Here is a 47,542-nt window from a genome sequence, read left to right on the forward strand (position 1 = left end):
GTAAACTATCCCCTGCAACTTATGCACTCAGGGGAATGCGAGCATCAATACTCGAAGGTAGAGACATGCCAGAAATGAAGTGAGACCGATGTTCCACTGGACACCAAGAAGGATAAAGGGTCATTTCGTTGTATGTTTCCTTGCATTCTTGGTGCAAAGAGAGCTTGAGTTCAGAATGAGAAAGAAAGGAATACACACTTCAACCCAGGAGATACAACGAGCGATAAACTCACTCAAAGTGATGAAGTTCAGCCATGGTGAGCAAAGTTACTACATGAAAGCCAAATCACTACCCCTTGCTTCGAAGATTCTTTCATTAATGAAGATAACACAACCCGACAAGGTAACGCCTCAAGAAGAACTCACTCTCTGAATACAGAGTTTGTAGTGGCAAAATTCTTCGTTTCTGAAAACACTTTGGCTTGTTCAGCTGTTTTCAGAAGATTAAGTGATAAACTCAAGAGTTAAAAAAAGAAAGTCGGTAAACCATTCTTTCTATTTTTTGGTTTCTATAAATGGTTGTTCTAATTGTTCCTTTCTCCAAACAATCTTCAAACTATGAGATTTTATTTCTGCCCTTTGTTCGCTTAACGTTATCGGTCCAGTACCATCTGTTTCTCTCTTTTAGTATGCTGATGTAGTCTTTGCCTTTAATCATGTAATTGCCATCAGCGCCTATTAACCATTTGACCGAATCGCTTTGAATTTCGCGCACAATACTCTCTCGCTGCTTGAAACCACCAAGTAGTCTGGCTTCTGTTATGCTCAAAAAGTTGTCAAGCATGGAGCTTAATCTTACTTCTGCCATTATCATGGCGTAATCAGCAACATTATCAAACAGATACTTGCGCGTTAGAGGCTGAAAAACATAGCTTCTAGGTAGGATGGTGCCGTTAACCTTGGCATTTTCATTTTTTTGTATCATCTGTCCGAGGCTATCTTTCCATTGACGCAGATTGTGTTTAGTAGCCTTATCATCCATATACGCATCTTCACCTCGCGCGATTTTCCAGGCTAGGTCAAGGCCGGTAAAATATTCGGAGTCCCAATCTAGACTGAACTCCATTTTCAGCCCTACAAATGCGCCAATTGTATCCTGTATATCTTCAATGTGCGACTCAAAGTCATTCTTACCCGCGTTTAAATTAGCGCCTGGGAGAGTCGCTGTACCAGAAATTGATATATCAAAAAGTGGTACAGCGTTTCTCTGAATTTCAGATTTGAATACTAAATTGTTTTGTAATCAATGTAACATTTGATAGAATTTAAATGTATTATCTGAATTATGTTATTGGTTTGATTTTGAATCTGAAAATTGCTGGCTATCAGTGAGAGGAAGCCTTTTAGCGTAAACAATTATCATTTTGATAATTCGCAATAAATAGAGCAGTTCGTTAAGGAGGCCAAGAGTGAAACGAGTTAGTTCTCTTTTTGTGATTTTCGTACTTCTCTTCATGCTTGCTGGGTGTCCATCTATTCAGACTATGAAAGATTCTACTCTGAAGGCTTTATTGTTTAATTCTCTTTCAGTCCCAAATTTTGATCCAGAAATAACAGAATATACGATTGAGCTTCCAAGAGGAACAACTGAAGTACCTACGATAAGCACTGTTCCAAATATCGAAGGCGTAACAATCGAAGTGATTAACGCGGAAACAATTCCCGGAACAACTAAGATAATTGTAACTGCCTTGGATGGTGAAACTGTGACCACGTATCACATCTACTTCGCCGTACAGAAGAACAATGATTCTTCTTTGAAGGCCCTTGAATATAATGCGATACCCGTTCCGGGATTTAAGAATGATAAATTGAACTACGAAGTTATTCTTCCAGCGGGATCTACTTATTTGCCAACGATTTCAGCTACTGCAAATGACCCAAATGCAACTATCACTATAACGCAGGTTCTTGAGCTTCCCGGTACTGCTTTTGTTACAGTAACTGCGGAGGATGCAGTTACAGCTTCTAACTATTCAATTTACTTCATTCCTCAGTATTTCATTGAAGCGTCTTCGAATCCATCGGATGGGGGAAACATAACAGGTAGTGGTAACTATGTTCATGGAACTCAGGTAAATCTGACAGCCACAGCTAATGAAGGCTACGAATTTATTGACTGGACAGATAATGGAGTGCGGGTTAGCACAAATGCAAGTTATTCCTTTACAGCTAACGCGGATAGAGCTCTTGTGGCGAATTTCAAGTTGAAGACCTATACACTAACAGCAACTGCAGGAGTCGGTGGTACCGTAATACCCTATGGAATTGTTGAAGTAAAACATGGCGAAGATAAGCAATTCACTATTGCTTCAGATCAAGGCTGTGAAATAAAGGAAGTAATCGTTGACGGAGTATCCGTTGGCGCTGTGAATACTTACGATTTTGACAACGTTACCAGAAATCACACTATCCACGGCGAGTTCAAGTTAAAGCTTTACACTATTGACGTCTCTGCTATCCCTGAGACTGGCGGAACAGTGAGCGGAGGAGGCAACTTTAATCATGGAGATTCCGTTGAAATAATAGCAACAGCCAACACCGGTTATGAATTTATCGGCTGGACTGAGAATGAATTGCAGGTGAGCACAGATACCAGTTATTCATTTACTGCAACCGCGGACAGAACACTTGTTGCTAACTTTAGACGGCTAACTTACTCTATCACTCTAGACGTAAATCCCATAGATGGTGGATCAGTTAGCGGGGGCGGGGCCTTCTTACATGGAGAAGAAGTAACTGTTATTGCTACTCCTAATCTAGGGAAGTACTTCATAAACTGGACAGAAGATGCAGTTGAAGTAAGCAAAGAGCCGGTCTACACATTTGTTGCCACTAAGGACTGTAATCTTGTGGCCAATTTTGAAATGAATCACGCGCCGGAATTCGACAAACTTCTACCGGTTAATGGAGCGGTGAATCAGCCAGTAGATGTGAAGCTCGAATGGAACGCTGTTGATACTAATGGTGCAACCGTAACCTACGATGTTTACTTCGGATACTCTAGCGCTAACCTTATTAAGGTCATGTATGGAACAACTCTTGAGGAGTATTATCCAGATGTGATTAAGGGATTTACCTTCTACTGGAGAGTCGTCGCTTCAAATGGATCAGTCACAACGGATTCTGGAGTAATTGCTTTCTCTACGGTAGAAGAAGTCCTTACAGATAAATCCGTACACATAATCGATAATCTACTAGATAAGCAACCTTCAGATCCAGCAACGATTGCAGTACAGGTACGAGGCATCGGGATTGTAGCGGGCTCTGAATTAGCAATAGAAATAGATACAAACTACATGGAATTTCTGAATAGAGATGGTCATACCCTTAGCGAATTTCTTGCATCTAATCCCGAGGCAACATTTGCAGACTTCGAACCCTGGTGCGAATACAAAGCTATTAGTACGGATTTCCTGTCAATAATGAAACTTAAGGATACTACCGGTTCCACCGTTTATCTGAGTGGAGCCTACAAAAATTCTGCTGGAAAGAACATTGCCGATGGGAATCTCTGGTTTATCTACGTGAAGGTAAAGGCTATAACAGGAAGGACTGCCGCGGTTTTCAGCAGTGTCTCATTTGTTGATACTGCTTTGGTTGAAATTCCAGTTGATTCAAGTGATCAGGGACTTTTCATTGTGAAGTAATGCCGGAATAGGGGAAAGCGAGTAGATAAGTGGCCGGGGGAGGTAGTTGGATGAAAAGGGCAATCGGATTTGTCGCCATTGGTTTACTGGTTCTGGTAATTGCGGGATGTTTCTCACTAGATCAGAAAGCAGTTAATTCTGAAGAGGTTTCCTTCATTCTGAATGATGACGGCTCAATATCCATTAAGGCGCTGAAGGAGCTTACGGGGATAGATGTGATAGTAGCAGCCTCTATTGAAGAAGAAGCTATAACAGTTGACGATTCCCTCCTGAAGATAGTAACCCATAGCGATGAAGGCACAACGAGAATAGCAATAGTCTCGACTTCAGCAAACATAAGGGAAGGGGAAGAGATAGCCAGAATAGACGGTAATTTCACTACCTTGAAGAACCTGGTGATATCTTCTTCTGCTAAATATCTTGAAATGCCTTCGCCAAAGACTCAGGCAAAGCCTCCGTTCCCGGATGGTATAAGCATAGTAGACGGAAGCATAGACAAAGCCTCTAATGGCTACTTTCTCGTTCACGCTGAAAATGTCAATGGATTTGCCGGAGTTGAGATCACCATAACTTACGATCCACAATACATAATCATTGACAAATCTAAGGGAGAACAAGGAGTAACTCCTCTAAACTCATTCGGAACGGGACTACTAATAGTTCAACACACCGAAAACACGATTACGATAACCTCGGCCTTCAACTCGGCAAAGAGTGTCAATTGCGAATATATCTACCAGATACATTTCGTGGCCAGTCTCATAGAGGGAAAAACATTGATTGGACTATCGGGAGAGGTACGCGATGCAAACACCGGACTAATCCAAACAGTGTTTCATGATGGTGAGATTACTATAGGTGGTCCCAAACTGATTGGTGACTTTGATAATAGCAACAAGGTGGATCTTCCAGACTTCATATTGTTTGCCAGAAGCTATGGAAGCGTACTTGGAGGAGAAGGCGAATATATTGAAACATACGATATTGCGCCTGCGGAGGACAAATACCAGGGAGTATGGGCGGGAATATACGACAGCTGTGCTCCGGATGGAGAGATAGACCTTGTTGACTTCATAATCTTTGCAAGAAACTATGGGAAGAATAAGCCAAACGAACCGCCCTTCATATCTGTGCCCGATCAGCAGGTTGCCCAAGGTGACACATTGGAACTGGATCTTCTAAACTATTCATCCGATCCCGAAGGGGACAGCCTGTTGTTCATACTTGAGGTTGATTCCCCGGGAACGATAACCGATTCAATCTACTCATACACGCCGGATTTCGAAACACTTGGAAACCAGACAGTTGATATAGCGGTTGAAGATACAGCGGGAAATATGATGACAGACACATTCATAATCGAAGTAACGAAAACTAACAGACCTCCCGTTACAGATGGAATACCTGATCAGACAATAGCGGAAGGAGAAACGCTTAACTTAGAACTGCTTGATTACTTCGAAGATCCTGACGGAGACAACCTTGTTTTCGCGGTAATTTCAGGCGTGGGTACGGTTATTGGCAGCGAATATACCTACAGTCCCAATTACGATGCTGCCGGAACATACCAGGTAACGATAAAGGCAGCCGACGGAAATGGAGGAGAGGTTGAAACGACATTCACGCTGACTGTTGAGAACACTAACAGACCTCCGGAAGAGCCGCAACTGGTATCTCCGGAAAACGCTGCCCTGTTAATCAATACAACTTCGGTAGAGCTCAGCTGGAATTGCAGCGATCCGGACGGCCAGCTTCTGACATATGATGTTTATTTCGGAGAAGACATAGAAGCGCTGGAAGTTATAGCTACACAATCAGCTACAAGTCTTCATGTTCAAGAAATAACTGCTGGAAAGACATACTTCTGGATGATAGTGGCCAGAGATCCTCACGGAGCTGAAACGGCAAGTGAAGTCTACTCTTTCAGCACAGACTATTATTTAATTCCTGGCGGAGAATTCGAAGGAATGATCTCCGGATATGCGCTCATGACTAAGGCCAACTCTCCATACATAATCACGGGAGACATCGTAGTTGAATCTGGAGCGCAGCTGATAATAGAACCGGGAGTTGAGGTTAGGTTCACCTACATATCCGATCCTGATAACAACGGACAGGAAGATACGAATGCAGCCGATCTTATAGTTTATGGAAAGCTATTTGCAGAAGGAAGTGAAACTGAGCCTTTACTATTCACTTCAAACGAGACTCCGGCGCTTAAAGGCGACTGGGGAGGAATAAGGTTTGCCTCGAGTGAAGGAACATCTAAGATAAGCCACGCAACTATTGAAATGGCGAAAGATGGTGTCTGGACATCCAGCAACTGCAATATTGAAATCAGCAACTGTGAGATAAGAACGAACATTGATTACGGGGTGCGTCTAGGAAGCAACTCAAACGCAACTATAGTTAATAGCACGATACATCATAATGCCAATGGTGTCTGGACATCCAGCAACTGCAATATTGAAATCAGCAACTGTGAGATAAGAACAAACATTGATTATGGAGTGCTTCTAGGAAGCAACTCAAACGCAACTATAGTTGATAGTACAATACATCTTAATGCCACAGGAATATCTAACTATGGAACAATGATAATCCGAGGCTGCACTATATCTTCAAGTGGAGGAACGGGAATCTATAGTAATGGAGTCTACATTGAGATCTATGAGACTTTGATAGGAGAAAACTCTTCAACGGGAATCACTCTTCATAACTCAAGTTCAAACTCAAGAGTTCAAAATTGCCACTTCCTGGATAATGGTAGTTATGGCATAGAAGGATACAGATTTGAAGTAATAGATTCCTCTTTTGCTCGTAACGGCAACCATGCAATCAGTGGGTCGAATTGCGTAGTAGAAGGATGTTTATTTACTGAAAGTATAAAGGGGATTCGTGGTTCATCCATAACTGCTGTTAATAATAACTTCGAAGGTGAATTCTGTTCTTCGTTCTATGATGACTACTCGGGAGTATACATAGACGGACAGGCTTTGATTTCACACAACGTGTTCTCAGGTTTCGCAACAGGGGTATGGTTAGCAACTTCGAGTGAAGTGACAATACAGGATAATCTTGTAACGGGAAACTACAGAGGTATCTGCTTTGCAAGTGTTGATGGCCAGAATTTGACTTGTTCAAACAACAATATTTATGGTAATCGAGACTGGAATGTCTACAACGACACTAACCAGAGAGTGGCTATCACTAATTCTTTCTGGGGCACAGATAATGAAAGTACTATAAAGAGCAAGATATTCGATTATTATGAAGATTCTAGCAAGGGTCCAGTGAGCTATACAGGGTTCAAGTCCTCTCTTATTGATGGAGCAACCTCTTCCAAAAGAATAGCTTTGATACCTTATGATAGGCAATCACTGGGGTTTGCCGATGAAGCCACAATAAGCTGGACCGCATACGATCCAGATGGGCTTTTGGAATCGTTCGATCTGTATTTTGGCGAAACTGAGACTCCTGAGCTCTATACTGCAGATGTTATAAGTCCCGTGACAGTTCCCGTTGATCATGCAAAGACTTACTATCTTGGTGTTATGGGATTTGATTCTCAAGAGTCTCTTAAAGCAGAATCAACCGTTTCAGAAATATGCATCGGACTACCGATAGTCTTCGGAGGTAGTAGTAGTGACAGTGGGCTTAGCGTTGTAGAGACATATGACGGCGGATTGGTCGTGACCGGTTATACAAATTCTTTCGGGAATGGAGATCAGGTGTATCTGTTGAAAACCGATTCAAACGGAGACCTTCTCTGGGAGAAGAACTTTGGCGGTACAAGTGATGACTATGGACACAGCGTCGTCGAGACATCTGACGGCGGACTGGTTGTGACTGGTAATACGGATTATTTTGGGAATAGTTATCAGGTGTATCTGTTGAAAACCGATTCAAACGGAGACCTTCTTTGGGAGAAGAACTTTGGCGGTACAAGTATTGACTATGGACACAGCGTCGTCGAGACATCTGACGGCGGACTGGTTGTGACTGGTTATACAGAGTCTTTTGGAAATTGCTGGCAGGTATACCTGCTGAAAACCGATTCAACCGGCAACCTTCTCTGGGAGAAGAACTTTGGCGGTACAGGTGGTGATGTAGGATACAGCGTTGTCGAGACATCTGATGGTGGTCTGGTTGTGACTGGTTTTACGGATTGTTTTGGAAATGGCAATCAGGTGTATCTGTTGAAAACCGATTCAAACGGAGACCTTCTCTGGGAGAAGAACTTTGGCGGTACAAGGAATGATTCTGGACACAGCGTCGTCGAGACATCTGACGGCGGACTTGTCGTGACCGGTGATACGTATTCTTTTGGAAATAGAAGTCAGGTGTATCTACTGAAAACCGATTCAAAAGGAAATATGCTATGGGAGAAAGGGCACGGTACTTCTAGAGGTAATTCTGGGAGCAGCGTTGTCGAGACATCTGACGGCGGACTGGTTGTGACCGGGCATACGATTTCTTTCGAGAATAACAACCAGGTGTATTTGTTGAAGACAGATTCAACCGGCAACCTTCTCTGGGAGAAGAACTTTGGCGGTACAAGGGATGATTCTGGAGAAAGCGTCGTCGAGACATCTGACGGCGGACTGGTTGTGACTGGGTATATGACTTCTTTCGGGATTAGCACGCAGGTGTATATGATCTGGACTGATTCAGAAGGTAACGGTATAAGCGAACCCGGCTGGTGAAATATCTATAGAGATCTATAAGGAAAAGACTTATTACAAAAATCTTAGAGGTGCATCTTTTAATCAGAAAATCAGTGAAGAACAAGTCTGATAAGACTTGAGCATTATCAAGAGAGAACGCAATGCTCGATTACTAAGCGCGTATTTCATACAAGGTGATAACCATGAATAGCAGATTTTCAAAGAGAATATTCCTAACACTAATGTTTGGAATACTAATAGTTTCAGCTTCAACGGTTTTTGCTAACGAAGGGAGTTGCCTGCTTAAGATAGTTGCCGCCAATGATTTGGCAAAGACCGGGACTGTGTTTGTGGACGGAAAACTTAAAGGGCTGCTTGAGTTAGGAGAGTTAGTTATTTTTGATCTTGATATTGGCACCCACAAGATTACGGTTGATGGAAAACTAATCGAGAAGCAGGAAATAGATGTGGCTTTCGAGAATGCTTATGAATCAAAACAAATAGATGTGAAGGCTATTCCTGGTCGGCGAGCAGTGCGCATTATTTCCGAACCTTCAAATGCCCTTATTAGAGTTAATGAAGATTGGATTGGTCAAAAGACACCCTGGCAGATTGTGCTTGAAGTAGGTAGAACGTATGAGATCGAATTGTTAAAAGACAATCACGGAAGTACTGTCGAGACTCTTGACATATCGGAAAAAGGTGAAGTAATTGTACTGGATATTGCTGTCCCGGTAGCAACCCCACCAGATGAACCGAGGCTTGTTTACCCTTCTAATGGTGCAACTGATTTGACTATTGGTGAGGTGTTTTTAGAGTGGGAACACTTTGATACAGCACTGCAATTTGAAGTTGACTTCAACGGGGAAAGCTACACAACGCGAAGTTCTGTTATTCCTGTTCAGCTAATTGAGAAAGGCAGAGTGTACACGTGGAAGGTAACAGCCATAAATGAATTTGATAAGAGAAGTTCCAGTGAAGAGTTCTCTTTCACAACACTGCAGAACATGCTACCAAACGAACCATCATGTCTATTCCCTGGAAACGGTACTGATAATTACCCGGACGCTGTAATTCTTCAATGGGTTTGCGAAGATCCCGAAGGTGATAGGTTAAGCTATGATGTTATTTTTGGAGAAGGAGATGCTCTTTGTACAAGGGAAATCGGAATTCCAAGTTCTAAGTTATTGGTGAGTGAATTAAAATCTGGAACACAATATTTCTGGAAAGTAATAGCGAAAGATGATTATGGAGGAGTTACAGTAGGACCATTATGGACGTTTTCAACTAAGGCCAGCACGTCTACAGAAGATTCAAAAGCGGGTTCTCTTTTTGGTAATGAAAATAGCAGCGATGATTCTTGTCAAGTTGATGTACTAAAGGAGAAAATAGTTTCTCTTGAATGGGCTTTAGAGGAATTGAAGATTCTGGTAAGAGAAAACACAAGGCTTGTAGAAAACACGTTGATCTCACTAATAACAACAGGTTCTTCTGCTTGTTCTGCTGTCCAGGGATCGAATTACTTCACCAAAGAATTTGGCAAGGGTTTACAGATAAAGATTGAATCTGATTTCAAAGGAAGCAGTATTCTCCATGACAGCGATATCCTTATGATTTTGAACGAAATATACGCTTTGAGAGCCACGAAGATTTCGTTAAACGGGAAGAGAGTACTGCCATATACATACGTACGCTGCGTTGGGGCAACCGTGATAATCGATGATGAACCAACTCAAATTATGCCAATAGTAATTGAAGTGTTGGGCGATTACGATTATCTTGTTTCGGGTCTGGGTCTATTGAAGGAGTATTTTGCAGGCAGGGAGATTGATATGTCTTTTCTGCCTGTTGAATTTATAACGATTCCGGCTTTCAACGAATAATCTGTTGAATTTTAATGTCATCTAACCAAAAACAGAAGTTGTAATTTCCTTTTTAGTCTATTTGTAATTGCTGTTATAAAGACACAATAGGGTTTTCTTAGAGGTGGAGATATGAAAAGTACAATGCTAAAGAAGCTATCTTTTCTGATACTGTTCAGTGTAATCACAGTGACAACTTCATTGGCCGCTACAAATGAAAGTAGTTGCTTTCTTAAAATAGTTGCTGCAAATGACCTGGCGAAAACGGCGAGCGTTTATATAGATGGCAAGCTTGAAGGAACCCTCGAATCAGGGGAGTTGACCATCTTCGATCTGGATGTTGGCAATCACTTAATAACACTCGATGGAGAGCTAATTGAAAAGTATGAACTAGAGGTAGTTTTCCAAAGCACGTATGAATCAAAGCGAATAGATCTAGAAGCTAATCCGGGGAAAAGGGCAGTAAGGATAACATCCGAACCTTCCAATGCAGCTATTCGAATTGACAAGGAATGGCTAGAACAGACAACACCCTGGCAGATTATTCTTGATGTGGGAAAGACCTATGAGATCGAGTTGTTCAAAGAACTATATGGTGGTAAAACACAATCTCTTTATATCCCTGATAAGGGAGAGATTATAATTCTAGATGTTGAAATACCAAAAGCAGATCCGCCCCTTAAGCCACGTCCAACATATCCCATAGACAAATCTGTCTGCCCTGATGAAATCGTAGTTGAGCTAGTATGGGAGTCACTTGATAATCCTCTGCAATATGAACTTCAGTTCGATGGTAAAGTGTATACGACTTCGTTTAGCAATGCAAGATTCTACAAGCTAGAACGTGGTAAGACTTATTCCTGGAGAGTGACGGCAGTTAATAAATATGGCATGAGAACAACAAGTGAACGATATTCCTTCACGGTTCAAGAGAACCGTGGTCCGGAGATTGCATTTGTATATCCTCAAAACGACAGTGATGATGTTTTTGCGGAAGAGTTGATCCTGAAGTGGGAAGTTACGGATGCGGATGGAGATTCTATAACTTGTGATGTTTATTTTGGTGACAAGCCTGATTCATTAGAGCCAGTGAAATCACATACCACTTCGAACGAATACATTGTAAAAGAATTGCAAAGAGGAAAACCATACTACTGGAAAATAGTTGCGACGGATAGTTATGGCGAAGTCAGCGAAAGTCTTGTGTATTCTTTTACTACTATGGCAAACAGGCCTCCGATTGAACCATTTAATATTATTCCTGAAGACGGAATGGAAAACTTACCGGATTGTTTAACACTTGAATGGGACTGCACAGATCCTGACAATGACAATTTGACTTATGCAATATATCTGGGAGTAGATGCAGATTCCATGAATCAGATAGGCGAGACCACCAACAAGAATTTTGTCTTGAATGATTTGACCAGGGGAACAACACACTACTGGAAAATCGTGGTCTTTGATTCCTTTGGGGCAAAAACCGAAGGACCACTAAATACTTTTATCACAAAGGCTAACAAACCACCAGTTATTGATCCCAGTTCTGAAGTGTTTCTTAAAGAAACCGATCGAGATGTATTTGCGGAACTTAAATGGTTCTGTGAAGATCCAGATGACAAGCTGCTGTTATATGATGTATATCTTGGAGTTGATACAGAACCCTCATTGATTCTTTCGGATCATTATCTAACCACTTTGACCAAAGAAAAACTGAAATTCGGTACAACATATTACTGGCAAATTGTTGCCAAAGATGTACATGGCGGAATTTCTAAAGGACCATTGTGGGAATTTACAACGAAGAACCCTCCGAGCTATATTCCATCTGATATTGTTCCAAAGAGGGTGTTTGTGGAGAAAGGCAGCTTCACGATGGGTGACACGTGGGGTGGTGGATACGGTGATGAAAAACCAACCCATACGGTCACGTTTACCTACGACTTCTACATTGGCAAGTATGAAACTACATTCGACGAGTACGACGCTTTCTGTGATGACACTGGCAGAAATAAACCTGATGACGAAGGCTGGGGCAGGGGACAGAGACCTGTTATGAGGGTCAGCTGGTGGGATGCGATAGCCTACTGTAATTGGTTGAGTGAGAAAGAGAAACTCCCGAAAGCTTATGACACTAATGGCAATTTGCTGGACAAAGATGGAATAGTAACTACTGACCCGTCGAAAGTAGTAGGCTACAGACTACCGACAGAGGCAGAGTGGGAATATGCAGCAAGAGGTGGAAACAAGAGTAAAGGATACAAGTATTCCGGGAGCTATAAAGTAGATGAGGTTGCCTGGTATGTTGCAAACTCGGGGGGCAAGACGCAGGAAGTTGGTAATAAAGCACCTAACGAGCTGGGGCTGTACGATATGTCTGGAAACGTGTGGGAGTGGTGCAGTGATTGGTATAATAACACCTATTACTATAACACTCCAAAGACGAATCCGTACAACAATAGTGGTTCCGATCGGGTGATTCGTGGCGGTAGCTGGGGCTGGGGCTACAGTTCGCCGGACGCACGTGTGGCGCGTCGCAGAGGCAACTCGCCCACTAGCACGGACGTCAACATCGGGTTCCGTATTTGCAGGACGGTGTTCTGATTTACACTTTAGCCTTTTTACATTTTTGCCCTTTGCTGAGTCTCCGAGCACCGGGCACGGAGTAGCCCGCAAGCACTAGAAGACCAATAAGTTGAAATGATTTGTTTCACATAACTTCACTCGAAAGGTGAACATGATGAAAGATCTATTAAGGGAACAACTAATCAGAATAGTCCAAGAGTATGGAGCAGACATACTAAAAAACCCAAAAAAGGTGAATAGTCTCCTTAAAGACTTCTGTCCTGAAGAATCAAGGGGAAAGATATTTGCAATCACCCAGTGCCTGAGAGAAGGAATACATAGAGAGCTTATAGATTCAAGCAAGAGAAAGACGATAAGAATAGAGATGAGCAGACTCATAAGAAAGATACATGATAACTTTGGACTGAAAGAAGATATATCCAGATGGGCAGTGGAAAGCATCGCTTTGGCTCTGCGGATAATAAGCGAAAAGGAAACTGTAATAACAACCGAGAAATCTCAAGTAATCGAACAAAAGTTTGTAGAAACGCATAAGGCAATATCCCATGAACGGATTGTTGAGGAAAGAGAAAAAAGAACAACAAACGGAGACGAGCTAATCCATGTCGAGAGAGGAAGCTTCATAATGGGAGACACATGGGGAGACGGTTTCCCATACGAGAGGCCAACGCATGAGGTTACGCTCACATATGACTTCTACATAGGCAAGTATCCAGTGACTTTTGAAGAATATGATATCTTCTGGAGTGCGACAAGAAAAAGCAAACCGGATAGCGAAAAATGGGAAAAATGGGGAAGAGGAAGGAGACCGTTAATAAACGTGAGCTGGAACTATGCAACAGCCTACTGCAACTGGTTGAGTGAAAAGGAAGGAATTCCTAAGTCGTATGATGATAAAGGTAACCTCCTGGACAAATATGGAAAGACGACTACAGACATAACTGACGTGGTTGGTTACAGGTTACCTACTGAAGCCGAATGGGAATACGCTGCAAGGGGAGGAAACAAGAGCAAGGGATACAAATATTCTGGTAGCGATAATGCAGACGATGTTGCCTGGTATGCTTCTAACTCAAAAAGCATGACACAGGAAGTAGGGACTAAGGTACCTAACGAACTGGGTCTGTACGATATGAGCGGCAATGTATGGGAGTGGTGTTCGGATGTGTTTAGAGACTACTCTAGTTCCCCACAAACAAATCCATACAACAGCATTGGTTCCTGTCGGGTGTTTCGCGGTGGCAGTTGGTACTGCAGAATGTCTTTCGTATGTGTAGCTTACCGCGACAGCGTCTCGCCCACTGCCACGAGCAGCGGTCTGGGCCTCCGTATTGCAAGGGCTTTACCCTGATTATGTTTTAGCCTTTACTGCGGCTGTGAGCGCCGGGCACGGAGTAGCCGGCTGTTATAAATTCAGTTCCACATAGATATCGTTCAGCTGCTCCTGGGTAATTCCTATATAGCGCAGAGTTATTGCCGGAGAAGAATGGTTCAACATCTTTTGAATGTATTCCAGAGCCACGCCCTTTTTGTACAGGTGGTAGCCGAACGTTTTTCGAAGTGTATGTGTTCCGATCCCATCATCCAAACCAACCATATTGGCGTATCTATTTAACATTTGCCAGGCGGCTATTCTTGTTATTGGTTGTAGCGTGCCGTCAGCTGTCTTACGGGATGAGAATACAGGATCATCAGGATTGGGACTTCCCAGGGAATCGTAGTAGAGTTTCAACGCTTCGGCGACCGACCTGTTTATCATAAAGCTCTTTATCTTTTTGGTCTTAATCTCCACAACATTCAACTGGTCTCCTGACTTCAGCAGTCTTCCACCACCGTTAATGAAACTGCTCCACTTAAGGGCGAGAATATCTGAGATTCTCAGTCCGGTGTTAATACCCAGAGTGAACAGAAGGAGATCCCTGTAGTTTGATTCACCCTTCATAATAGCCTTCATCGCATCGATTTTCTTCGAATCGCGTATCGGCTGGACTTCCTTCATAACTACACCTCGTAAAACGCTCTCTAACGCATTTTCTCTTGCTGCACCTTCATATATGTATTAGCACCATCAAAAGCTCAGAATGGGGCGTTTAGAAAGGAAATAGCCCGAGCTGGACCGGCTTGGAGTCTTGCCTATCCCTCAAATACCTCGGTTTAACCACTGAGTAATGGTGCCTATGTCTTATCCTGAGCTGCTTACGTACATATCTGGTAGCCATAGCCTCGCTCGGGAATATTTTGGTCACGAATGAGGCGCGCTCGGAGATCCTGCCGAAAATGATGGTAACCGGATACCCGGTAAAGGTACTCTGGCGTTCGTCACTTATGAAATAGAACCTTCTCATATTGTTTTCGGGCATAACCTTCTCCAGGTAAACTGATGCCATTTGAGGCCTCCGTGTCTGAATTCAATTATTTAACATAAGTAGATAATATCACATATTATGTAAAATACAAAATCGAAGAGAGCAAACAGAAGAGTTATGGTTTCGAATGAAGCCTTTACCAGGAGTGGGATAGAAGAGAACAGATGAATTTAACATAATACTCTTAAGTTAAATTGAAGTTGGTTATTAGAATGCTTGAGTTGGATTTCTGTTTAGTAAGAAAGTAGTTTCCATACCACTATGGTTCATATAAGAGCCGTCCTCCGTTGACCGTCCAAGAGCATGGACCCGTCCTCCGATAAGATCAAAGACCAGATCCTGACCAAGAGCACGTCAGGATGACCAGTTGAGTTGGTTCATACAACCTAACGTCCTGCCCCTAGAAAGCTTCTCCCTCCTGGCGAAGCCAGCCATGCGTCCCCGGATGTTTCTCCGGGCATTGCGTCCGCCAATGGTTCTCGGCGCATCACTTCCCGGGATGATCTTCCCGGCACAGCGTCCTGCCGAAGGCAGCGATTCATACCACTATGGTTCTCACGCAACGAGAAATGCAGTTTACAGGTTTAAAGATGGGTTTTGGGTTTCCATACCACTATGGTTCTCACGCAACCATCTCAATGCAATTGACCTAGAAACACCTAAAGTAGGTTTCCATACCACTATGGTTCATATAAGAGCCGTCCTCCGTTGACCGTCCAAGAGCAAGGACCCGTCCTCCGATAAGATCAAAAACCAGATCCTGACCAAGAGCACGTCAGGATGACCAGTGGAGTTGGTTCATACAACCTAACGTCCTGCCCCTAGAAAGGTTCTCCCTCCTGGCGAAGCCAGCCATGCGTCCCCGGATGTTTCTCCGGGCATTGCGTCCGCCGATGATCCTCGGCGCATCACTTCCCGGGATGATCTTCCCGGCACAGCGTCCTGCCGAAGGCAGCAATTCATACCACTATGGTTCTCACGCAACTTAGTAAGACAGAGCGTAAAAGATACCGAAGAATTCATGTTTCCATACCACTATGGTTCATATAAGAGCCGTCCTCCGTTGACCGTCCAAGAGCAAGGACCCGTCCTCCGATAAGATCAAAGACCAGATCCTGACCAAGAGCACGTCAGGATGACCAGTTGAGTTGGTTCATACAACCTAATGTCCTGCCCCTAGAAAGCTTCTCCCTCCTGGCGAAGCCAGCCATGCGTCCCCGGATGTTTCTCCGGGCATTGCGTCCGCCGATGGTTCTCGGCGCATCACTTCCCGGGATGATCTTCCCGGCACAGCGTCCTGCCAAAGGCAGCGATTCATACCACTATGGTTCTCACTTAACCAGGATATTTACTACGGATATATATGATGCTATTGTTTCCATACCACTATGGTTCTCACGCAACAAGTGGCTCGCAGAGCGTACATGCGCCAATACTACAGGTTTCCATACCACTATGGTTCTCACGCAACATGCATACAAGAGTTCTTGTGTGTATATACGTGCATAGTTTCCATACCACTATGGTTCATATAAGAGCCGTCCTCCGTTGACCGTCCAAGAACAAGGACCCGTCCTCCGATAAGATCAAAGACCAGATCCTGACCAAGAGCACGTCAGGATGACCAGTTGAGTTGGTTCATACAACCTAACGTCCTGCTCCTAGAAAGGTTCTCCCTCCTGGCGAAGCCAGCCATGCATCCCCGGATGTTTCTCCGGGCATTGCGTCCGCCAATGGTTCTCGGCGCATCACTTCCCGGGATGATCTTCCCGGCACAGCGTCCTGCCGAAGGCAGCGATTCATACCACTATGGTTCTCACGCAACCGCTCCGTACCGAAACCTTTAGCATCCTTAACGCGTGTTTCCATACCACTATGGTTCTCACGCAACTTGGCGCTGCGGTAGTATGAATTCCTGTAAGTACCAGGTTTCCATACCACTATGGTTCTCACGCAACTCGTGAAGGTCAGACCTTTCTTTGTCTGCAGTGTGTGTTTCCATACCACTATGGTTCTCACGCAACCAAACTCCGTCTAATTCCTTTTCTAACCACCCCGAGTTTCCATACCACTATGGTTCTCACGCAACTCCTATCGCTCAGCTCACGCAGTCTTTCCCATGTAGTGTTTCCATACCACTATGGTTCTCACGCAACTCAAGTGCTTGGGAATACTGCTACTACTCTGGATTATGGTTTCCATACCACTATGGTTCTCACGCAACTCAATCATCTCTCATCCCATATAAACTTACTTGCATACGTTTCCATACCACTATGGTTCTCACGCAACGAGCGATGACGACGATGACATAGTAAGTGTCTTCTGGAGTTTCCATACCACTATGGTTCTCACGCAACCAGAGTAACCCCAATGAATATGCCCGCAGTATAATGGGTTTCCATACCACTATGGTTCTCACGCAACCACCGCGTGCGCTATCAACGTCACCAACAGACATATAGGTTTCCATACCACTATGGTTCTCACGCAACGTAGAAAATCCTCTGACGGCACTACCGTGGACGATAAGTTTCCATACCACTATGGTTCTCACGCAACGTGGAGAGATTGCCGTAATGCTTGCAAACTTGAGTGTTTCCATACCACTATGGTTCTCACGCAACCACGGCCTTAACCTTGGCTAACGGAACCAAAATTCGTTTCCATACCACTATGGTTCTCACGCAACTCTACAAGGTGATGTGGTTTAAGTCCTATTCCATCAAGTTTCCATACCACTATGGTTCTCACGCAACACAGAACCTGATGAAGTCACAGAAGACGAAGAATAAAGGTTTCCATACCACTATGGTTCTCACGCAACGGGTTGATGGTAGGGGACGTGTAAACGTCCCTCTCTAGTTTCCATACCACTATGGTTCTCACGCAACCCTTTGTGGTGAGCATTTGTGCTCTTTTGCCAAATCTCGTTTCCATACCACTATGGTTCTCACGCAACTCGACATCGGCGATAATTGAAAACGGTGTAGAACGTTTCCATACCACTATGGTTCTCACGCAACAAGATGCAGCTTTGATGAACTGCCAGAGAGAGAATTGTTTCCATACCACTATGGTTCTCACGCAACTCAGACAAGAAAGATGCAGAAGTGGATCGAAAATCACGTTTCCATACCACTATGGTTCTCACGCAACATGACTGTGTTCAGAGCTTGGCAGATGAAAAGGCGTTTCCATACCACTATGGTTCTCACGCAACGAATCAGAGGTTCTTTATGAAAGTTTGGTTCTCAACGTGTTTCCATACCACTATGGTTCTCACGCAACCATGGTTAGGGGGCTTTCAGTCTTTCATACACCAAGGGTTTCCATACCACTATGGTTCTCACGCAACACTCATTTGCTGTTGTAATTTTTAACAATCATTTCGGTTTCCATACCACTATGGTTCTCACGCAACGGGCCTAGGGAAGACAGTCCAGGCAATAGCAAGTATCCGTTTCCATACCACTATGGTTCTCACGCAACCCCCATCGGCCCAACGGTTGTAACTCATCAAGTTTCGTTTCCATACCACTATGGTTCTCACGCAACGCTCCGTTTTCCTGTCTCTTCCACGATTCGATGTTACGTTTCCATACCACTATGGTTCTCACGCAACCCAGCCTCTTCTCGAGCTCATGCCTTTCGATAATTGAGTTTCCATACCACTATGGTTCTCACGCAACGAACGTCCGCATTGGTGAGACACGTTCGGGACGGCCAAGTTTCCATACCACTATGGTTCTCACGCAACCAACATACTTGCCAGCCCATACATGACAGGCGACAACGGTTTCCATACCACTATGGTTCTCACGCAACAATGAACGGCAAGAAAGGCTACGTAATCAAGGATTTCAGTTTCCATACCACTATGGTTCTCACGCAACGATTCCGGGACGTACTTTATTCCGGCCCAGCAATCTGTTTCCATACCACTATGGTTCTCACGCAACGCAACAGGCACGGCGCAAGGATAATGTGGAGACTAGTTTCCATACCACTATGGTTCTCACGCAACGTGATATGTGGAAGCACCTAATAACAGAAGCATATAAGTTTCCATACCACTATGGTTCTCACGCAACAGTTGTGTTCCCAAAGTTTGCAGAGCGCAAAAGCCCGTTTCCATACCACTATGGTTCTCACGCAACAAAGAAATTTGACAAGGCGACCTTCAAAGCAGATAACGTTTCCATACCACTATGGTTCTCACGCAACGTGCTGAAACACTTGCCAGAGATCGCTGCGGTCGAAGGTTTCCATACCACTATGGTTCTCACGCAACCAGTCGTTCCTTGCAGCCCTAATCACAGCAGCTCAACTTGTTTCCATACCACTATGGTTCTCACGCAACTTAACGAGCCGCTTGAAGTTGTGTTCCCAAAGTTTGCGTTTCCATACCACTATGGTTCTCACGCAACGCTTGCATACTTGCGAAATGCAATCAAGGCCATAGAGGTTTCCATACCACTATGGTTCTCACGCAACGCAGAGAAACGGAACACCTGAAGGCTGGACGCTTTCGTTTCCATACCACTATGGTTCTCACGCAACTGAAAATATGATCCATTATCTCGTATTCGCAGACACGTTTCCATACCACTATGGTTCTCACGCAACAGCCGGGAGGGCCGGTGGCGGTGAGCAATTCATTGTTGGTTTCCATACCACTATGGTTCTCACGCAACATCCGGATATAGAGGGAAGGTTTCGCAGCGACCTCATCGTTTCCATACCACTATGGTTCTCACGCAACAAGGATAATGTGGAGACTACGACTAGATCCGGATATGTTTCCATACCACTATGGTTCTCACGCAACGTATCAAAGTTTCAGATGTTTCATGAGCTGAAGGTGTGTTTCCATACCACTATGGTTCTCACGCAACTCAATACGTGTAATCTATCCAATCAAACAATAAAAGTTTCCATACCACTATGGTTCTCACGCAACAAGAGGAATCGGGCAAGAAGAGTTTGATGCTTGGTGTTTCCATACCACTATGGTTCTCACGCAACTTGGAGGTGTCCAGCCTTTTTTCATGTAAAAAACCGTTTCCATACCACTATGGTTCTCACGCAACGGTGCTATATGAGTTTTCCACAACCGCAAAGGATAACGTTTCCATACCACTATGGTTCTCACGCAACTTGGTTATCAAAAAGTAGCGAGTCAGACCAAGCATGTTTCCATACCACTATGGTTCTCACGCAACGAAATCCGGAGATGCCCTCAAAACTTGACAAAGCAAGGTTTCCATACCACTATGGTTCTCACGCAACCAGAAGAAGATAAATCTTCTTCTCGTCAGAAATCTGAGTTTCCATACCACTATGGTTCTCACGCAACACACTGGTGACGACATTGATGCGCCAGAAGAACTCCCGTTTCCATACCACTATGGTTCTCACGCAACCCTATGCCAGTTTTATTCCAACCCTTTGGTCGGCTGTTTCCATACCACTATGGTTCTCACGCAACCCAAAGCGATTCAGAGTCAGGTTGAAGAGAAGTTGAAGAGTTTCCATACCACTATGGTTCTCACGCAACAGACGAGTGGAAAGCGGTTTTAGGAAATAAGTGGCAGTTTCCATACCACTATGGTTCTCACGCAACAAGCGATTCAGAGTCAGGTTGAAGAGAAGTTGAAGAGTTTCCATACCACTATGGTTCTCACGCAACGGTGAAAAAGCGAGCTTAAAGGGGGTATGAAAGTGTGTTTCCATACCACTATGGTTCTCACGCAACCGCTTCTATTACAAAGATATTATACAGGTTTTTAGGAGGTGGAATCAACTAAATGGTCAGCTCTTACAATAGCCGTAAACATTGCGTTTCGGAGATTTGTTCAGAGTTTATTCGAGAAAGCCTCGTAGTTTTTCGAAGAAAGAACATGCCGGTATCTTCTAAGAAAGATCTATCATGGAAAATACCGGCGAGATACCCTTCGGCAAAAGCTCACAGAAGAAAACTGCTGTCAATTTCGCTTTCAATCACATGACCAATTGCTAGTCGAATCTATGTAAACTGTACAAGAATGATTCTAAATAGGTCTAGAAGTGTTATTAGAAAGTGAATTCAGCGGATAATGGTATACGATCGATCCGACGAGAATCAATTACCAAATTATTAACTCGGGAAAAGCTTTGTGGAAGCATAACACAACTCGTTAAATAAAATAAGATAAGTATACTCCGCAATTTGGAGTTCAACAAAATCGGCGTCATGTAATGTGATCCGACAATAAGTATAACGAACTAAACTACAAAGCCCTCATTGGATAATACTTGTGGATGAGGGCTAATAATGTTAGTCGTTAGATGAAAAAGAGATTATTGAACCTGCAAGATTACAAAAAGCTTAAGGGGCGAACCAGGTTATTTTGCAGGGCTGCCAATGATTGATATTGAACAGAATTCTCTTGTGATGAATTACCTGGTGAAGCCAGAGATTCGGATTGACACGGTAGCACATTCTAAAAAGTACTCTTAGTCTTTCCTGCTTGGAAAGGAAAGAATATCTGCTTTAATTAGAACAAACGGCAATGTGTTTATAAATTGCCAATTGTTCTAAAAGTGAGTTGATCGATTTGAAAGACGAGACCTGGTCCTCAAAGCGTAGTGGTAAGAGAATAAGTTCAGAGCTTAAAGATAGGGACTCCTTCACTACTGAGGAGCTCAAGCCATTTCTTACTCTTCCCGGAGAAGAGATAAGCCCGGTTACTATCCGTACCAGACTGAATGCTCTGAAAAGGTGCGGAATCATAACCCACATTGGGCGTAGTCTGTACACTCTCAAAAAGCTGTACGATTATACTCCAGAGATAGACCAAACTCTTAGAAAAGTATATCTCGAGCTAAGGAAACGGCTGCCGCTAACGAGAATATGTGTATGGAGGCCTTTCTGGTTGAACGAGTTCGCACTTCATATAGCCTTTATGCAGACCATAGTTGTTGAATCGGAAAGAGAAACTGAAAGGGCCGTCTTTGAAGTGCTTCAGGAATCGTTGGAGAAGAACTCCTCTCTTACCGGAACTCTGCTACTTCTAAATCCCTCTGCTGAAGACGTCGATCTGTATGTTTCAGGTCAGTCTCCCGCAATAGTTGTCGGAAGACTCATCACTGAAGCACCGGTAAGGGAGAGTGATGGAGTCATCGTACCGAGGCTCGAAAAAATGCTTGTGGATTTATTCTCAGGGGGGCCCGTTCTTGAGCCTTTTGGTGGTGCCGAAATGGACAGAGTTTTCAGAAATGCCTTCAATACATACGCTCTGAACGTAAATACCATCATAAGATATGCCACGAGGAGAGGTAAAAGACAGGAAATGGCTGACTACCTTACCTCAAAGAAGCTGACAGGTTACAGGGAAGTATTGGATGATCTCCGATAGTTGTTTGACCAGGGAGTATCTTGAGGCTAAACGAGTTAAGCTGGGTTGTGACCAGATACTGCTAGAAAAGACGATTAAGGGTCTTCAGCTTCTGGAGTTGCTGATAATCAACGGTGTGGATCTAACGTTCAAAGGAGGAACTTCCCTAATCCTGCTCTTGGATAGAATTCAGCGTTTATCCATTGATATAGATATCATTGTTGAGCCTGAAGCAGACTTCAGCACTGCTTTGGACAAAGTCATTTCGACCGGTAAGTTCTTTCGCTATGAAGAGGATATACGAAAGACTGTCTTTCCCGTGAGGCATTATAAGTTCTATTATGACTCGATCAATCCCAGTCAGTAGAACGCATATATTCTACTAGATGTCTTGTATGAGAGACCTATGCACACCGAGTTAATTTCGACACCAATCAGAAGCTCGATATTTCAGACTGAGGACCCGGTGACCAATGTAAGAACACCATCTATAGATGCGATAATTGTGTTAAATAGGGTCAGACTCCATTTTCACACTAAACGAGAAATCGAAGATAATTCTGTGAGGATATTCCTAAGGATAGAAAAGAAAGGTTAAGCGGAGCCCTTTGCCTGCTCCGCCCACGGGGACACCCCCATGCAATGAAATTATATCACTTTGCCATCCTTTGGAGAGAGTGATCTCTCTTGAGTAGATTTAATTATGATGCATTACGGGAATGCCTGAAACGATAAAGATTTCAGCATGTCCCCCTCAATACAATATCCCAAAAATGGGAGAAAACATTGTTGATCGATGGAGCAAGACTTGTAGTACGTTTCACTATTGTTTTCTAATACTCACTTTCCCATCTTGAATCTGAATCTCATGGTTGCGAATAAGCAAGCTGACTTCATTGTCTATGACATTCGAGATGTTCGTTCCCGTCCTCTTGTAACCGAATAGTCTTGCCACATCTGTCTTCAAGTCCTCTCTATCCATTGTGAACGCGTTTTTAAGACAGAGTTTTATGGCCTCTTGAATCTCCACAGGCGGGATGTGTTCGGGTTTTCTCATATCATCTCTGCTGGCCGATCGTCTTGGAAGTATCCTTTCGTTGCGCTTGAGCAAAAAATCTCCCTGCAGAACATATGAATCCCTTGGGAATTGTGCCATAACATACTCCCGTAAACTCTTACGGGAGACATTCCCGGATTTTGTATACATATCCCAGTTTACCTGGAGTAAATCAGGGCGAGTATCGAAAAGCATGATAATCCTCGACACTACCTCATCCAAATGAACCGGGGCCTCTTTTTCAATTATCGCCCCAATAAGGCTATACAATTGAATAACTTTCTGCAATGAGACTAATTTGGTTAGGTCATGAGGTGAGAATCTTTCATACAATGGAAGGGTCGTCTCTTCTCTTTTTATTGATGGTAAAGGATTTTCGACTATCAGCTCATCATTGATGTTAAGTGCTTCGGTATTTTCTGAAACGGAGCCAGCAGCTCCTATCTCTGCAATGACTCTCTTGATTTCCGAACTTCTGTCGAAGATCCAATCTCTTGACCAGATTCTGATGATCTTCCAACCCAGATTCTCAAGGACTTGTTGGCGTAGCCTGTCTCTATCTCTTGCAGTTCTCGCGGAGTGATACATGGCTCCGTCGCATTCAATTCCTGCGACATACCTTCCAGGATGTTCATTGTCAACAATTGCCAGGTCTATCCTGTAGCCGGAGCATCCCACCTGTTTGTGCACATTGAACCCGCGTGCTGTGAGTTCTTCATATACCTCCTCTTCAAAGGGCGATTCAAATTCGCCGCCAGTGTTTTCGGTCTCTCTCAAAAGGAATTCCCTGCTTCCTCCCTCTTCAGCATAGTTCAAATATTCTCTTAGGGCTCTTACTCCTGGGGTCTGTATTTCAGCAGAGATGTCTGCTCCTCTTATCGAACTTACAACAGTGACTTTCCTCTTGGCTCTCGTTATCGCAACGTTGAGTCGTCTTTCTCCTCCATTTTTGTTTAGAGGACCAAAGTTCATGGTCAGCTTTCCCGAAGCATCTCTACCATATCCAATGCTGAAGATCATCTCATCTCTCTCATCACCCTGAACATTCTCAAGATTCTTCACGAAGAAAGGTTCAACTTTATCCTCGCCGAAGAAATCCTCGACAGACTGATCCTGGGAACGAAGCTCTTCAATTCGATCAAGAATCGCTGTCTGCTGAGCTTCACTGAAGGCGACTACTCCTAATGAAACACCTGCCTTTGTCCTTGCATGGCTCATAACCATCTCGGCAACTCTGCGAGCTTCTTCAATGTTCTTTCTGCTCTTTGCTCTGTCATAAACTCCATTCGAAACATATTCAAAGCATATTCCGGAATCAAGCCCATTAAAACTGCTGCTGGGGAAAGTGCTGAGTCTATTCATGTAAAAGTGATAGTTTGAGAAGGCTATCAATGATTCGTGACGGCTTCGGTAATGCCAGAGAAGTTTCTTTTCTGGAAGACCAGCCGCGCTACATTCGTCGAGAATGCTTTCGAGACTCTCCAGATCGTTCTCTTCATCTGTCATTTCGGCTTCATCGGGTTCAGAGATTCTGAAGAAGCTTGTGGGAGGAAGCTGTTTGTTATCTCCAACAACTACTACCTGCTTTGCCCTCATGATTGCTCCCACTGAGTCTTCCGGAAATACCTGGGAGGCCTCGTCAAAAATGGCGACATCGAATTTGAACTTTTCCGGATCGGTGAATACGCTAACTGAAAGAGGGCTCATCATCATGCATGGTTTCAGAACTTGAAGGAGGTTTGGCGTTTCCGAAAATAGTCTTCTGATTGATTTATTTCGTCTCTTCTTGGCTATCTCTCTTCTCAGAATAGATGTCTCGGCACTTCCAGAATTCACAAGATTGGAAACCGGAATCCTCTGGGCGAGGAAAGAAGCCAGTCTCTTTCTGGCATACAGCTGTTGTTTTGAATCAAGTAACCGGAACTCCTTAACAAGAAGGTTGTGGTCACTTGTGGAGAATGAGTTTAGAACCTCATCCTTTGCGTAGAGCTCCGACAAGAGGTTGCTATAAAAACCCTTTAGGAAGACTTTGTCAAGCACATCGGATTCAACTTCACTTTCCCTCGCTCTTTCGAGAAAGTCTTCCAGTCCAGCCTTCTCAAGAAAAATGATACTCTTCTTCATTGAAAGCCAGTCATCAAGTTTTGGAAGCGACTCTTGTAGTCTTTGGACAAAATCTTCAAAGCCTTCAAAGTCCGAAAGAGACTTGCCGTCAGAAAATGGTTCCGTGATAACCATATCGGATACTTCCTCTAGATCCTTGAAAAATGAATTTGTTGCCGTGATTGCACGCTTCACCCAGTCACTCCTGCCTGATATTGCCTGCTGGTTTTGGTTTCCTTTCGGCAATATAGAAAAGAATGAGAAGTATTCAATCAGCTCTATTAGGTCTGATTCACTACTTCTCAAAGCTTTCTCCAAGTTATCATAACTCTCGTTGAAGCTCTCGATTATCCCTTTTGAGCTTTCAAGAAGACTTATCAACTCTTTCTCGTTGCAGGCTTTTGTCATTAGTCCACATTGGGAGAGAACTCTTTCCGACTTCTCCAAATCTTCTACGATTCTCTCGTAATTTAAAACTCCATCATATTTAAGCGAAGAAAGGATGCGGACATTCTTCTTATAACCTCCAAACAACCTACCAAAAAAGCTGTTGTATGAGCTCGAAAACTTTCTTTGAAGCTCATTGTGATTCAACTGAAGAATGGCCGGTCGATATCTCGTCAGAAGCGAGACGGTCTCCTCAAATAACTTGACAGATTTGAGAGCATTAGAGATTCCCAAAAGTGAGCGAAGAGCATCAAACTGACGGGTGACTTCACTGTGAGAAACCTTGACCTCATCTATCGCGCTCTTTAAGTTAATGAAAGAATCTCCATAACTAGATGGAAGTTCTCTCTTAATTGTTGAAACATGAGAAAGAACCTCCTCTGCCAACTTCAAGGCCTTTTCTTCGGCCGAACTTCCGGACTCAAACAAGTCAAGAATCGTTGAAATCCTAGAATTTGCATATTCGAGTTCCTTACTGATAGACGATCTCCACTCAAGGGATGTTTCCTCGCCTATCTTCCTTAGTTTTCCTATAGTGTCTCTTATCTTCGTCAGCGATTGACGAATGCGCATTACGAAAACGGCATCAGGAGCAACTGCCTTGACTTTGTTAAGGACATCCTTCTTATGGTTGCGATAAATTTCGGCGTGGCGCTTCAAGTTGTCAAGATTGTTGATAATCTTGTCCAGTTGATCATGCGTGAGATCTTGTAGTTGTGCTACATCAAAACTCACAAGATCTACGTCATGCAAAGCTGCCAGATTGCCGTGAAGCTCAAATGCTGAAATCTCAAGAGAAGTTCTCTTTTCGTGCAGTCTTCTAACATAGCTGTTGAGTCTTTCTCTTATCTCCTTGAGTCTAGAGAGTTCACGCTCCAGGCTTTTCGTATCTACAGCATGGTTGTTAGCTTCATTTAGCACTCGTTCCAGCTCGTCCAGGACCACTCTCTTCCCTGTTTTCTTACTGTGAAGCTCCAGGCAAAAATCTCCCAATTCACAATCATCCAGACGGCGCTTTACAACTTCGAGTGCTGCCATTTTCTCGCTTACGAAGAGGACTCTTTTACCCTGGCTCAGGGACTCCGCAATAATATTCGCTATCGTCTGACTCTTTCCAGTCCCGGGAGGTCCCTGTATCACGAGGTCTTGACCGCTTTTCACGGCAAGGATAGCCTCTTGCTGACTCGAGTCGGCATCTAGTATCTGATAGCAGTTGAGAGGATCGTTTTCTACATCCAAATCTGGAAGCTCGTCGTGTTCATTATCTGGTGCAATCAACGGCTTCCCTTCTGCAATTGTTCTCAACACAGAGTTTTCGAATATCATGTCTTCATAGTTCTCAAGGTCTTTGTACATGGCAAGCTTGGCAAAAGAGAAGACCCCTAAAGCAACGTCTTCAATAACCGACCAGCCCTCGATCGGTTCAATTAGCTTTCTGACTTTTACAAATAGATTTCTTAGGGTCGACTCCTCAAGCGACATTTCCTGATCATAAGTAGACTCCAGGTCAAGGCCAAATTCTTGCAGCTTTTCAGAAAGTGTTGGATTAAGTACAATGTCATCATCGATGATCCTTACGGAATAGGGTGAGGCAATTGTCTCGCGGCTAATGGAAACTGGAACAAGGAGTAAAGGTGAAATCACAAAGCTCTTGTTATAATCTACTTCTTTCCACTTGAGGAAACCAAAAGCCATAAAAAGGGTATTGATTCCCATTTCCTCGTAAGAAGTCCTCGACTTGAGTTTTAGTCTATTGAGAACAAGGTTCATTTCCTTTTCTTCACGGTCAGCCTGTATCTGGTTTGCTTTAAGGGAAATAGTGATTTTATTCTCTTGCTCTTCATCATCTTCTGGAGGAATGGGAATGAAGCTCATCTGTTTTTCTTGGAGAACGATCTTATTGAAGATCTCGCTGCTTGAAGGGTTTATGAGCATCAAATTGCTCGTCTTGCTGGTCCTGAAGTTGATTAATCTGTTTCTCATTGTGAGATCTAGCAAAGCTTTCTTCCACTTGTCGATCTTAACGGAAACAGCGTCATTGTTTTCCATGGGATCCCTCCAGAAGCCTATCTCATACTACCGGTCTAAACAGAATAAACTAAATGATACACGCAAAACGCTGACTCAACTCATCGAAGAGTCTTTCTTTCAAATCGATCCAAGATCCGTCCATTCTGGTTGGCAGAACTGATTGGCATCTTGAAATTCAACACTTGAGATGCACTTCTCAGGAAATCTCGAATTGCTAATGTTAACTCTGTATCTCCATATGTTCATACATTGCAGAAAACAGATTAAGCTCATTTGCCTAGAGAGATTGTATCATTTTGTAAGCAAATGAAACAATGTGAAGAACCTAGAAATAATAACTTTAGATATTTGGGAAGCAAACCCCGAAGGTGCACACTCTGGTAAATTCAAGATCAATGCATGAGCTGGCTTGATTATTGAATCATCGGCAAAATACGGCGTGGCATGACTTGGGGCAGACTCTTCTTTCAAGACTTCTTTTGCTTTTAACAACCGTTCGTCTACCTTTCGTTTCAACCATTTTCACCTCTCTTTCTTCTATGGAACTTAGTGTACTCCCGTCCAGTGAGTTGTAACCATTAAGTAAAAGAACTTCCATGCACCATAAATCATATGTGTAAACAGAAATCATCTTCGCTTCAAAAAAGGCAAAACTTGATGCTCGCAACTCCAACCCATCGCTTGTCCAATGCACGCGGCTTCTTGACTCTCAGGGCTAGTCACTTACAACAGCCTTGCTCCAGTCAAATTGAAGAACATCCGAGAAATCTACGTCGACGCCACCGGCTCTGGATAAGGTGATTTCAACCTTGTCTATTCCATTTGAACTTGATCGATGTTCAGATGGACAATGAAGCAACATAATGGTATCGGCTTCTGCCAAGTATGAACCGTTTCCTTCAAAATCCTCTATTCTTGGCATCTTTCCAGCATTTCTGTACGCTGAGTGTTTCAGCTTGGTCGCAACGATGAATACAATGCCCAGGGTCATTCCAACTTGCTTTAGAAGGCCACAAGCTTTCCTCTTTCCTGACAGGAGGTAAAGGTCGTCGATGAAGAAGATTTCGATCCCTCTAGAGTGATGGAGTTCGGCAGCAACTTCTATCGTTCTTTCTATGCTACGTTCCTTCAAATCTGCAATATCTAATGTGAGCTGCTTCAGTTCATACAAACTGCGATTCAATTCATCTAATTCATCTGTGGGCAGATCTTTCGTATCTTCCAGCTTTAGCTGTGATTCGAAAACTCTTCGCAAAAGTCTTGTCTGAAGGTTTTTGGAAGGCTCGCTACATGATAAAAAGGCAACCCGCCCACCTTCAAGTGCGAATTTATATGCCAGGTTTAGCAGAAACGTTGTCTTTCCGCTCATATGGAGTCCTCCAACCACTACTAGATGCCCGCTTGTTATTGGTTGGAGACAATTAGATAGACCTCCGTAAGGCCAGTTCAGATTCTTCATAAACCACCTCGAAGTATCTGCCGTTGATCTGCTGTTAAGCTTACCATTCCACAACTTAAGTCTATACTACAGCAGCTACACTGCCTTCATTGAATAGGGTCAGACTCCTGTTAATGCTTTGGCGAAGAGGATTGTTGAATTCCGTTTGCGCTTGGATTCAGAATGATTACATCAAGCAGTTCATGAACCTTGCGCTCCCTAAGCTCGTTTTGTGTCGTGGTTCCTTTTCTTCGAGATCTTGCTGAACCAATCAGCGTTTTTTGTCATTTCCAGCCTCTGCATATTCGGATGTCGAGAGAGATTATCTTTTCTCAAGTTCTTCTTCTACAATCCTGTAGAACTCTTCTCTGACATGTTTTTCCATCCAGGGCATGTGGCCGCATCTTTCCAGAAGCCTGAACTTGAAATTCTCAAGTACCCTTGAAAGCGGGATCTCGACACCCTCTGCCGGATGGGGATCGTAATCGCCATGGACTGCGAGAACGGGACAACGAATCTTCTTGCCATTCTCGAGAAGCTCTCCGCTGCTTCTCATCTCTGAGGCCTCTGTCCATACGCTCTTGTATATCTCTGCATCAACATTGACTTCGACTCTTTCGGCATCTTCGAGAAGATCGAAGTGGTCTGTCTTGGCCAGAAGTTCTCTGAACTCAGATAGCAGTTCTCTATCTTTCAGTTCTGCATTGTTCAGGAGGCTCATGAGTTTTTCCGCTCGAGCCTTTTCTTTTGCGTCAAGACGGTTCAGGCGAGTATTCAAAATACCGGAAGCGTAATGCTGCTCGAAAGGACCGCTGCTTATGAGTATTATCCTATCCACAAGATCGCCATGCTCTGCCGCAAACAGGAAGACGAGCCACGCTCCCCAAGAATGTCCCAGAAGAATAACCGGGGAAATGCAATAATTCTCGACAATCTCCCTTAACTCCTCTATTTGTCCGGATACCGTCTTCTTTGTCTGATAGGGCTCCAGAACTCCCCATCTCTTTCCCAGCTCTCGCGCAAGGGGCGCGACTCCTCCGGCCGCTCCAGGTCCTCCATGAGCGACTACAACTCTGTATGGAGGATCGCCGTGCATTCTGAGATTGTCCATCTTCTGAACCTCCGCTTAGATGTGGTCTTATTCGTGTCTAGCGATTGCCAGGCATTTACAACTCCGGCAAGTCAAGCTTAGCCGAAATTGGCGAAAAATGGGACAGAAGAGAGGAACTAGTCAGTCCCTATTTTCGCCTCGTATGAACTGGATGCCGAAGCCGTATTCCATCGTTTTCTCTAAGCCCTGCCGAGGAATATCTTGATACTACTAGCTTCTATCGAGAGCATAAAGAGCAGCATATAGTCCGCTCATCAGCTGTATTTGGACGAGTTTCTTTATGGGGATAATCGTGTACTCGAGTTCCTTTTCCAGTTTGTCACTCATGTCCTTCATGTGCCGATATGCTTTCTCTGCGGCAGCTTTGAACTCACCGTCGTTCGTCTTCTCGTAGTTGAGAAGCATGATCCTTCTGAGCATTCCCCACAAAAGCATCTTGTAGGTCTTGGAGACCTGCTGGTTGTCGAAGGCTTCGGCCACAGTCGCCTTCTTTTCCAATTCCTTGGCGGTCTTTGCCCAGTTCTCCTGTACAGGGAGGTGTCTTTCGGAGGATTCGAGGAAGTCGTCGAGAGCGGTCCGCAGAGGAGTATCGACCACGAGCCTGTCCTTCAACGGGAAGTAGATTTCCCTTATCTTCTGGTCCTCCAGCTTTGTGTCTTCGATATTGGCAAGCACAAGATCCCTCCTGATGAACTCCGTCTCGGAAAGATCTTCAATTTTGGGATTGTAATAATACGGAACTTCACATACCAGCTCAAATACCTTCTCGTTGAACTGCTTTCCGTACTCGTAGCTGCAGGTTCCCGCCTTCCCGATTATTTCTGCCGGATCCCTGTCTGTATTGGCTGCGTAGTAATCGTAGGTGTCTCTCATCGTCGGCATCTTGAAAACTGCTTCGGCGAACTTGACTGCATACGGCATCTCCGGCTCGCCAAGCGCTGCCGGGATATTCTGGTCTTCGTAGGCCTTCTCGAATATCGGATAAAGGATCGGAGCATCGTCGGATATGTAGTTGTAGACTCCCCCAAAACCGGCATTGTGGAGGCTATATATGAAGATCGGCTTGACCTCTTCGATTATGTTCATCAGAGCTCTCGTCTCGGGAATCGGATCGTTGTTGTCGAGAGTCTTGTACTTTATGGGGAAGGTCCATTCTACCTGCTGAAAACTCGCCGGTCTGTAGAAGTTCAGCGCATAGTTCAAGGGCGTGTATGGTCCTTTGAACCAGCCCTCGTTCAACTTCGCCCCGTCGTTGTCGGCTACCTTCACTATGTACCAGCTCACGTCCTTAAAGGTATTTCTGAAGGCTTCATTTTCGACCAGCTGCTGAGAAAGGTAGTCGAGCATCATGCTTCCTATCGGTTCATTTGGATGCGGAAAACCATACATCAGTATCGCCCTGGAACCATTGCCGATCTTCAAACAATAGATCGGATCTCCGGCCATCGATTCACCTATCTTGTAGAAGCTGGCAAGATCGGGGTATTGCTCCGCGAGTTTCCTGCTCGACTCGTTCAGCTCGTCGACCGTCTTGAAGTATTCGTATTCCGTTACATTCTTGATTACCGCCTTAATTGAATCCATAACTACCCCCTTTATATATAGTGACAGGCGACCTGCCTGTTGTTGTCGCCTGTTTGGAGCTTCGATTTCTTGACAGTGAATCTTTGGTTCTAATGGCTTCCTGGAAGAACGCATGAACCAGGAGTCTTCTTGAGAAGGACATTTAAAGTATAACCCGTTCTAATATAAAAAAACCCCCGAACGAATCGAGGGTTCTTGGTCGGGGCGACTGGACTTGAACCAGCGACCTTCTGCGCCCCATGCAGACACGCTTCCAACTGCGCTACGCCCCGTACTCGAAGATTCTATCACAGTTGGGATTACCTTTCAAGAGCAGAACGACGCCCCGAGCAGCTTTCAAACAATGAAAAGTTGCTCTGCGGGCTACTCCCTGACCTCGAACGTGAGGAAGTCGATCTCTACACCACCGCTGTCCGAGTCATTCAATCTGAAGTCGTAGAATCCGGCATCCCATGGAGCGGTAAATACTATCAAACCGTCTGTCATGCCGCCGACGTAAGCATACTGAATGTCGTGCAGGTCGTTTTCGGACTCGCTTCCATGTGGAATATCAGAGGGAACGATTCCGATCCAGGCGTACGTTTCGAGGCCTTCTGTTCCGTAGAAGTACAGAGTGATCTCTTCACCGGGAACGAAAACAACTTTGTCAAGGCTCATGTACTTGGATTCCAAGGGAAACTCATCGTCCGCAACATATACCAGACTCTCGATCTCATCGAGATAGAATTCGTAGATTGAACCATCCTTCAAAGTAATAACCAGCAGACCATTCGCAAGCGCCGCAACACACAGTGCCGCAATTATCAGTAAAGCAAAAGTCTTTTTCATGGCGCACCTCCTATATGATGATTCTCTCACAATTGCTCATTCAGACGGCCGTCGTTTCATGCCTCCCTCAAGAACTATTGCTTCACCAGAAACGGATGGACAGTCTCAAAACAGGAGGCATTTTAGTCATTTCTTTCCGGCAAAGCCGTGAAACTGATCTCCCCTTGAGGAAGAGCAACTCAGATCGCAGATGCTATCATAACTCAGTCTTGTTCAAATGCTATAATATATGTTAGATGAATATAGGTAAGGAGGTAGTTTTTGTGAAGATCGCAATTCCCACTATTGATAATAACGGTCTCAAATCCAAGATTTCAGAGCATTTCGGTCACTCTCCGTTCTTCGCATTCGTAACTGTGGAGAACAACGAGATTGTCTCTCACGAAATCGAAGCGAACCCTTTTGAACAGCACGAGCCAGGCGAGATTCCAGGCTACGTGAAGAGTAAAGGCGCCGATGTGATAATAACAAGAGGCATGGGCGGCCGGGCAAGACAGTTCTTCGAGACGCTGGGCGTACATGCCATTACCGGGGCCAGCGGGACCGTCGAAGCGCTAGTAAGAACCTACATTGAAGGCGAACTTTCCAGCGTTGAATACGAGCCCGAAGACCATGGAAAGTTTCACAATCACTAGAAAAAAGACGACGGAGCATATATGAGAAGTATGAGAGGAAGACGAATGGGGATGGGCAGATCATGGATCGAGTTGTATCTGCTTCTCCTCATCGCTGAGAAACCGGGCCACGGGTATGAACTGTCTTCTAGAATCAACGACTTCGAGATCCCTATCTTTGGTGTCGGTCAGATGGGCAGTCTGTACCGGGTGCTCGGGAGTCTCGAGGAAACGGGTCTTATAACCTCTGAATGGGATACTGAAGACACAGGTCCAGCCCGGAAGAATTATAAAATAACCGAAGCGGGCCTTGAATATCTTAAATCTGCCGAAGTCAGGATCAGAAGGTTCAAAGACAATATAGATAAGTTTCTTGAAAGGCTTGAAGATCTAAAGAAAGCATGAAGCCCTGCGACGCAAGGCTTTACTTCACATAAGCTGCCGGATTGTCGAACAGCTTGAACAATCCGCCTGTATGGATAAAGAGAACTCTCTTTCCGGCAAATCTCCCTCTAGAGATTTCGAGCATGCCTCTGAAGGCTTTTGCCGTATAGACGGGATCAAGGAAGAATGCTCTCTCCTTCGCAAGTTTCTTTATGAGATCCATATCCTCTTCCGAAGGCACGGCGTACGCCGGTCCAGAGAAGTCATCGACTATTTCGATTTCACTGCCTTCAAGTGAGACGGCTATCCCGTACTCTTTCAGGCCTTCTATTAGTTGTTTCGTCTTTTCCACAAATAAGGACGAGGGATCTTTCGTGACGTTTATGCCGATCACTCTGGTGTTATATCCGAGCGATTTTAGACCGGCCACGAGGCCCGCATAGGTGCCCGCGCTACCAACCGCTGTGAAGATGGCTTCGACACCGTCGAGATTGATCTGTCCTGAAAGCTCTTTAACAGCATCCACATATCCCCTGGCGCCAAGCGCGTTTGAGCCGCCCTCGGGGATCAGGTAGACTTTGCTGCCCTTCTTCTCGTATTCTTCCTTCTTCGTGGCGAAGATCTCGTCTATCTTCGAATACTCTTCTTTTGTCACATAATGGATATCGCTGCCCACCATTGTGTCAAGAAGAACATTCCCCTGGGGGATCTCCATCGGCCTTCCCCTGAGGAAGAGAACAGGCTGCATTCCGAGCGATCTAGCGGCAAGGGCCGTTGCCCTGCAGTGATTAGACTGAATGCCCCCGCAGGTGAATACCGTATCTGCCTTCTTTTCCAGAGCATCTTTCAGAAGATACTCGAGCTTTCTGATCTTGTTTCCGCTCGTAATGAAACCCGTTAATTCATCATGCTTGCAGAACAGTTCGAACGGAAGTTCGAGGTACTCTTCAATCCATTCAAGCCTGTTCACAGGTGTAATGCTGTTAATGAACTTGAGTTTCAAGCTCTCACCCCCTACTCTCTCTCATTTATATTAGAGACTATGCTGTTCAGTTTTTCAATTCGCTCCCATGGCGGCGGGTGGGAATAATTGAGGGCCGCATATAGCGGATGTGGACTCAGGTTTGACAGGTTGGACGCGGACAGGTTCTTCAGCGCGCTTATCATGGGCAGCGATGTGCCCAGCATCTCGGCTGCATACCTGTCGGCTTCGAACTCCCATCTTCTGCTTATTAACGAGTCTATCCAGTCGAGCATCGTGAAGACCGATGAGAGGAAAACACCTGCGTACAGAAGAGTGGTGAACTTCTTCTCAATTCCGAAAATACCAGAAGCCAGAGGGCTCTCGACGATCAGCCAGAGCAAGACCACCGCAAAGGCTGCAGCAGCATTTGAAACTAGCATCCCCTTCAGGATGTGTTTGCGTTTAAAATGGCCTGCTTCGTGTGCGAAGATCGCCTGTATCTCTTCTGAAGTGTGCTTCTCTAGCAAGCTGTCAAATAGAACGATCCTTTTCGCGCGGCCTATCCCTGTGAAGAAGGCGTTCGTGTGGCCGGTCTTTCTCGAAGCATCCATGACCAGGATCGACTTCACTTCAAAGCCTGCCTTTTCGGCGATAGCCCTTAGCCTGCCCATAAGGTCTTCATCATCGAGAGGTTTGAGCTTGTAGAAGATGGGCAGGATTACTGTTGGAAATATCAGCTGGGCCAGAAGCTCGAAGACTATGACTCCGATAAGCAAATACAGCCACCAGTAAGCAAACGAGTCGATGGCTAGTAGAACCAGAGTTACTACGGGGATACCGATTACAGCCACCAGGCTTATTCCCTTCAGCTTGTCCGCAACGAACGTTCCCGGTGTCGTCCGATTGAATCCGAATCTCTTCTCGAGAACGAACGTCGAGTAGATAGAGAAGGGCAAAGTGATGATAAAGGCGGTCGCTCCAATGACGATGAAGAACAAAAGCCCCTGAATCACGAACCCTTCCGCCGCTCTAACCGCTAAGGATTCAACGGCTCTGAAAAACCAGAAGATGCCTATGCTCAACGCTGCAAGACTCACAATCGACGAGGTGATGGCAAAAGAGCCCTTTGCCCTCGTGTAATCCACGGACTTTCCAATGAGGTCATCGTTGAAGACGTCGCGCAAGTTGTCGGGAAGGGATACCCTCGAGAGTCTGGCGTTCCTGTAGTTTAGAGACAGCAACGTTAGTTCAAAGAGACTGATTCCATAGACAACGAGAAGAAAGACAATCTCGAAGCTAGCCATCTACTTCTTCTTTCTCTTTCAAGTACTGCTCTACTTTCTCTTCATCCAGTCTCTGAATCTGTCCTTTGGATGCAGGTCTGAATTCCTCGGTTTCGTGAAGAGCTTCTCCCAGAGGGCACCTTTTCTCGGGATTCTCTATTAGGTAGTTCATTAACCCGTCTTTGTCTGCGAAGATCTTGTAGAAGACCTTCGTTCCGTCGGTCAGTTCATAGATCCCGCATGGTCCGTTGAACAGCGCCTCGGCTGCCCGGAGGTAAAGCATAGCGTCATTGAAGGAACTGAAAGAAGCTCGAGGGCCGTGCCTTTCCCGCTCGTCGTCATCCATACAGATCGCCCTTCCACAGGTGGAACAAACGTATTGAACGTGGTTCAAGAGGCAATCTTCGGGGTTCTTCAGCGGCGTCGCCCTACTGTCACTAGAGTAGCATTCGGGACATTTCAACTCACTCACCTCCAATACACTATTTTACGACATTGTGGCGATCTCTGAAAGCCTCCATTCAGATTGACGTTTTGATCGGAATAATTCCATTCACTTCTCGACTTTGGGGATTGGCAAATCGATAAGTGTCTGATGTTGGAAGCCCAACGTGAAGAGGCAGTTATAGAGTCAGTGATGTTATTATTGTCTGAGCGGGCGATCTAGTGACCATATCTTTGAGGGGGCGATCTAGTGGTCAATATCTTTGCCGGGTGGTTTTCGGCTCTCGGACTCAGTGAGACTTTTGACTTGGTACTTGCCAACATAGTTGTTGGAATAATCATGATAGTCGTGGCCTTCTTATCCAAATACATCTTCGAAAAGGCCCTGATTAAGCCAATTGAGCTTATTGTAAGAAAATCTGCATTCAAATGGGACGACCTTCTCGTAAAACACAAACTGCTCAATAAGATTGCCCTTATGATACCGGCCATCGTGATTGCGCTATTCGCTCCTGCATTCCCCGCGATAAGCGACGTAATCTACCGGCTGGTAGCCACATATCTGATATTCATCGCCGCCGTTGTGATCGATGCCTTCCTGGACGTTTTCACAAGCGCTTATCAGTCTCTGGAAACCTCTAAGGATAAGCCGATAAAGAGCTACATGACCGTTGTAAAACTAATGGTGTATATCATAGCCGGCGTCATTGCGGTGTCCGTTCTGACGGGAATTTCTACGTGGGGTATCCTGAGCGGAATCGGTGCGATGACCGCCGTCCTACTCGTCATATTCAGGGATTCACTTCTCGGGCTCGTCGCCAGCATCCAGATTTCTAAGAACAACCTTGTGAGCATCGGGGACTGGATAGAGGTTCCAAGATACCAGGCCGATGGTGATGTAATCGACATTACCCTTACAACGATAAGAATTCAGAACTGGGACAAGACGATAACTACAATCCCTTCATACGCGATAATCTCTGAATCGTTCAAGAACTGGAAGGGGATGTTTCAGGCCGGCGGAAGGCGAATCAAGAGATCTGTCTACATAGACACCTCTTCCGTCCGCTTTCTCGATGACGACCTGTATGACAGGCTGCACAAGATCCAGATTCTGAGACCTTACCTCGAAAGCAGAAAGAAGGAGATCGAGGAGTTCAACAGAATGAACGAGGTAGACGTAACCGAACCGGTCAACGGCAGAAGGATGACGAACATTGGGACTTTCAGGGCATACCTGACCGCCTACCTCAGAAATCATCCCGGGACAAACAAAGATCTTATCATGATGGTCAGGCAGTTGCAGCCGACCGACACCGGGCTGCCTCTGGAGATATACGCCTTCAGTAAAGACACATCATGGGTTAACTACGAATCTCTGCAGTCAGACATTTTCGATCACATCTTTGCTACACTCCCTCACTTCGATTTGAGGGTATTCCAGAATCCTTCGGGAAACGACCTGAGGGCAATGGGAGATCTTCTTGTCGGCAAGAGGCAAGGGCATGAACAGGATAACTCCGAGGAACTCTTTACGGAAAGCCCGAAATTGCACGCCGAAAAGGATACCTGATTCAAGAGGCAAATCCTACGCTGTAGAAATCGTTTTCTCGATATTACCGAGCAGCGCATCGGCTGAAAATGCGAGAAGCGCCGCAGGAATGGCCCCTTCAAGTACAAAGGCGGGATTCTCTGCGACAAGTCCGGCGATAATGGGCGACCCGAGGCCACCGGCCCCAATGGTTGCCCCCACAGTTGCCGTTCCGATGTTTATTACGACCGAAATCCGAATCCCCGACATGATTACTTTGAGCGCAAGCGGGAGCTCAATTCTAAACAGCACCTGCCAGGAAGACATACCCATTCCATATGCTGCTTCACGCACATCTGCGGGGATGTTTTCAATTCCCACTATTGTGTTTCTTAAGATGGGAAGCAGTCCATAAAGCAGCAGAGCGGCGACCGTCGGTTTGAATCCAAATCCCAGCAACGGTACGGCGAGAGCGAGAACAGCGACGGGAGGGAAGGTCTGGCCGAGGGAACTCAGGTTTGAAACGAGAGGCAAGTACTGCCTGCCCATCGGGCGTGTAACCAGCACTCCTATCGAGATGCCGATAATCGTAGCAAGTCCGCTGGATACGATGACCATCCAGAGATGTTCGGCCACTAGCTCCAACAAAGTCCCTCTTGGATGAAGAACCTGCTTCTCTCCGGGAAAGAACCATCGCAGAAAGCTCTCCCACCATGCCATATTAGAGATGAGAAGGACGAAGGCCAGCAAGAACAGTCCCAACAAGACCCAGGATAAGACTCTACTTCTCTTCTCTGTCACTTCTGGTCAACTCCTGGATTCTGGTCATGCTTATCTGGCCGAGAAAACGTCCCGTTCTCTCGACGACCGGCAACGCCGCGGTTCCGCTTTCAAGCATTCTGGAAAGCGCCTCCTTAACAGTGCTGTCCGGACTCAAGATCTCTTCTTCCTTCATTTCAGTCAGAGCTTCTCTTACCGGTTTCTCCCTGCTCGAATGGGAGACATCTACCCAGCCGACAAGTCTCTTTTCCTTGTCAAGCGCCCAGACGAATTCCTCTTCGATCTTGCCTAGCTGTTCCCAGCTTCCTGAAAGGTCTATCGCGAAGCTCTCCTCTATATACTCCCCGACCGGGATCCTCGAGAGCCTCTTCAGCGCTCTATCTGATCCCATGAAGTCGTGGACGAATTTCTCCTTCGGATGCGCCAGGATCTCTTCGGGAGTGTCATATTGAAGGATTCTGCCCGCTTTCATGACCGCGATTCTATCTGCAAGCCTTATCGCCTCATCTATATCGTGGGTTACGAAGACGATCGTCTTGTGGAGTTCCTCCTGAATTCTGGCAAACTCGTCTTGGAGCCTCACTCTAGTTAATGGGTCTACCGCTCCGAAGGGCTCGTCCATAAGTATTATCGGGGGATCGGCTGCAAGCGCCCTCGCAACGCCGACTCTCTGGGCCTCGCCGCCCGACAATTCTTTGGGAAGCTTGTTCGCGTAGGACTTAGGCTCCAATCCAACCAGCTGCAGCAGTTCGTGCACCCGATCGTCAATCTTCGATCTCTCCCACTTCAGCAGTCTCGGCACGGTGGCAATGTTATCCTTCACCGACATATGTGGAAAGAGCCCCACGTTCTGGATTACGTAACCTATTCCTCTCCTGAGCTGCTTCACATCCATGGCGGTTACGTCGTTGCCGTCTATCAGGATCTTCCCCGTTGTCGGTCTGACTATCCTGTTTATCATCTTGAGCGTAGTTGTCTTACCACATCCCGAAGGCCCGATTAGAACCGTCAGTTCGTTCGAGGGGATCTCGAAGGTAATCGAATCTACGGCCAGCGTATTCTCGTCGTATTTCTTTGTAACATCTTCAAATCTAATCATTGGCTCCCTCCGAGATTAACCCCTTAGGAGTCAGTATTCCTATAAGCAGCTGCATTAGGGAATCGACTATCAAAGCGAGAGCAACTATAGGCAACGCTCCTAGAAGGACAAGATCCATTGCGGCTTGACCGAGACCCTGAAATACGAAAACCCCTAGGCCTCCTGCTCCGATCAGGGCCGCCATGGTAGTGTTCCCCACGGCCTGAACGGCCGCTGTTCTAACGCCAGCAAGGACAACCGGCAGCGAAATCGGAATCTCGACCTTTCCGAGAACCTGAATTCTGCTCATTCCCATCGCCCTGGCAGCCTCCACGGTATCTGTGGGAATAACCTTCAGACTTGAGTAAGTGTTTCTGACTATCGGGAGAAGCGAATACAGGACGAGAGCTATCATGGCCGGAGCCCAGCCGACACCCGTTATTCCTATCTCCCTAAGAAATGGCAGACTGCGTGAAAGGTAGGATAGCGGAGCTATTAGCAAGCCGAAAAGGGCTATACTCGGGATCGTCTGTATGAAGTTCACAACAGCGAATACAGGTCTTTCGATCTTTGGAGACCTGTTGGCAACTATTCCAAGCGGCACTCCTATGAGCACTCCGGCGAGAACTGCTCCTCCTGCAATTACGAGATGCCTCACAGTCTCTTCAAGAAATCTGTTGCTTCTGTTTGCGTACTCCTTCATTATTGCAAGGTCTTTCAGATGACCCGAGCCTAAAAGCAACAGGAACAGGCCAATCGGAACCAAGACCAGAAGCGATGAGATGATCTTCCTGTCCTTCAGTCTTCTTCTGGCAGCGAATACAACAATGTAGCCGGCCAGGAGAAGAACCCACAAACCGGTGGAAGGGGAGACCCTTGCAAAGGGACCTGCCTTTGAAGCTATAGAGGCGGCATGCCTTCCGGCCAGAAAGAAGCCGAAGACGGGGGCAATCCCTCCCACGAGGCCCATCAAAAAGCTGAATCCCGCGTAGGACAAAAACAAGACTGCAAATGAGGCCACTAACAGGAGAGAGAGGCCCACATTTGAGAAGCTGCCTAAAGCTACGGGAAATGTCTCCGAGATTCTCGTCTCCTTAACTGAAAGGAATCCGGGGACCAGGAGAGACAACAACATGATGGCCATTCCTAGAATGGCCATCATGTCTCTTCGTCTGGAAATCAGCGTCATAACTCTAGTCAATCAGAGACTTCGATATGAGGAACTGCTCGGCGACGTATCCCGCATCTAAACCTTCTATCGCTATCGAAGCGTTTAGCATCTGCAGCGTCTCGAGATCAAGAGCCTCAAAAACGGGTTTGAGGAGCTCCTCGATTTCCGGATAGGCTTCATGTATCTCCTTTCTAACGATCGGAGCGGGTTCATAAACGGGCTGAACTCCCTTGGTGTCTTCAAGGACCACCAACTTGAGAGCGGAGAGGGCGCCGTCAGTACCATATGCCATCGCGAGGTTTACACCGTCAATGTTCTGGGAAGCGGCCCTTATGGTCTGAGCGGTATTTCCTCCAGAGAAGGCAAGTAGCTGCTCATTTGAAAGCTCGAAGCCATAAGCCTCCTGAAAAGCCGGCATAGCGTCCGGTCTGGTAAGAAACTCCTCTGAAGCGGCCAGCTTAATGAAGCCGCCGCGATTCAGGTAAGACGCGAGGTCTTCAAGTGTCTTTATTCCTTCACTGTCGGAAAGATCCTTCCTGATCGCCAGAGCCCATGTATTGTTGGCAGGGGCGGGGGTCAGCCACACCAGGCCGTTGTTCTCAAAGTCGAGTCTCTTGACTGTCTCGAATCCCTGCTGCGCGTTTTTCCATATACCCGGATCAGTGTTATCGAAGAAGAAACCTCCGTTGCCGGTGTACTCGGGATATATATCGATCTCTCCAGCAATGATCGCCTTTCTGATAACACTAGTAGTTCCGAACTCAGTCTTGTCGTTCACTTCAAAGCCATTCTTCTGCAGGACTATCACTATCATCTGTCCCAACAGTGCGCCTTCGGTATCTATCTTCGATGCGACCGTAATCGGTCCCTTCAGTGCAAAGCCAATGGCCGTCATTAGTATCAGTGCAATCAGCATTATTCTCTTCATACAACCAACCTCCATAATTCGTATTGCCGATAATTATACTCCATTTAATTGTACACTATCTCTGAAAGTTTTCAATGCGCAGTTGTCTCTGTTGACATATCCATGTTCCGACTGAAAGCTCCAGCCCAGAATCTGAGATCCGGTTTCTCACTCTTTCCCATTTCGGCTCAGACAGATAACCCCAAAAAGGGAGAACCTGAAAGCAGCTGATTCACAGAGAGGCACAGGTTGTTCTCATCTATTCAAAACAAGAAAGATTCAAGGCTACAACTAGAACCCCACGAAGGAATACTGACTTCAAATGCCACGAAATCCAACCACCTTTCTTCCCGAAGGGTTACCTCCATCGACTAACCCCGAAAGAGATTCCGCGAGCATTCTAATATACTCTTGCAAATACGGTCAGCCATCCAGCGTCATGAAGAGATTATTCAATGATTCCACGAGCGTTGGGTGTGCAAAGACGCCGTCTCTGAGCGAAGTGAATGGAAGCCCGCCCATCATGGCAATCTGAATTGCAGATACAATCTCTCCGCCCTCAACTCCTAGAATGGCGGCACCGATAATCCGGTCTGTCTCTGAGTCGACAAGCGCCTTCATCATTCCCCGTGTCTCGTCCGTTTCAATGGCCCGAGCCACCCTATCAAAAGGCAGCTTTGCCACGCGATAGCTGTACCCCCGACTCGATGCTTCCTTCTCGGTGAGGCCTATTCTTCCAAGTTGAGGATCAATGAATACTACATAAGGGACATCCCTCTCTTCTATCGACGAGCTCCCTCCGTTCAAGAGGTTCTGTTTCAATACTCTGAAGTCGTCGTAGGAAATATGTGTGAAGGCCGGTCCGCCTTTAACATCGCCTATCGCGTAAACTCCCTCCGACGTGGTCTCCAGTTTGTTGTTTACCTTTATGAATCCCCTATCGTCAACCTTAACCCCGCTCTTTTCCAGATCCAGGTCGGGAGTATTGGGTAACCTGCCGGTCGCGAGCAGCAGATGGCTTCCGACTAACGTCGTTTCCTTCTCAGAAGATTGCACTCTCAGGCTGATCCTGTTGCCCCCGGCGCTTCTGGCCTGGAGCGGTTCGCTATCTAGAAGGACCTCGATACCTTCGTCCCTCATGATTTCCAAAACCATGCCGGCGATATCCTCATCTTCGCGAGAGAGCAACTGTTTATCCCTTTGAATAATGGTTACTTCACTTCCAAAACGTCGGAACATCTGCCCGAACTCGAGACCAACGTAGCCGCCACCAACGATTATGAGGTGTTCCGGAAGCTCATCGAGCTCCATTATCGAAGTCGAGTCATAAGCCACTGAATTATCCAGACCTCTTATCTCAGGTCTCGCAGGTCTCGTTCCGGTGTTTATCACTATGATGTCTGCTTCAAAGAACTCCGTACTTCCACTTAGAAGACTTATTTCGAGCTGTCTTTCCCTTACAAAACGCGCGCTGCCTTCTATCAATGATAGGTTTGGAGAATCGAGAATCCTTTTCTTGCTTCCTTCCCTGAAACTCTCAACCACTTCTTTTTTCCGCCGGATAACTCTCTCCAGATCGAGCGAGAACTCCCCGGCATGAACTCCGAAATCTCCTGCGCGCTTTACCAGATGCGCTACTCTTGCGCTGGCTATCATAGTCTTTGTTGGAGTACACCCTTCATTGACGCATGTACCTCCAACTGCCTTTCTTTCCACAAGTGCGACCTTCCATCCTGCATCTGCAAGCGAAAGCGACAGAGGAGTGCCTCCCTGACCGGAACCGATAACTATCGCGTCGAATTTTTTCCTACCATCCTTCATTTGATCACCATCCTAATTTTCGCCACATACATGCAGTTTTCACTGTTTTTCCCGGTCAATCACTTGAAAGCAAAAGGCCCGATTCTTGATCTCTTCATCGGCCATGAGTTGGTGATTATGTTCAATCTTCTTTCGAAAGAGACTAAGCGATTTCTCACCAAGATGATCCACAAAGGATCGGGCAGAGAAAACCTGTCCTGTTCTGCTTTTCTATGAAGCCAGAACGGCCGAGCAATCCGTTTAGAAGGCTGAAAAACTGCTCACTGTTATAGATCCTCTGGAGTCACTGAATCTCTGGATACCTCACAAGTTTAGCATCGGGCAAAGCAAAACAAATGAAGGAAAGAGTCTGTGATCGGGAGCCGAAATTGCTTGAAGCCGTCACTGTGTCGCGCCTGTCTTAAATCCAGTCGACAGCATAGGATGCAAAAGTCGCTGCTAGTATAATTGTATGATCAGTGCAGGCCGGTGGTGAATAGAATGACTAGATACGATGAGCGTGACACGATGTTTGCCAGGATGAACTACGAAGCAGGATCTCCCGAGTACCGTGACTACTACTCTAGACATCCCGAGCTGAAAGAGGTTGATGACGAACTGCGTAGCAAACTGGATCTGTGCGACGTAAGCTCCCTCTATTATGATCTGATTGAAGCTTCAGAAATCCGTTCGAATTTCTCCCTTGTAGAAGATCTTCGGCCTCTATGCGAAGGTATGCCATCAAATAACAAATTTCGATCCGACTCGTCAAGCTTCACCGATCTAGTCAAAAGGGTCGCCCGCGATTTTGGTGCAGATCTAGTAGGTGTGGCAGAAATGAAACCGGAGTTTTATTACAGCCACAGAGGCAGGCATCGAGAACACTACGGAAAGAAAATAAGCGATCTACTTCCTTTTGGAATAGCATTCGCGGTTGAAATAAAGAAGGATATGATTGACAGCGCACCGGCGATGACCGCAATGGTCGAGAGCTCCAGAACGTATCTGAAGGCAGCCACGATCGGACTAAGCATCTCCTATTTCATTCGAAGTCTTGGATACTCGGCCAGAAATCATATGGACGGAAATTATCTCGCAATTCTCCCTCTGGTGGCGGAAGCTTCAGGACTTGGCGTTTTCGGAAGACACGGCCTTCTCATCTCTGACAGGTTCGGCCCAAGAATAAAACTCGGACTGGTAACTACGGATATGCCTTTGAAGTGCGACCAATCAATCAATGTTGACCTAGAGAGCTTCTGCGGCAGCTGCGGTATTTGCTCGACAAAGTGCCCGGCTTCTGCAATACCCGTCAATGGAAAGGAGATCGTCAACGGAACCAGGAAATGGAGAATTAGTCACGAGCTCTGTTACTCTTATTGGAGGACGAATGGAACCGATTGCGGTATTTGCATTAGGGTCTGCCCCTTCTCGAAAGGGATCGGCTTTTCACAGTCCATGTAATCAAAAGGCAAAACGCTCCGATTCTGAGAACCTCGGCTGCTTTCTCTAAACTGCTTAGGCGGTAGAAAGGTTTCCGTTTTCATCGAATTTGGGTTTTTGAAGGATCGTATGTAAGAATAACTACATGAGACTATAGGAGGGATTACCATGAATGAAGTACTCAGTACAATTATCGAGTGGGCCATCAGAATAGGGATTAGCGTTGTAATCCTGCTGCTGGCAAAATGGCTGGCAGGTCTCTTCTACAAAACATTCATAAAATTCGCGGAGAAGACAACCGTTGTCTCCACTCAGTATCGTAAGACCATGAGAACGCTTTTCAATCTGGCGTTCTATGCGCTGGCAGCCTTCATAATCATCTCGGTTCTCTTCAAGAATCTGGCTCCTATGCTTGCCGGACTCGGAGTATCAGGTATTATTGTGGGTCTCGCAGTCAAAGAGCCTCTAGACAATTTCATCTGTGGAATTCTTATAATGATCAACAAGTTGGTTTACGAAGGGGAAGCCGTGGACATTGGCGGAACCTCAGGCGGGATTCAGGAAATAAAACTGAATCACGTACTCATCAAAACCTGGGACGGCAAGCTCGTAACTATACCGAGCAGAAACGTCTGGACCGCAACGATAATTCACTTCTGGCCCGAAAATATAAGAAGAAACGATCTCACGGTAGGCGTTTCGTATTCGAGCGATCTGAACAAAGTGATGAAGATACTCGAGGATTCTGTCAACTCTTATGAAAAGCTATATGTAGACGACAATCACAAACCCATGATCCAGTTCACCGGGTATGGCGCGTCTTCGATCGACTTCGTCGTGAGGTTCTGGGTGGAGAGGCCTAACTTCGTCACCTCAAGCACAGAACTCGCGAAGATCATAAAATCGAAATTCGATGAAAACGGAATAGAGATACCGTTCAGCCAGCTGGACCTGCATATTGTCGACAGCCCCAAAGAAGGCATAAGATTGGCCGGGAAGGAAAGCTGACCGAAGGGATCAGAGGGCAGAAACGTGGTCGGGGGTAGCAGGTTGGGGTAGGAAAGAGCGGAGTAAGACGCAAGGCGCCGGAATGCATCGGCGGACGCAAGGCTGCCTTCGGCAGGAAGCGATCTGAAAGTTAGTCACCTTCGGTGGCCAGTTCCGCTTCGCGGGCTAGGAACCGCTGAACGCTGACGAAGACAACGTTGTCCGTCAACGGTCCAGAGAGAGGCCGCTGAACGCTTAAAAGCGGAGAACCCGCTGAACGCTGTTTAGAGACGTCTTCGTTGAAATCAAACCCGAGAACCTTTTTCTTAGCATTTGCTCTTATAACTTGCAACATTGCACTTGCAACTGTTCGCGTTTTTCGCGTGGATCGAGATTCTGACCAGGACCTTCGTCAGAATGACGAAAAGCAAGAAAAGACTGTCATCCCCGTAGAACCTTCCCTTAAATCCACTTACCTGGTCATCCCGTGATGCACCTGCACGGGATCTGCTTTTTCTCCCTGTTCTTCGTAGTCTCGAATAGGGTTTCTCTCGAAGCGAAGCTTCATCTCAAACTCAAAGCGTCTTCTCGCTCAAAGATCCGCTGTACGCTTAAGAGCAAGGACCCGCTGATCGCTCTAAAACATGGTTCGCCGTTGACCGTTCAAGATCATGAACCCGTTCACTGATAAGACCGTCGAGAAAGAGCACTGTCGAGACGTTCGCTGCGCTCACGAGAAGGCGGGTGAAAAGTCAGTCACTGAAATTAGACGCAAGGCGCCGAAAGAACATCGGCGGACGCAAGGCTGGCTTCGCCAGGTCGCAATGCCCGGAGAAGCATCCGGGGACGCAAGGCTGCCTTCGGCAGGAGGCGATTTTGAAGCCTGTCTGTTCGCACAGACCAGTTTCTGCCTTGCGAGACCAATAAGAAGCATCGGAAAGAGCATTATCGAGAGTTCGCTGCGCTCACGAGAAGACGAGAACTCTCTCCTGTTTCTCGTCCTCTCGATGCTCTTCTTTGAAACAAGTAGGGTCAAGAGATGGCGCGGTG

General features: G+C 45.7%; 30 protein-coding genes, 1 tRNA gene and 1 CRISPR repeat array. Of the genes, 14 read left to right on the plus strand and 17 right to left on the minus strand.

What is annotated here, in order from left to right:
- The first annotated feature begins 88 nt into the window (after window positions 1-88).
- The gene (locus tag V512_RS13550; protein ID WP_133117326.1) at window positions 89-373 is read left to right on the plus strand and encodes a hypothetical protein; all 285 of its coding nucleotides are present in this window, start codon (window positions 89-91) and stop codon (window positions 371-373) included.
- A gap of 183 nt (window positions 374-556) precedes the next feature.
- On the opposite strand, the gene V512_RS13555 is transcribed toward V512_RS13550, so the two are convergent.
- A complete protein-coding gene (locus V512_RS13555) occupies window positions 557-1,066 on the minus strand; it encodes a hypothetical protein (protein WP_099830981.1) in 510 nt (169 codons plus the stop codon).
- Between the two features lie 343 nt (window positions 1,067-1,409).
- Here V512_RS13555 and V512_RS13560 point away from each other — a divergent pair, with 343 nt between their 5' ends.
- The 5 genes from V512_RS13560 (at window position 1,410) to V512_RS13580 (ending at window position 14,116) form a co-directional block, all read left to right on the plus strand.
- Window positions 1,410-3,650: an InlB B-repeat-containing protein gene (locus V512_RS13560; RefSeq protein ID WP_099830982.1), complete on the plus strand. Its 2,241-nt coding sequence runs from the start codon at window positions 1,410-1,412 to the stop codon at window positions 3,648-3,650.
- Between the two features lie 50 nt (window positions 3,651-3,700).
- A complete protein-coding gene (locus V512_RS13565) occupies window positions 3,701-8,356 on the plus strand; it encodes a right-handed parallel beta-helix repeat-containing protein (protein ID WP_099830983.1) in 4,656 nt (1,551 codons plus the stop codon).
- Between the two features lie 164 nt (window positions 8,357-8,520).
- On the plus strand, window positions 8,521-10,200 hold the full coding sequence (locus V512_RS14460) for a DUF881 domain-containing protein (RefSeq protein ID WP_108702538.1): 1,680 nt from the start codon (window positions 8,521-8,523) through the stop codon (window positions 10,198-10,200).
- Window positions 10,201-10,311: 111 nt separating this feature from the next.
- Window positions 10,312-12,783 (plus strand): SUMF1/EgtB/PvdO family nonheme iron enzyme, encoded by a 2,472-nt coding sequence (locus V512_RS15225; RefSeq protein ID WP_243392451.1) that lies wholly within the window; start codon window positions 10,312-10,314, stop codon window positions 12,781-12,783.
- Between the two features lie 136 nt (window positions 12,784-12,919).
- Window positions 12,920-14,116 (plus strand): formylglycine-generating enzyme family protein, encoded by a 1,197-nt coding sequence (locus V512_RS13580; RefSeq protein ID WP_243392452.1) that lies wholly within the window; start codon window positions 12,920-12,922, stop codon window positions 14,114-14,116.
- A 54-nt stretch (window positions 14,117-14,170) separates the two neighbouring features.
- On the opposite strand, the gene V512_RS13585 is transcribed toward V512_RS13580, so the two are convergent.
- Together V512_RS13585 and V512_RS13590 are read right to left on the minus strand one after the other, a co-directional pair.
- A complete protein-coding gene (locus V512_RS13585; RefSeq protein ID WP_099830984.1) occupies window positions 14,171-14,764 on the minus strand; it encodes a site-specific integrase in 594 nt (197 codons plus the stop codon).
- 91 nt (window positions 14,765-14,855) lie between these two features.
- Window positions 14,856-15,152 carry a WGR domain-containing protein gene (locus tag V512_RS13590; RefSeq protein WP_099830985.1) on the minus strand — a complete coding sequence of 99 codons (297 nt, stop codon included), beginning with the start codon at window positions 15,150-15,152 and terminating at the stop codon, window positions 14,856-14,858.
- A 1,698-nt stretch (window positions 15,153-16,850) separates the two neighbouring features.
- Window positions 16,851-20,889: direct repeats of the CRISPR family, unit length 30 nt; unit sequence GTTTCCATACCACTATGGTTCTCACGCAAC.
- An 841-nt stretch (window positions 20,890-21,730) separates the two neighbouring features.
- On the opposite strand from V512_RS13590, the gene V512_RS13610 reads away from it, so the two are divergent.
- Together V512_RS13610 and V512_RS13615 are read left to right on the plus strand one after the other, a co-directional pair.
- The gene (locus V512_RS13610; RefSeq protein ID WP_099830989.1) at window positions 21,731-22,531 is read left to right on the plus strand and encodes a DUF6577 family protein; all 801 of its coding nucleotides are present in this window, start codon (window positions 21,731-21,733) and stop codon (window positions 22,529-22,531) included.
- Window positions 22,518-22,877, plus strand: coding sequence for a nucleotidyl transferase AbiEii/AbiGii toxin family protein (locus V512_RS13615; RefSeq protein ID WP_099830990.1), 360 nt, complete (start codon window positions 22,518-22,520; stop codon window positions 22,875-22,877). Before V512_RS13610 ends, V512_RS13615 begins: the two co-directional genes overlap by 14 nt.
- Window positions 22,878-23,333: 456 nt before the next feature.
- Here V512_RS13615 and V512_RS13620 read toward each other — a convergent pair whose 3' ends face one another.
- The 6 genes from V512_RS13620 to V512_RS13650 form a co-directional block, all read right to left on the minus strand.
- Window positions 23,334-28,166 (minus strand): DUF4011 domain-containing protein, encoded by a 4,833-nt coding sequence (locus V512_RS13620; RefSeq protein ID WP_099830991.1) that lies wholly within the window; start codon window positions 28,164-28,166, stop codon window positions 23,334-23,336.
- 697 nt (window positions 28,167-28,863) lie between these two features.
- Entirely contained in the window at window positions 28,864-29,607 is a 744-nt protein-coding gene (locus V512_RS13630; protein WP_099830993.1) for a DnaB-like helicase C-terminal domain-containing protein, read from the minus strand.
- A gap of 301 nt (window positions 29,608-29,908) precedes the next feature.
- Window positions 29,909-30,697, minus strand: coding sequence for an alpha/beta hydrolase (locus tag V512_RS13635; RefSeq protein ID WP_099830994.1), 789 nt, complete (start codon window positions 30,695-30,697; stop codon window positions 29,909-29,911).
- 210 nt (window positions 30,698-30,907) lie between these two features.
- A complete protein-coding gene (locus V512_RS13640) occupies window positions 30,908-32,281 on the minus strand; it encodes a M14 family zinc carboxypeptidase (RefSeq protein WP_165775406.1) in 1,374 nt (457 codons plus the stop codon).
- A gap of 196 nt (window positions 32,282-32,477) precedes the next feature.
- Window positions 32,478-32,553: transfer RNA gene (locus V512_RS13645), tRNA-Pro, on the minus strand.
- Between the two features lie 91 nt (window positions 32,554-32,644).
- Entirely contained in the window at window positions 32,645-33,109 is a 465-nt protein-coding gene (locus tag V512_RS13650; RefSeq protein WP_243392453.1) for a hypothetical protein, read from the minus strand.
- 263 nt (window positions 33,110-33,372) lie between these two features.
- Between V512_RS13650 and V512_RS13655 the strand changes: the two genes are divergently transcribed.
- Window positions 33,373-33,744 (plus strand): NifB/NifX family molybdenum-iron cluster-binding protein, encoded by a 372-nt coding sequence (locus V512_RS13655; RefSeq protein WP_099830996.1) that lies wholly within the window; start codon window positions 33,373-33,375, stop codon window positions 33,742-33,744.
- Window positions 33,745-33,789: 45 nt separating this feature from the next.
- On the plus strand, window positions 33,790-34,128 hold the full coding sequence (locus V512_RS13660) for a PadR family transcriptional regulator (protein WP_243392454.1): 339 nt from the start codon (window positions 33,790-33,792) through the stop codon (window positions 34,126-34,128).
- Window positions 34,129-34,147: 19 nt separating this feature from the next.
- On the opposite strand, the gene V512_RS13665 is transcribed toward V512_RS13660, so the two are convergent.
- From V512_RS13665 to V512_RS13675, 3 genes are read right to left on the minus strand one after another with little or no spacing between them, the layout of a single operon-like run.
- Window positions 34,148-35,110 carry a D-cysteine desulfhydrase family protein gene (locus V512_RS13665; RefSeq protein ID WP_099830998.1) on the minus strand — a complete coding sequence of 321 codons (963 nt, stop codon included), beginning with the start codon at window positions 35,108-35,110 and terminating at the stop codon, window positions 34,148-34,150.
- 11 nt (window positions 35,111-35,121) lie between these two features.
- Window positions 35,122-36,375 (minus strand): M48 family metallopeptidase, encoded by a 1,254-nt coding sequence (locus V512_RS13670; RefSeq protein ID WP_099830999.1) that lies wholly within the window; start codon window positions 36,373-36,375, stop codon window positions 35,122-35,124.
- Window positions 36,368-36,817 carry a hypothetical protein gene (locus V512_RS13675; protein ID WP_099831000.1) on the minus strand — a complete coding sequence of 150 codons (450 nt, stop codon included), beginning with the start codon at window positions 36,815-36,817 and terminating at the stop codon, window positions 36,368-36,370. The genes V512_RS13670 and V512_RS13675 overlap by 8 nt, the downstream gene beginning before the upstream one ends.
- Before the next feature lie 231 nt (window positions 36,818-37,048).
- Between V512_RS13675 and V512_RS13680 the strand changes: the two genes are divergently transcribed.
- The gene (locus tag V512_RS13680) at window positions 37,049-38,371 is read left to right on the plus strand and encodes a mechanosensitive ion channel domain-containing protein (RefSeq protein ID WP_099831001.1); all 1,323 of its coding nucleotides are present in this window, start codon (window positions 37,049-37,051) and stop codon (window positions 38,369-38,371) included.
- 15 nt (window positions 38,372-38,386) lie between these two features.
- Here the strand turns inward: V512_RS13680 and V512_RS13685 are convergent, their stop codons facing one another.
- From V512_RS13685 to V512_RS13705, 5 genes are all read right to left on the minus strand, one after another.
- Window positions 38,387-39,130, minus strand: coding sequence for an ABC transporter permease (locus tag V512_RS13685; RefSeq protein WP_099831002.1), 744 nt, complete (start codon window positions 39,128-39,130; stop codon window positions 38,387-38,389).
- Window positions 39,111-40,208, minus strand: coding sequence for an ABC transporter ATP-binding protein (locus V512_RS13690; RefSeq protein WP_099831003.1), 1,098 nt, complete (start codon window positions 40,206-40,208; stop codon window positions 39,111-39,113). The genes V512_RS13685 and V512_RS13690 overlap by 20 nt, the downstream gene beginning before the upstream one ends.
- Complete coding sequence (locus V512_RS13695) at window positions 40,201-41,388, minus strand: ABC transporter permease (RefSeq protein ID WP_243392455.1); 1,188 nt, start codon at window positions 41,386-41,388, stop codon at window positions 40,201-40,203. The genes V512_RS13690 and V512_RS13695 overlap by 8 nt, the downstream gene beginning before the upstream one ends.
- Window positions 41,381-42,286: an ABC transporter substrate-binding protein gene (locus V512_RS13700; RefSeq protein ID WP_099831004.1), complete on the minus strand. Its 906-nt coding sequence runs from the start codon at window positions 42,284-42,286 to the stop codon at window positions 41,381-41,383. Before V512_RS13700 ends, V512_RS13695 begins: the two co-directional genes overlap by 8 nt.
- Before the next feature lie 402 nt (window positions 42,287-42,688).
- Window positions 42,689-44,086, minus strand: coding sequence for a mercuric reductase (locus tag V512_RS13705; protein WP_099831005.1), 1,398 nt, complete (start codon window positions 44,084-44,086; stop codon window positions 42,689-42,691).
- Window positions 44,087-44,566: 480 nt separating this feature from the next.
- On the opposite strand from V512_RS13705, the gene V512_RS13710 reads away from it, so the two are divergent.
- The 3 genes from V512_RS13710 to V512_RS14790 all read left to right on the plus strand — a co-directional run.
- Window positions 44,567-45,526, plus strand: a complete 960-nt coding sequence (locus V512_RS13710) for a reductive dehalogenase domain-containing protein (RefSeq protein ID WP_099831006.1) — start codon at window positions 44,567-44,569, stop codon at window positions 45,524-45,526.
- A gap of 147 nt (window positions 45,527-45,673) precedes the next feature.
- Entirely contained in the window at window positions 45,674-46,513 is an 840-nt protein-coding gene (locus V512_RS13715; protein ID WP_099831007.1) for a mechanosensitive ion channel family protein, read from the plus strand.
- A gap of 803 nt (window positions 46,514-47,316) precedes the next feature.
- The coding region (locus V512_RS14790) for a hypothetical protein (RefSeq protein ID WP_207759773.1) at window positions 47,317-47,542 on the plus strand (226 nt) is incomplete at its 3' end.

Origin of the sequence: Mesotoga sp. Brook.08.105.5.1 (assembly GCF_002752635.1) — a bacterium.
In the GTDB taxonomy this organism is placed as follows: domain Bacteria; phylum Thermotogota; class Thermotogae; order Petrotogales; family Kosmotogaceae; genus Mesotoga.

What these genes read in the sequence shown, in the direction of transcription:
- V512_RS13550 (WP_133117326.1), top strand. Translation starts at nt 89, where the DNA reads ATGTTCCACTGGACACCAAGAAGGATAAAGGGTCATTTCGTTGTATGT.
- V512_RS13555 (WP_099830981.1), bottom strand. Translation starts at nt 1,066, where the DNA reads ATGGAGTTCAGTCTAGATTGGGACTCCGAATATTTTACCGGCCTTGAC.
- V512_RS13565 (WP_099830983.1), top strand. Translation starts at nt 3,701, where the DNA reads ATGAAAAGGGCAATCGGATTTGTCGCCATTGGTTTACTGGTTCTGGTA.
- V512_RS14460 (WP_108702538.1), top strand. Translation starts at nt 8,521, where the DNA reads ATGAATAGCAGATTTTCAAAGAGAATATTCCTAACACTAATGTTTGGA.
- V512_RS15225 (WP_243392451.1), top strand. Translation starts at nt 10,312, where the DNA reads ATGAAAAGTACAATGCTAAAGAAGCTATCTTTTCTGATACTGTTCAGT.
- V512_RS13580 (WP_243392452.1), top strand. Translation starts at nt 12,920, where the DNA reads ATGAAAGATCTATTAAGGGAACAACTAATCAGAATAGTCCAAGAGTAT.
- V512_RS13585 (WP_099830984.1), bottom strand. Translation starts at nt 14,764, where the DNA reads ATGAAGGAAGTCCAGCCGATACGCGATTCGAAGAAAATCGATGCGATG.
- V512_RS13590 (WP_099830985.1), bottom strand. Translation starts at nt 15,152, where the DNA reads ATGGCATCAGTTTACCTGGAGAAGGTTATGCCCGAAAACAATATGAGA.
- V512_RS13615 (WP_099830990.1), top strand. Translation starts at nt 22,518, where the DNA reads ATGATCTCCGATAGTTGTTTGACCAGGGAGTATCTTGAGGCTAAACGA.
- V512_RS13620 (WP_099830991.1), bottom strand. Translation starts at nt 28,166, where the DNA reads ATGGAAAACAATGACGCTGTTTCCGTTAAGATCGACAAGTGGAAGAAA.
- V512_RS13630 (WP_099830993.1), bottom strand. Translation starts at nt 29,607, where the DNA reads ATGAAGAATCTGAACTGGCCTTACGGAGGTCTATCTAATTGTCTCCAA.
- V512_RS13635 (WP_099830994.1), bottom strand. Translation starts at nt 30,697, where the DNA reads ATGGACAATCTCAGAATGCACGGCGATCCTCCATACAGAGTTGTAGTC.
- V512_RS13640 (WP_165775406.1), bottom strand. Translation starts at nt 32,281, where the DNA reads ATGGATTCAATTAAGGCGGTAATCAAGAATGTAACGGAATACGAATAC.
- V512_RS13650 (WP_243392453.1), bottom strand. Translation starts at nt 33,109, where the DNA reads ATGAAAAAGACTTTTGCTTTACTGATAATTGCGGCACTGTGTGTTGCG.
- V512_RS13660 (WP_243392454.1), top strand. Translation starts at nt 33,790, where the DNA reads ATGGGGATGGGCAGATCATGGATCGAGTTGTATCTGCTTCTCCTCATC.
- V512_RS13670 (WP_099830999.1), bottom strand. Translation starts at nt 36,375, where the DNA reads ATGGCTAGCTTCGAGATTGTCTTTCTTCTCGTTGTCTATGGAATCAGT.
- V512_RS13690 (WP_099831003.1), bottom strand. Translation starts at nt 40,208, where the DNA reads ATGATTAGATTTGAAGATGTTACAAAGAAATACGACGAGAATACGCTG.
- V512_RS13700 (WP_099831004.1), bottom strand. Translation starts at nt 42,286, where the DNA reads ATGAAGAGAATAATGCTGATTGCACTGATACTAATGACGGCCATTGGC.
- V512_RS13705 (WP_099831005.1), bottom strand. Translation starts at nt 44,086, where the DNA reads ATGAAGGATGGTAGGAAAAAATTCGACGCGATAGTTATCGGTTCCGGT.
- V512_RS13710 (WP_099831006.1), top strand. Translation starts at nt 44,567, where the DNA reads ATGACTAGATACGATGAGCGTGACACGATGTTTGCCAGGATGAACTAC.
- V512_RS13715 (WP_099831007.1), top strand. Translation starts at nt 45,674, where the DNA reads ATGAATGAAGTACTCAGTACAATTATCGAGTGGGCCATCAGAATAGGG.